This is a genomic window from Thauera sp. DNT-1, assembly GCF_055393985.1.
On sequence record NZ_AP043752.1, the window covers coordinates 3,428,328 to 3,484,398 of the forward strand.

The window sequence follows — 56,071 nt, forward strand, 5'->3', positions numbered from 1 at the left end:
ATATATCTCAAGGTGCTCGCGCCAAACGATTTGAAGAATACGCAGCTGCTGATTCACCGCTACGACGATGACACAAAGCTCGATGATTCGTATCTTTACCTGGGCTTTCAGCGTCGTGTCCGGCGTTTGGCGACCGGACAAACCACGGATTCGTTTCTCGGCTCGGATCTAATGATCGAGGATTTCGAAGGCTACAACGGGCGTGTTCTCGACATGGAGTGGAAGTACGTCGAAACAAGGAATGCGCTGTTGCCCGTTTATCGCCACAGCGAGTGGAAAGGCAACGAGGAGAAGGATTCCGATGGTTATGGTCAGATCACGTTTGGCGGGAAAAGCAATTGCTTCATGAATGTGCCGTGGTCGCTGCGCACCGTCCATGTGCTGGAGGGGACGCCGACAAACAAGGCCAGTCCGATCGGGAAGCGCGTAATTTACATGGACGCGGAGACCTCGGTTTTGCCTATGTTGCTGATTTATGATCGCAAGGGCGAGCTTTGGAAAGTGTGGACGGTCAGTTTTAGCGACTCGGCGTTCCATGCACCCGCCAACAAGAATGCCGGGATCGCTATTTACACCGGGGCTTCGATGTTCGATGTTCAAGCACAGCACTGCACGACATTGCAGCTGAGGATGATTACGGACTCCGCTCTCAATCCGCCTTCGCTTTTCGCCGTGCAGAACCTGCGCGGGGGAGATTGACGATCGCGCAGGCATTCAGTCCGGGCTTGGAAGTGCGTCATGGAAGGCCGGCGCCGTGACGGCAGGCGGGGGGCGCCCTGGCCGGCTGGCGCCGGCCGCAGGTGGAGGGCAGGCATGGAGGTGGAGGCTTGGTTCCCGACTCCCGTGCGGCAGTCCTTGAGCTGGCCCGGCTGGAACGCATGCGGCACCTGAAGTCGGCGCCAGGCTCGCCGCGAAATGGGTAATGCGCGGGCCGAACGCTGGCGGTCGATGGCGGCAAGGCTCGCCGCGCATTCGCACGATCGTGATCGGTGTGCTGTACGGTCAAGCGTGGAGTTTCGACTGTGCCGGACCGGTCACGATTGCGCCATTTCCGGGTACGACATCGATCGACTTGGCGGCTGCGGTGAGTATGGGTCGTACGCTTGCCGGTGGCGAGGAAGCCGGTGGCTGGGGATCATCGGGATGCCGTATCGATGAGATGGCAGCAGGGCAGCGAAGGGCTCCACCGGATCGCCGGTAACGCGCCAGTTCTGCCCCCCGGGCGCCATCAGCGCCTCCGTTTCCTTCCTGCGCCGGCGCCACTGCGCGGCCTTGCCCCGACCGACTTCCACGAGCTTGACGTACCCCAAGGCAGCGATCCCGGCAGGCATGTCTGCAGCGGAGCGCTCTGGGGGCATGCCTGCAATGGGGCTCCGCCAGCGGGCGGGACAAGTGCTCGACGGCGATGACGCCAACCTTCGGTTTTGAAAGGAGTCGGGGCCTCGTTTTCGGCGAACTTGGCGGGAGCGCGAAGATCGGTGCACGGGTTTGCGCGGTGTTTCGGGGGCAGGGATTGTTCTTATCCCTTAGGTGTTCCGACCAATTGTTGCGTGTCGGCACGCGCGCTCTAATGACTCCAGGTCGAACACGAAACAATTCCTGCGGAGGTGTCATGTCAGATCAAAAACCGACCAAGAAGCCGGAAAAGAAGCCGGATATCACGTTCTTCCATCCGGACCTGCTGGAGGTGCCTGCCGACGGTAGCGCGCCGTATCTGAAGGGTTATCGCTGCAAGTGCTGCGGGCAGCTGGACTTTCCGAAGTTGAGCCCCTGCCCGAGCTGCTGGGGCGAGGAGTTCGATGTCGTGCCGCTCAGCCGCCGCGGCAAGCTCTACAGCTTTAGTGACAACTTCATCGGTCAGGCGGGCATGAAGACGCCCTATTCCTTCGGCTATATCGACCTGCCGGAAGATTTGCGGATATTTGCGCAGCTGGAGGGCGAGCCCGGCAGCTTCCGCTGCGACGAAACGGTTGAGCTTACAGTCGGACCCGTTCGCGAAAACCGCGATGGTGTTCCGCTGATCAGCTACAAATTCCGCAAGATCTAACCCTCGGCGAGTGACAAAGAAATGAAATTGGAGCGCAAGGTCTATATCGCCGGGGTTGGCGAGACGAAATTCGGAAGACATGACGTCGACTTCGACGTCCTTGGCCGGGCTGCGGCGCTGGAAGCGTTGAGAGCGTCAAACATCGACCGGCCGACCATGGTGCAGAGCGCCTATGTCGGCAACGGGACCAACGGCATGGTCATCGGTCAGACCGTGCTCAAGGATCTGGGCATGTGCGGTCATCTGCCGATCATCAACGTCGAGAGTGCGTGTTCGGCGGGCGGCATGGCGGTTCACATGGCCGTGCGTGATGTCGCGATGGGGCTTGCCGACGTGGCGATCGGCATCGGCTGCGAGAACCATACGCTGCACATGGCGCAGGGCACCGCGTTCGCTACTGCGATGTCGGACATCGAGACGGTGCATGGCGCGGTGATGACCGGCAAGTACGCGATGCGCGCCCAGCGCTACATGTACGAGACCGGCGCCACCGCCGAGGATCTGGCGATGATCACGGTGAAGAACCGTCGGCATGCCACCAATAATCCCTTTGCATGGTTCAAGGGCGAGATTTCGGTCGAGGAGGTGGTCAATTCACGCGTCGTCGCCTCGCCGCTGACATTGCAGCAATGCTGCGGGATTGCCGACGGCGCTGGCGCGGTCGTGGTGTGCTCGGAGCAGATGGTCAAGAAGCTCGGCATCCAGAAGCCGATCCTCGTCGCTGGCTCGGTCGTTCGCTCCGGTCCGTATCACAACCGGCCGCGGGACATCACCGGCGACGACATCACCGAGGAGACCGCAGCCCAGCTCTACGAGGAGTCGGGTATCGGACCCGGGGACGTGAATATCGTCGAACTGCACGATGCCTTCACGATCGCCGAACTGTTGTACTACGAATGCCTCGGCCTGTGCCCGAAGGGTGAAGGGCTGAAGTTCCTGCGCGACGGCAACGCGACGCATGGTGGCAAGTGTGTGGTCAGCCCGCGCGGCGGCATGCTCTCGTACGGTCATCCCATCGGCGCCTCGGGTGCGGCGCAGATCGCCGCCAGCGTCAAGCAGATGCGCAATCAGTGCCCCGGCTACCAGGTCGACCCGGTGCCGCGGGTGGCGATGACGCACGTGACGGGTGGCGGATTGTCGGGCACGGAGCACGCGGCGTGCACGATGCACATGCTGGTGAGCGGCTGGTAACCGAGGGGGAAGTGATGAAATCCAACGGCAAGGAAACGGTGGCGCTGATCGTCAATGCCGACGATCCCGTCGGCGAGGCGGTTGCGCTGCGGCTCGCCGAGACCGGCGCGCAACTCGCGCTGGTTGGTGGGGACGCCGGCCGGCTCGACAAGCTCGCGTCGCGGCTGACCGAGAAAGGCGCGACGGTGATGGCGGCGGTCGTGGCCGCGGTGGCGCCGGGTGCGATCCGTGACAGTGTTGCGCAGGTGAAGGCGCACTTCGGGCGGATCGACATCCTGGTGCATAACGAAAGCGCGTTGACGGGCAAACCGCTGCAGGAAATTTCGGACGCCGATGTCGGTGCCGCGCTCGATGCGGGCCTCGCGGCTCCGTTCCACTATCTGCGCGAGGTCGTTCCGGGGATGCGCGAGGGAGGCTTCGGGCGTGTGGTATGCCTGAGCGACCTGCGTTACCTCGGGCTCGCCGATACCTCCAGCGTCGCGGCCGCGCGCTCGGGCCTGTTCGGGCTCACACGCGCCCTCGCGCTCGAATCGGCGCGTGACGGCGTCACGGTAAACACGATCGTCATGGGCGACCTCGACAACGACTCGACACCTGCTGCCGACAAGGAAAAGCTCGCCGGCGGCATTCCGGTCAAGCGCCTGGGCACGCCCGCCGACGTGGCCAATGCGGTCGGCTTTCTCACGGCCGGCAGCTCGAAGTACGTCACCGGGCAGACGCTTTTCGTCTGCGGCGGCAAGAGCGCGTACTTTTCGATGTCGATTTGATCACGGAGGCGGCAATGGGAATTCAACACAGGGTCGCGCTGATCACCGGTTCGGCGAGCGGCATGGGCAAGCAGACGGCGCTGCGCTTCGCCGAGCACGGGGCGGCGGTCGTCATCAACGACATCGACGCGGAGAAGGTGGGCGCGACGGTCGATGAGTTCGCCCGATTGGGGCACCGCGTGCTCGGTACGGTCGCCGACATCAGCAACAAGGCGGCGGTCGATGGAATGGTCCGGCAGGTCGTTTCCACCTTCGGGCGGATCGACATCCTGGTGAACAACGCCGGCCTGGAGCGGGCGGGCGCGCTGCGCAAGCTCAGCGAGGCGGACTGGGACATCACGGTCGACGTCAATCTGAAGGGCACCTTCCTCTGCACCCAGGCCGTGCATGGGCATATGGTCGAGAACAAGCACGGGCGCATCGTCAACATCGCCTCGCGCGCATGGCTCGGCGGGGCAGGCCAGACGCCCTACTCGTCGGCCAAGGCCGGCGTCGTCGGGATGACGCGCGCGCTCGCGATCGAGCTGGGCCGTGCCGGGATCACCGTCAATTGCCTCGCGCCGGGCTTGATCCATACGCCGATGTGGGACGAGCTGCCCGAGAAGGATCGGCAGTTCCTGCTTGCGCGGCAGCCTACCGGCAAGCTCGGCGAGCCGGACGACATCGCCAACACGCTGCTCTTCCTCGCCGACGACGACAGCGGGTTCGTCACCGGTCAGGTGCTTTACGTCTGCGGCGGTCGAAGCCTGTTCGCGGGCTGAAGTCAGCCGCGTGTGCTCGGTGAGCAAGAGGAATGTGACATGGGACAGGATTTCTCCCGATTCAGGGTGCTGGACATGACCGGCGAACTGGGCCCCTATGCGGCCAAGATGTTCGCCGGGCTGGGCGCCGACGTGATTCACGTGGAGTCGCCCGCGGGCGATCCGCTGCGCCGCGTCGGCCCCTATTTCCACAACGAACCCGGTGTGCAGGCGAGTCTGCCGTACCTCTACTACAACGCGGGCAAGCGCGGCCTCGCTGTCGACCTCGCGCACGAGGCGGGGCGGACGGTGTTCCGCCGGCTCTGCGACGGCGCCGATCTGCTGATCGAGAGTTGCTGCCCGGGCTATCTCGACGGGCTTGGGCTTTCCTACGACGTGCTGAGCCGGGATAACGCCCGCTTGGTGCAGACCTCGATCACGCCGTTCGGGCGCACCGGCCCCCTGGCGCCGTATCCGGGTTCGGATCTCACCTGTTCGGCGCTGAGCGGCTTCCTCTACCTGGCCGGCGTCGGCGGCGACAAGCCGGTGCGTGCGCCGGACAACCAGGCGTACCGGATGGCCGAGGCGTACGCGGCCGTCGGCAGTGCGATCGCCCTTTTCAGCGCGCAGCGCACCGGGAAAGGCCAGCTGGTCGACGTGGCCTGCATCGAAGCCGAGGCGATGGCGCTCGAGAATGCAGCGCAATTCTGGGACCTCGAGGGCAAGATCCGGCGCGGGCGCGGTCGCGAGGCCGGCAGCGCGACCTTGCATCCGTGCGCCGATGGCTTCATCGCGCTGGTCGCGATCATGGGCCGCAACAAGGACATGTGGACGCCCTTTGTCCGCTGGCTGGAGGCCGAGCGCGTCGAGGAGTGGGAACTCCTCGACGACGACAAGTGGATCGATTACGCGTACCGCTGCTCGGAGGAGGGCTATGCGACCTTCTGTCGCGTCTTCGAGCGCTATACGCGCGCCCGCAGCAAGGCCTACCTGTATGAGACGGCGCAGCGCTTCAACGTCGCCGTGACGCCGGTCAGCGACGGGCACGATCTGCTCGCGAACCCGCAGCTCATGCATCGGGGGTTCTGGAAGACGCAGTTCAACGACGCACTGGGGGCCGACATCACCTACCCCGGCGCGCCGTACGAATTCGGCGAGCTGCAATGGCAGCTCGGCCGGAACGCACCGCGAATTGGCGAGCACACCCGGCAAATACTGGCCGAGTCCGGCTATTCGGTATCCGAAATCGACAATCTCTCGCGCGTGGGGGCGGTGTATGCAGAAGAGCATTGAGCGTGCCCTGGAGGGCATTGTCGTGTGCGATTTCTCGTGGGTGGGCGCGGGGCCGATCGCGACGAGCGTGTTGGCGCAGTGCGGCGCGGATGTGATCAAGATCGAAAGCGTCAAGCGCCCCGACACGCTGCGCCGGGGCGAGCCCTTCAAGGATGGGATCGGCACCGGCCTCGACCGCAGCGGGTACTTCGCCGCGCGCAACGCCAACAAGCGCGACATCGCGCTCGACATGAATCATCCGGGCGCACGCGAGGTTGCGGTGCGGCTGATCGCCAAGAGCGACATCGTGATCAACAACTTCCGCGTCGGGCAGATGGAGAAGTGGAAGCTCGGCTGGGACGAGGTACAGAAGATCAACCCGCGGGCGATCTACGTGACGATGAGCCTGCAAGGCGTCGAAGGCCCTCACAGCCGCTACATGGGCTACGGCGTGAACCTCAACGCGCTGTGTGGCCTGACGGCACGCGCCGGTTTTCCCGGCGCACCGCCCTTCGGCACCGGCACGAACTACACCGACCACGTGATGGTGCCGACGCACACGCTGTTCGGGATCATGGCGGCGCTGCTCGATCGCGAGCTCACAGGGCGCGGCCAGACGGTCAGCATCTCGCAACTGGAGTCGGCCATCGCCATGACGCCGAGTTCGCCGATGGCCTTCGCTGCCAACGGCGACACGCTCGGGGCCCTTGGTTACGCCGATCCGGAGGCTGTTCCCCACGGTGTCTATACGACGCTGGGCTACCGAAAATGGATTGCGATTGCGGTGTTCGACGACGCGCAGTGGGCCGCGCTGCGCCGCGTGATGGGCAATCCGCCGTGGGCCGAGGACCCCCGCTTCGCAACGCCGGCGATGCGCCGCCAGCATGAGGACGAACTCAACGAGCGCATCGAGTGCTGGACGGCGACGCAGTACGCGGACTGGCTCATGGAGGCCCTGCTGGAGGCCGGTGTGCCGGCCGGCGAGGTGCGGGATGCGCGCGAGGCGATCGAGGACGAGCACTTGCGACGTCGCGGCTTCTGGGCCTACCTCGATCACCCCGAGGTTGGCGTCACGCTCTACAACCGTGCGCCGATCGTGTTCTCGCGGACCCCGCTCGAGATGAAGACCGCGGCACCGGCGATCGGGCAGCACACCCGCGAGGTCCTTGGCGGGATGCTGGGCTATTCGCATGACGAAATCGAGGATCTGGTCGGTCGGGCGGTGCTGGTGTGACTGCTGGAGGCCCTTATTGCGAAGGGCAGCCAGCGAATATTTCCCGTGCAGCCTGCCTCACGATCGGCAGCTGTCAAACTCAGGACAAGAGACAACAAAATGGATTTTTCCTTATCTGAAGAACAGACGATGCTCAAGGAGGTGGCCCGCCGGTTCACCACCAACGAGCTCATGCCGCTCGAGAAGGTCATGCTGGAGCGGGAAATGCGGATGTGGACCGACGGGTACACGCTGCTGCCGGCTGCCGATCACGATCGTCTGCTGAACCTCACCCGGGAGATGGGTTTCTGGGGTATCGAGGTCGATGAAAGCCTGGGTGGGCAGGGACTTGGCATGTTCGCCAAGACCCTGGTGGTCGAGGAAATGTCGAAGTCGCTGATCGGTTTCTCGCATCACGGCTTCACGCTGCCGCCCGACGCGCCGAATCTCTATTACCTCAACGAATGCGGTACTGCCGCGCAGCGTGACAAGTATCTCGGCCCATACTGCCGCGGGGAGATCGACTCCGCGATGATGGCGACCGAACCGGGTGCAGGCTCCGACATCAGTGGCCTGACCACGACGGCGGTGCGCGAGAACGGCCAATGGGTGATCAACGGCTCGAAGATCTTCATCAGCAAGTGCGACAAGGACGCCCTGTTCTTCATCTGCATCGCGGTGACCGACAAGGAGGCTCCGACCAAGCGGCGCCTCACCGCGTTCATCCTCGACAAGAACACGCCGGGGCTGCGCATCGGCAGTGAAATCCCGGTGATCGGTGCAATGCCGACGTGGACGGTCTATCTCGACGACGTGAGGGTGGGCGACGAAGCCGTGCTGGGCGAGATCGGCGACGCGTTCATCCCGCTGCAGAACCGCTTCGGCGTGCGCCGGATCGAACTCGCCGCGCATTGCACCGGAATGGCCGAGCGCTTGATCCAGATGATGATCGACCAGGCGAACATGCGACGCACCTTCGGGGTGCCGCTCGCCGAGCGGCAGACAGTGCAGAACTGGATCGCCGACTCGACCGTCGAGCTCGAGCAGGTTCGGCTACAGCTCTATTTCACCGCCTGGAAGTCCGATCAGGGACACAAGGACCTGCGCCTCGAAGCCGCATCGCTCAAGATCGCCGCGACCGAAATGCTCACCCGCGTCGCCGACCGTGCGATCCAGCTGCACGGCGGGCTGGGTCTGTCGCACGAGCTGGGCATCGAATACGTCGCGCGCATGGTCCGGATCTGGCGAATCGTCGAGGGCGCGTCCGAAATCCATCGCATGTCGATCGCCAAGAAGCTGCTTACCGAGGGCAGGCCCTACAGCCTGTTCGTCGGCGCCTGAAGCAGATTGGGACACCCGCAAATAGGAGAACTGCAATGGCGGTAACGTTGGAAGTATCGAACCACGTCGCTTACGTCACCTTGAATCGTCCTGACGCGATGAACTCGCTGGATCCGGAATCGATTTCCGATCTGACCGAAATCTGGGCCCGCGTGCGCACCGATCCGGACATCCGTGTCGCCGTGCTGACGGGCGCGGGCGAGAAGGCCTTCTGCACCGGGACGGACATGAAGAAGGCCCCGCCGCCCACCGAGTGCATGGCGGCGACCTATCTGCGCGAGGGCCAGCCGATCCTGCCGCACATGAAGATGTGGAAGCCGATCATCGCCGCGATCAACGGCTATGCCGTCGGCGGCGGGCTCGAGATTGCGCTCGCGTGCGACCTGCGGATCGCCTCGTCGAACGCCAAGTTCGGCCTCACCGAAGTCAAGGTCGCGAGCCTCGCCGGCCTCAACGGCACGCAGGCGCTGCCGCGCACCATGCCGCAGGCGGTGGCGATGAAGATGCTGCTCACCGGCGAGATGATCACCGCCGAAGAGGCGCTGCGCTACGGGCTGGTCAGCGACGTCGTCGAGCCGTCGGCGCTCGCCGACCTCGCCCGCACCTATGCCGAAAAGATCGCCAGTGCCGCACCGCTGAGCGTGCAGGCGACCAAGCAGGCCGCGGTGCTCGGCAAGGACATGCCGCTCGAGCACGGCATCCTGTACTCGCACCTGCTGTGGGGCGTGCTGCGCGACACCGAGGACCGCAAGGAAGGCTTCAAGGCCTTCGGGGAGCGTCGCGTCCCGGCGTTCCGCGGCGCCTGACGGCAGGTCCGGCGACTCCCGCCGGACGCCAACAAGCCGCGTGGGCGGTGGCGAGCGTGCCACCCCTGCGCGCAGGGGATACACGACATGCGTCTGATCAGCAGCAGTTTCGATGACAACCGTCGCCTGCCGGCAGCCAATGCGTTCGCGATACCGGATGCCGAGCACCATTTCCGCCTCGGCGCCAACCGTAGTCCCGATCTCGCGTGGTACGAGCCGCCGCCCGGCACGCGATCGTTCGTGCTGCTGTGTCACGATCCGGACGTGCCGAGCCGTTTCGACCAGATCAACCGCGACGACGTCGTGATTGCGGAGACGATGCCGCGGGTGGACTTCTTTCACTGGGTGCTCGTCGACCTTCCGTCCGCGTGCCGCGGACTCGCCGAGGGGGAGTTCTCCGACCGCGTCACGGTGCGCGGAAAGGCGGGGCCGGCGACGCGGTACGGTGCGCGGCACGGGCTCAACGACTTCACGCGCGGTTTTGGCGGTGACGCGCAGATGGCGGGCGACTACTTCGGCTATGACGGCCCGTGTCCGCCGTGGAACGACGAGCGTGTGCATCGCTATGTGTTTGCGCTCTATGCGGTCGATCTCGATCGCTGTCCGGTGGAAGGGAAGTTCACCGGCCCAGATGTGCTGAAGGCGATCGAGGGGCGCGTTCTTGACAAGGCTGTGCTCACTGCACGCTATACGCTTCACCCGCAGCGCAGCGCCGACTGAACCGAGCGGGGGGCGGCTCTCCGGGGCGGGCCGGGCACGTCGGCGGGTCGCTTCCGGACCGCACTCCGATCGTGCCGACCGCAGCCATTAGCGGGTCCAGGCGATGCGTCCGCCGATCAGCGTCATGACGACCTCGGCGTGCCTGAGGTCATCGGCGCTGACGAAATCTCCCGCACCCTCGATCACCGCGAGGTCGGCGCGCCGACCGGCCTCGAGCGTCCCCGTCGTGTCCTCTTCGCCGGTGGCGCAAGCCCCTCCGAAGGTGTACAGCCGCAGCGCTTCCCGGAGCGGGATCGCCTCCTCGGTTGCGACTTTTCGGCCCGCATCGTCGCATCGCATGACGGCGGCTTTCAGCCCTTCCAGTGGCGCGCATGGGACAAGCGGCGCGTCCGAACCGAACGCGAGCGGGACGTGGTGATTCAGAAACGAACGGAACGGGAGGAGCGCAGGCTGCGCTGGATCCGGCGCGCATGAATGCAGTGCGCGCGCCACCAAGGACAGCAGGGCGGGCTGCGCGACGACGATCGCGCCGCTCGCGGCGAGGCGGGGCATCCACTCGTTGGGACAGGCCGGGCAATGCTCGAAGCGCGCGCGAAAAGGAAATCCGAGACCGGCGTCGGCGAGCAGCTCGAGCGTGTTCAGCGATCGATGCAACAGCGTGAGGTCCGGGACGTGGAAGGCGAGCTGAAAGCCCGCGTGGTGCGCCGCAAGCGCAACGCCGTCGAGGTGTTCCTGCGGCGGGGCGGGATCTCCCGCGCTCTCGTCGAGTGCGATCTTCGCCGCCCCCAGCCGCAGCATGTCGGACGCGAGGTCGTGATGTGCACTTCCCGTGCGCAGTCCCTGCTCGGCGAACGCGCGAATACTGTCCGCACCAGCGCAAAACGACACGCGTGGGCTGATGAGGCCGCGGCGTTTGTAATCGGCCATCGCGTGCCAATGCGCGGGCGTGTTCGACCAGCTCGTATCCTGCAAGGTCGTGATTCCGGACTCGAGAAAGGCACGGTCGGCCATGCGCAGGCCGGCCTCGACCTCGTCCGGGGCCAGCGGTGGGAGCGCTGCGCTCACCTGCGCGTGGTTGCCCGAAACGATGCCATCGACACGTCCGCTCGCGGGGTCGCGGTGGATCGTGCCGGCGTCGGATGTTTCCGTCGACTCGTCGATGCCGCACAGCGCGAGTGCCCTGGTGTTGAGGACGCAATGCTGTCCATCGCGCTCCACGACAATTACCGGATGGTCGGACGATGCGAGGTCGAGCTCCCAGCGGTTTGGGAGCCTTCGCTCCGAGAGGGTCGCCGGGTCGCAGTTCGCCGCTCGCAACCAGTTGCCCCGCCGTGTATCGGCCGCGCGGAGCCGCAGTGTGTCGATGAGCTCCGCGATGCTCCCGACGCGCGGCGGCGAGCAATCGACGTAGCGCGTCGTCATCGCGAATGCCACCGGATGGCAGTGTGCGTCGTTGAACCCCGGAATCACCGTTGCGCCCTGGCAGTCCACAAACCGCGTGTGCGGTCCGGCGAGCGCGGCCCGTGCCGAATGGTCGCCGACGTGCAGGATTCGACCGTTCTCGATCGCGACAAGATCGGCGGCGTGCCCGTCCGCCCGGCATCCGGGCGAGAGCGCGACGAGGTTGAGCAGGATCAGGTCGGCGCTCATCGCGGCTCCCCGCCGGCTGCAGCCTCCCGACGCTTCGTCATCAGGTAATACTTGAGCGTCTCGCGCAGGCCGACGTGGAACGGTGTGTGCTGGAAGCCGAAAAGGCGGTCGATCTTTGCGCCGCTATAGACGAGGTCCTCGTCGATCGGGAACGGCAAAGGGATGTTACGGCGTGAGATCTCCTCGACCGGCAGGCCGCGGGTCTCGACCGTCTTGCCGGTGATCTCGCGAAGCGCCTCGACGATGCGGGCGTAGGACACCAGCTCGCCTGAAGCGAGATTGAAGGTTTCTCCGAATGTGCGTGTATCGCCGATGCACTGCCGGAGCAGGTGCGCCATGTCGACGACCCAGATGAAGTTGAAGCGCGACGCCCCCGGCTCCGGGATCACGATGGGCTCGCGATAGCGCAGGCGGTCGAAGAAATAGGTCTCGCGCGGCGCATAGTTGTAGTAGCCGTAGATGATCGCGGGGCGCAGCACGGTCAGTGCGATCCCGAGCCGCTCGCATTCGCGGTGCGCGGCCTGCTCGGCCAGGCATTTGTCGTAGCCGTATGAGGCGTACTCGCCCAGCTCCGGCTGCGGCCCGTCAAGCAGCTGCGCGCGCTCGTCGACCGGCTGGCGAGTCGTCTTGCGGTACACCGTCGTGGTGCTGACGAACAGATACTGGGCGGCGGCGCCGCGCAGGCTGCCGAGCAGGGTTTCGACGTGCGCCGGGGTGTAGGCGCAGAAATCGACGACAGCATCCCATTCCAGCTCCGGAATCGCATCGCGCACATCTAGCTCGCGGTCGCCGACGTACTCGGTGACGCGATCCATGCGCAGGGGCAGGTTGCCGCGGTTGAAGACATGCAGCTCGGCGTTCTCCATCTTCAGCGCCTCCTCGACGAAGACACGGCCGGCGAAATAGCTGCCACCAATGATCAATATCCGTTTCGTCATGGGAATCTCCCGTTTCCGGCTCTAGCCGATCAGGACACTCAGGCGGCGCAATGACGGATCGTGAATGCGCTCGTGGATGAGTGGACCATGATCGACAAGAAATGGGCTTTCCGAGTCGCTCAGCCCTTCACCGCGGATCTCGGCGATCACGGCCTCGCACAGCATGTCGATGCACGCATGCTTCAGCTCCGGGTCGGACGACGACACCAGCGCCATGAGCTGCGGATGGACGGTGCAGCCCAGGCGGGGTAGCGCGAGCAGGCCGCGGTGAAGCCACTTGTAATACGGCGCATAGCGGTGATTGAGCAGATAGACGAGCGACATCAGATCGTTGCAGAACTTCGTTTCGGCATAGCGCGCCGCGAAGAGCTCGTCGCGCGCGAGTGCTCGCGCGAAGTTGTACTGCCCCGATTGGCCGATCGACATGCAGCGGGCTGCGATCTTCGCGAGCCTGACGTCTTCCGGATAGAATGCGAGCAGCTCACGTCGGCGCCGCGAGAACTCGTCGAGCGGGTCGTGAAAGATCCGTCCGGAGGTGCACGCAGCGAGATTCTTTTCAGGGATGCGCAGCCAGTCGAAGAGCGTCTGCGGTCCTTCGGGATGGCCGAGATACTGCTTGTACCAGGCGCCGATCTCGAGCACGCCGACGCGTCCGCCACCCCATTCGGTGGTCGAGCGCTCGAAGCCCGCGAACGACTTCGGTAGCCGCTCATAAGCCCGCTGCAGCGACGCGCCGATCGCGGCGTAATCCGCCGTGCTCAGCCACATGCAGAAACCCGGACCCCAATCGTGATCGCGCGACTGCTCGTCGTCGAACCCCAGGCAGTCGGAACCGTCACCTGCGAGCCCCACCGCGATGCGCTCTCGCCAAGGCGCGAATTCGCCCCCGAGCAATTCGCCGCCGTAGCGCTCGAAATACCGTTCGGCGAGCGTCAGGCCGTTCACGGCGCGGTCGCGTAGTCGATCACGCTGACGGCCTCGCTGCCGGTGAAGGCCTGCTGTGCGATCAGCGTATTGAGCCGCCGCCCGACCTCGGCATCGACGTATTTTTCGCCGCACTGCTGGCACAGGCCGGCGGGAACCTTCTTGATGACATACAGCCGTCCCTCGAGGCGGTAGTCGAAATTGCCTACGGTCACCTGTTTGATGGCGCCGCCGCAGAAGAAACAGGTCGTGATCGAATCGGACATCGTCGGCTCTCCTGAAGAACGGTGCAATGCGGTGCGCCACAAGGGGGGCGCCGGCACGTAGGCGTGGGTGACCACGAGCCAGCCGTCGGCGCGTGGCGCCGTGATCGCATGCACCGGCTTGCCGTTGTGGACCGCGCACAGCAGGTAAGCGGGGTCGCGTTCGCGATGCCGGTGTTCCTCGATGACGTGACCGCCGCGCAGCGCGGCTTCGATCTGCGGGACGCATATCCGCCCCGCCATCAGCGCGCGGATCACGTGTTCGGACAGGACGTAGCGCGAAGCGTCAGCGCGCGCGGCAATCCAGGCGGCTTCGCCGCCGGGTAGGGGAAGGGTCATGATCGTGCCTCCTCAGCCGGGCGGTGTGCGGCGAGGGCACGTTCGGCGACGAACAGCGCGAGCGCGAGCAGCGCGCAGACGGCAGCGAGCGGACGGAGCGTGCCGTCGTAACTTGCGCCGATCAGCGTCGTGACCAGGAAGGCCGAGAGCATCGTCAGCGATCCGAGCAGGGCCGCGGCGGTGCCGGCTTTTTCGGGGAAGGGCGCGATTGCACCGCTCTGCGCGCATGGGCTGTTGATGCCGTGTGCGAGGGTGACGAGAAAGTGGGCGACGACGACGGTCGTCCAGTGCTGCAGGCCGAGCGTGAGTCCGGCGCCCAAGCTCAGGCCCGCCACCAATGACAGCGTGCTGCCGCGGCGGAGCGTGCGCGACAGCCCGTAGCGCGGCAGGATGCGCCGGCAGACCTGGGTGCCGACCAGGTAACCGAGTACGCCGAGTGCGAAGCAGTAGCCGAAGTAGCGCGTGGGCACGCCGAGTACGTCGATGAGTGCGAACGATGCGCCGGAGATGAAGACGAACACCATCCCGTATGAGAGCGCGCAGGGCAAGGCGTATGCCCAGAATCCGGCGTTGCGCAGCAGCGCGCCGTAGTTGCGCAGCAGCACGGCGGGGCGGATCGCCGCGGGGTTGCGCTGCGCCTTTGTCTCGGTGAAGCGCACGAGCGAGGTCAGCGTGAGCGCGGCGCCGGCGAGCGTCAGCAGCGCGAAGTTGGCGCGCCAGCCGAAGGTGGTCTGCAATTGGGCGCCGACGATGGGGGCGAGCAGCAGGGCTACCGCGAGCACGCTCGTCGAGTGGGCGATCACGTGCGTGCCTTCACCGACGGAATAGGCGTCGCGGACGACCGCGCGAGCGATGACGGCGACGGTGCAGCTGCCGGCGGCTTGGGCGAAGCGGGCGGCGATGAATGCGTCGATATGCGTGGTGAATGCGCAGGCCGCACTTGCCACGACATAAACCAGCAGCCCGCCCAGCAGGACCGGGCGGCGGCCGAAGCGATCCGACAGTGGCCCGCTGACAAGCTGCGATAAGGCTACGCCGAGCGCAAACATCGACAAGGTCTGTTGCACCGTCGCCGGTGGTACGCGGAAGGACGACGCCAGTTCCGGTAGCGAAGCCAGATAGAGGTCGGCCGACAGGGGCTGCAACATCCAGAAGCCGGTGATCAGCCAAAGCAGACCCGCAGTGCGGCCTGGCAGCGGATCTGTGGCAGGGCCCCCGAGGGCTGCGGCAGGCGCCCGGGGGCGCGTGGTGTGGCGACTCGCGTCGGTCATCGCGCTACCCGCCGCGGATGCCGGGCCGCCCGCGCGCCATGCCATGACGACGGGGGGGACGAACCCTCGGCAGGCTGATGTTGCCGGTCAACGCGCTCGGGACTCATGCTTGCGGGTGTCGCCTGGGGGCGAGCGGACACGGATTCAGGCTATTGATCGATGCCGGTGAAGATTTCATTCTCGTCGGTGAAAATTCTCTTGAACCTTGCATGTGCATCTGCGCGTACGCGTTCGGCGTGTTCATGATCCAGACCGCGCCCCTGAATCCACTTTTCCAGATTGACACCGCCGGGCAGCCATTTCTCCAGCGTCTCCCGTTCATACATCCATGCCTTGTCCTTGACGCCGAGCGCAGCCAGGATTTCCCAAACCTCGTCCTTGGTTTCATCGTGACAATAGACACACATGACGCAGCGGTTGAGCTCGAATTCGGTGATCAACTTGCGATCGTATTTGACGGCGGGAACCGTCTTTTCTTCGACATAGGGGTCCAGCTTCCTGGCCAGTTCCTCGACTTCCTCGCGCATGCCGAACACAAGCCATTTTCCCCAATGTTCGAGGTACTGCTTGTTGGTCAGCGGCTCGCCGCGCAGGGTGATGTAGTTGTAACGGTACTCGATGTGATCCAGAGGAACGACGAAGATGAAGTGCGATTCCGGCCGGTCGACGATCATGTTGTACCTCCCTTTCAGCCTCCGGCAATGGCCGGAATCACGTTGACCACATCGCCGGCGTTCAGTCTGGTATTCATGCCATCGACGAGTACGACATTGCGGCCATTGATGAAGAATACGAACTGCGGCGAGAGGCCTCCGGCGTCGTTCGTCACCGCCGCAGCGAAGCCGGGATTGTGCTGGTCGATCAAGCTGATCAATGTGGCGACCGTGGCGTCCGCCGGCGTGTCGATGGCGAGTTCGCTCTGGTCGATGCCCAGTACGCCGAGCAGGTTCAGCCTAACGTCGATGTTCATGCTGTTTCTCCGTATTTCAACACGCTCTCGGCGTGATCCAGGTCGCGATAGCCGTTCTTGCACACCAGCCGATGCAGGGCCTCGACCGCGAGATTGCGATTGGCAGCGACGGCGGCCTCGATGTTCTCGAAATACAGCTGCAATGTATGATCGCCGTAGGTCTCCAGTTCGCAGCCCAGATAGATTCCGAAATTCCGGCCGTCGCCGGTTTCATCCATGCTGCGGCAACATCGCTGATAAAGGGCGGGATAGCTGCGTTTCAACGCTTCCTGCCAATTGCTTTCGATGGTGACGATGATGTCGATCAGCGGGCTGCTCGATAGCGCAGGAATCAAGTTGTCCATGCGCGCGTATTTTTCCGCAAGCAGGTTGCGCCCAACCCTCTCGGCCTCATCCAGGTCGGCAAGATAAGAGGCCAGCATCGGTTGCGTCCACGTCTCGAACAGGCTGGAACGGATCGTCTTGAAGTTGTCGGGAGCGCTCTGACAGGGGGCGTGCCGTGCACTTCTGACGCAAACGAACATCTGCCATTCGGCTTCCAGCACGTGTTCGAGTAAGGTAGTGCTCACTTCGGTCATGTCCTCGATTCACGCATTTCGCTGATGATCAACTCGCCAAACAACTTGGGCAATTGCTCCGTCTTGTCGACGAACTTCACGAGACTGCCGTATTCGTCGCGTAGCGATTGTTTGGCGGACAGACTGCAGCTGATGCCCAAGGTGAGCAGGCTGATACCGTTACCCTTGCAGTACTTGATGGCATCTGCGACGCCGCACCCCCAGTTCGAGGCGCCGTCGGTGATGTGGACCAACAGCGTATTTTTTCCCGGTGTACGGGTATTCAGCGCCGTGGCGATGATGGCTTCGCCGGAAGCCGTCCTTCCGTGCGGCAACACCGTGAGCATGCGGCCACCACGATAGATCTCGGTGATGCGGCAGGCGTTCTTGACCTCGTTGTAGGCGAATAGTCGTGCGTTGCTCGTATACTCCAGAATCGCCGTGAATAGCGTCTGGTAGATCATTTCCGCTTGGTCCCATTGCGTCGGATCCGCCATCGATCCGGTCGCGTCGACGAGCAGCACGACATTCTTTCGCATGTCGAACTCGTGCTTCTTTTGTTGGAACACGGCGCCGGTCGTGTGGGCGCGGTAAAGCCGCCGACTATGAATCTTCCCTGAATTCAGCCCGCGGTTGAAAACGCTCCGGCGATCGGTGGCGTTCCGCACCACTTGCTGGAGCTTGTGCAACAGGTGACGATCGACGCGGTTGCGCGCCATCATGACGATGTCGTTTCCCTCGACTCGGGCAACGTTCTCGAAGTTTGCCACGTTGCCTTTGATCTGATCGGTGAAGTCCCGGTTCTTCTGCGGCAGTGCCGCCTCGATCAGGTTGGCGTAATTGACGATGGTGGCCTTGACGGCCGCTTGCTCCGCCTCTTCCCGGGCCAGTTCATCATCATCGCCCATGTCGGGCATCATGAACCGATCGCTGCGATCGCCGGGCCAGAAGCGGATGTGCGTGAGCACCTCGCGCCATAGCTTCTCGTAGAGATCAAGGCGGAAGTCACAGCGATCGCTGACGCTCGAGAGCTCGGGGCAGTCGTTACGCAGGGCCGGCACAATGCTGTTCATGGTCTGCATCGGCTTGCTGTAGTACTGGTCCAGGCTACCCCGCATGACCAGGCCGCCGAGTGTGAGGTCGCTGTGGCCTTGCTTGTAGAGCTCCGGATCGCGGTCGGCTGCCAAGCGCCACCACAGGTGCAGCATCTCGGAAAGGGTGGGCGGCTTGATCAGACTCTTCAGCGTCTTGACGATACGCCAGTCACGCGCCGCCTCGGCGTAGTAGCCGAGCACGCTCTTGTTGGCCAGGCCGTCGACGTAGACGGACTCGCAGACGGTGAAGAACATGTCGAATTTGTATTCATATTGCGTCGGCGGCTGGACACGCAGCCGGAACATTTCGCGCAGGCGCTCGGACCACTCGACGCGCTTGTATGCCTCCTGAACCATGAGGCCGACCATCAGATCGGTCTTTCCCGCCGGCACCGGATACGTGCCCATTATTGGCGTTGGATCGAGGGCGAGCGCATTGTCGAGTTCCATTCCAGACCAGACGATCTCTCCGACGTTGCGCCCGATAAAAGTCGACAGTTTGCGAATTGCGACCAATAGCTTCACCAACTCGACGGATTCGATCGGTGACTTGTCTCTACGCCAGAAGTCCGAATAGCCCTCCTCGCCGGGAATGACGAAACGCTTGACGTCCCCAGCGCTGCTCATCAGCCGAAGTGTGGTGTCGTGGTTCTTGGCCATGGAAGACCTTAGGCGGCGATGTATTGAACGTATTCTGTCTTGCTTTTTTCCACCTTCCCCAGATTCACGTGCAGGGACAGCAAAACCGATTCAAGCGTCTTCTTGTCGGTTTGGAGACTCGTCACGATGGCTTCGCGCAGCGTTCCGCCGGCGGCGATCATCTCGCCGAGCATCAGGATCTTGCGTGTGGAAACGTCGACGCCGAGGTCTGCATTGGCGCGAATGCTGTTCGCCACCGCGATGATTTCCCTCGCCTGCTCATTTGTCACGCCCGTTTTCTTTTCGAGCACCTCGATTTCAACTTCATTCGGCAGGAAATCCATGGTCGTGACATAGAAGCGGTCGCGCAGGGCCGGGTCGAGTAGTTCGGTGCCGACGAATTCAGCGCCTTCGTTGAGCGTCGCGAAGAAAACGACGCCGGGCGCAACCTGCAGCAGGCCGAGTTCATCCATCCATACCTGACGATCATCGGAGAGGATGGAGAACAACATGTTCAACGCTTTCGGATGCTCGGGGCGGTTGATCTCTTCAAGGTGGATGACGCAATTGGGTGTCTGGATCGCCTGGGGGAAGAGGAACTGCTTGTAGCGGGTCTCTCCGTTCTCCAGCGCGTATTCACCAAACAATTGCCCCGGCTCGGACAGAATGCCGATCTGGAAGGTCGCCAGGGGCAACCTGTTGACGGCGGCGTATTGCCGCACCAGCGAGGACTTGCCGCAGCCCTGTTTCCCGACCACCAGTACATTGACCGGATGCTTTTTCGATATCTTGGCAAATTTATCGAGAAAGCTCTGATTCTCCGTACTCACATAGTAGTAAGGGTCGACTTCCGGGACGAACAGGCCATTTGCACTAGAATGGTTTTTCATGATCTATCGTTACAATGGTCGGGAGGTTAGCCACGTCTGTCCGATGCTCAGACGTGGTCGCGGAAGCTGAGTTTGCCTTCCTCGTGTCTGGAGCAGGTCGTGTTTTCGACGTCCCTGAGCCAGCGTTTCCAGACGCCCCCCATGGCGTGGCGGTTGGCGGTGCATTGCCCACGGTGCGGATCGGTGGGATCGGGGGTTTGCCACTTGCAGCTACGGCACGGCCTCGCCGTACCGACCTCGGCATGCGGCTGGTTTTGCAAGTTCTTTTCTGCTTCCATGTTGTAGCCCTCCATATCTCTTGGTACGACCATAAGCAGAGGGGAGCAGGAAGCCCCCCTCTCCAGTAGATCTTTTCAAATCTCGACGTTCAGGAACTCGAGATCGGACGCGCTGAAGTCCTGTTCCTGACGGGCAATGATGGTGTTCTGCCCGTAGGTCGGAATGTCGACGAACCGGGCGCTGTAGCCCGAGACGCGAACGATGAGGTCATGGTGCTTCTCAGGTTCGCGCTGCGCTGCGCGCATTTCGTCCGTGCTGACGACGTTGAACTGAACATGATCGATATTCAGGTCGTGCCAGGTCTTCATGTACGAGTTCCAGATTTCGAAACCATGCTTGGAGCGCATGATCGGCACGGACAGACGCTGGTTCAGCAGGTTGCCCTTCTGGTTCTTCTGCACCTTCGACACGGAGCGCAGCACCGCGGTCGGGCCCTTCTTGTCGGTGCCCATGTAGGGAGAGATGCCACCGTCGTCTGCTGCCTCGCCACCGAAACGACCGTCGGGCGTGGGGCCCGTGCGCGAGCCGACTTCCATGTACAGTCCGACCGCCTGACCAGTCGGCATGACCGGGCCGCCTGAGTAGTTGGTGATCTTGCGCATCTCGCCGCCGATGATCTCCTCATAGAAGCGGGTGATGATGCCGTCGGCGTAGTCGTCGTCGTTGCCCCACTTCGGCGCACGCTTGAAATCGACGCGCATTTCCTCGAAGCCTTCCCAGTTCGCCTTCAGCGCCTGGCTGAGTTGTTCGAGGGTGTACTTCTTCTCCTCGAATACCAGCTTCTTGATGGCCACGAGGGAGTTCGCCGCGACGATCGTCGTGATCGGGTTGTGCCAGCCGTTGGGTTGCTCGGACAGGGCGCAGGCGTCCATGCCGAGTTCCATGCAGCCGTCGTCGATTGCGGACACGAAGGGCATCTGCAGGAAGCGTTGCTCGAAGTAGCGCGACACGTCCTTGGTGCAGATGCAGAGGTTGATCGCGTACTGATACTGTTCGCGGAAGGCCTCCCAAACGTCCTCGAAGGTCTTCAACGATGTGAGATCGCCGGTCTTGGGGCCCAACTGCATGTCGGCGTACGACCAGTCGTAACCGTCGTTCAGCGTGATTTCCAGCAGCTTGGCCGGGAAGATCGAGCCGCCGCCTTCCGAGCGGGTCTTTTGCGTCTTGCGGCGGCCGTGGATGCCGGGCGACATGCACAGCACGTTGACCCAGTTGTGGGCTTCCTCGTCGGTGGCGCCGTTGCCGTTCAGGCTGAACTTGGCGTATTCCTTCATCTGCTCCGTGCCGATCTCGTCGTGCTTGATGGACGGATAGCCGAGACCGTCGCGGATGCACTCGAAAACCCAGCGCAGCGTCTTTTCACGGTTCTTCTTCGAATAGCGGAAGACGATGGAAGGCTCGGCTGTGCGGATCCGCTTGGCCGCCTCGAGGATGGCGTCGGTCATGTCGTTGCAGGCGTCCTCGCCCCTGGCGTTGGTGCCGCCGACGGTGAGGATGAACAGATCGTTCGAACCCGGGAAGATCTCGCGGTAGGCGCGCGACTTGCCGGCGCCGTGCTCGGAAATCTTCAGACGTTCCATCTCGACGAGTTCCACCGCGCCCATGTGGTCCATCGGCTGGAACTTCTTGTCGATTACGGAAGCCTTGTAGTACGGCCACAGCAGGGTGTCTTCCTTCTGCGCGTAGCCGCTCGCGTAGCGTTCGATGGCGTGGCAGATCAGGAAGGTGAAGAACTTCGCCTGCATCGCGTCCTTGAGGCCCTTGCAGGGCTCGGCGGGAATGCGATGACAGATGTCGGCGATTTCGAGCAGTTCGGCCTGGCGCTTCGGATCGGTTTCAAAATTTTCGGCGACAATCCGGCACAGACGGGCCTGACGGCGCGCCCAGCTGATGACCGCCTTGCAGGCGATGACCATCGCCTTCCAGTTGTCGATCTTGGCGATGTTGTCGAGACCCTTGGTGCCGTTCCAGGGGAAGGTGGACATATCGCCCTGGGCTTCGGCGATATGCTTCTCGGCGAGCTTGATGCGCGCGAGCAGCCCGTCCTCCAGGACGGTCTCGTAGGGCGGCACGATACTGTTGTAACCGGACGCGAAGGAGGGGGCCTCCATGCTGCTGACCTGGTACATGCGACCGAGGTCCGCCGGGTCGAAGTAGGGCTGGCACTTGCTTTGCAGGCTGTGCGGCTTCCAGTACTCGTTGATCGCCGCAGCCTCGTCGGCGGGCTGTGGAGAGTAGTCGCTCCTCAGGTAGTCCTGAACCGCCATGTGGGACAGTTCGGGATACAGCGGGAACATGTTGGGATCCTCGGCGTGGTAGCCGACGATGAATTCGTCCTCTTGAAGCACCAGGGTCGACTTGTTCAGAACGTTCGCCAGGCCGAGCGCGCGACGGATGGCTTCGGGCTTGCCTTCGCTGGCCTTGTGCGCTTCGGTCAGATAGCGCATGCGCTCGATGCCGGCCGTGACGCTCTTTTCGATGAACTCGCCGGCGGATGCGTGCTTCCAGCGGCAACGCTCCTTCAGGCGCTTGGTTCTAGCGGTCGAAGGTTTTTGCAGATGCTCGTGCAACTCGTCGGCTGGAATCTTCGCTTCCGCCGGATCTTCCGGCGTGAAATTGAGCGTCTTCCCCTTATATTCCAGAATCTTGGCGCTTACGATGTCGTTCATGGCGGTCTCCTCAAGCTTTGGTCTTAGCGCTTCGCGTAAAAGGCTTCACATTGCGTGCTGTTCTCGAATACCGGCTTGGAGAGCCAGTATTTGCCCTTTTCGTCTTCCTTTTCGCGCACGCAGTCTGCCTTTCCTGCTTCGTAGTCATCCGCGTCCTTGGGGACGGGAAAGAAGTTTGCGCACTGCTTGCATGTGGTGGTTCCCATGGATGAGTCTCCTTTGATTTATGCAATACACCCCGTCCCAGCGTCGCGACTGCTCGTGTGTCTGTCCGCTGTGATCCCAACCAACCCGCCGATCGTTACGCTCTTGATGCCGGCGAGCTTCAGACCTTTGGCGAGTGGTACTACCTTCTCGGGCGGGTTCTCTTCCACACCCAAGTACTGGTACTCCTTTTCCCTGCCCAAGGAGCGGTACTTGCCTTCTCCATAGACGTGATAATTTAGAATATCGACGCCGTCCAGCTGTGCGGCATGGCGACTCAAATAAGTGATGTAGTCCTCGAAATCCGTTTGGGAGTCATTGAATCCCGGAATTACAGGGATGTGTATGCGAACATCGGCCTTGGCTTGCAAGAGATGCTCGATATTTTCGAGTATCGGTTGCAGTGGCCAGCCAACGACTTCCTCGTGCTTTTTCGGATTCAGCGATTTCAGGTCGACGATGAACAGGTCGACGAACTCCAGTAGCGGCTGGATCGTTCCCCATTTCTTTGGAAAGCAGGAGGTCTCGATCGCGACGTGGACGCCGCGCTCCTTGATTCTGCGTGCCAGTTCCAACGTGAACGCGGGATGAAAGAGAGGATCGCCGCCGCTGATTGTGACCCCGCCGCCGCTATTGCGGTAAAACGGCTCATCGGACAAAACTTCCTGCAGGATCTCATCGAGTGTCATTTCAACCCCGACGGATTCGCGGCTGCCCGTGAGGCAAACAGCGACGCAGCGCATGCAATTTGTGCATTTGTCGCGGTCAAGCTTTAGGGTCTGGGTGCCTCTTGGCCCATCGACCAGCTGCGATGCGCCGGTTGGGCAGACCGCCGCACACCGTCCGCAGCTCACGCAGCGATCACGGTTGTAATAGTATTCCTTGGTCACCTTTTGTGTTTCAGGATTGTGGCACCAAGGACATTTCAGTGGGCAACCCTTCAAGAACACCGTCGTCCGGAATCCCGGACCATCCTGCAAGCTAAAACGCTGTATTTCGGTGACTAAGGGAGTTTTCACGTCAGCCCCTGCATCGCGTGTGGTGAATTTCATCCGGCCGGTTTCGATCGGCTGTCGCGCGCATGTTCGTTCCGCTTGGTCGAGTGTTCCTGCATATCCAGTCTGCAAGCCCGATCTTCCAAGGCGTAAGAAGTGATTCTCGCGAGATTCCATTAGGCATCTGCCTCGATGGCAACTTCAATCGGTGCGAACACCCATCAGGGTGGTGATGTCCCTTGCTTTTCCGCTTTTTCGTCGGAGCTCGCTCAAAATGTATTCGGCAGGTGTCACGGGTTGCTCTAGACTCGCTGGTCATGCATGTGGGGGCATGGTGAGCTCTTGCCTCATTGAGGGCTATTAGACTTTGGTTTAGCTGCGGTGCAGCAAAAATGGCACGACGGGAAAGGCTGGTGCGGCGCTCGCGTTTGGATCGATCGGAATCCGCGCTCCCTACTCCACGTACTTGATCCGGGAGTCAGTTTGGATGTTTCCTAAGGCCGCTCATCCGCGCCATCAGCCCTCGGAGGGGCCGAGCGCTGTGTTCCCACCGCGGGAAGTGCCGGGAAGCCAGGATCCTGGGGTGGCGCTGCATGCCGATTTCTTGGTCCGGTGCCTTCGCCGTCCTTTCGCGTCAGGTGTGCATCGCCCGTGGGGGCGAGGAAGGACGCGGCGCGCGCCCTGCACCCTGCTGGCTCGTCCGTTAGGGAGGTGTTCAGATCAGCGCAGACCTGGCCCTTGTGCGGAGCAGCGATCGACGCCTCGACGCGTTCGAGCAGATGCACACTCGGCTCGTCGGTCGGCCCGCACTGCATTGCGCCGCGGGCATCGAGCCGCAGGCGGATCCGACCCTGCCGGGCACCTCGTTGAGTTGAGCGTCCACTTGAAAGAGGGGTCGCCGAGAAGCGGGTTGATCGACTCAAGGTCGCCTTTGCCCGGGGTGGGCTGCGCGACCATCGATTTCACGGCGTTCCGGGGGGCGTTCGGTCGACCACAACCGCCGCCTGCGCCTTCCGAAAGCACCGGCCGGTGAGCGCCAGGCCGGAGTACGAAGCTCGAGCGCCGAGGAGTGCTCGACTTCGAAGGGGACGATGGTCGATTGGGTGATGGCCGAATATGCTGCAGCAGGAAGGGATACCAATGGGTTACGGCGCCTTCCGGCGTTGTCTTGGCACGGTTTCACGATTGACATGTAGACGGACTTCACCATGACTTCGAACAACAAAGCGGAATCGGATCTCCCGGTGGCTCTGCAGGTTCGCGATGTGACGTTGCGCGCTGTCGACGACGTTCAAACCTATCGGGAAAAGCTGGCCCGCGTCGTGCTTGATGGGCTTTATGAATTTGTCGGCCTTCTCGATGCCAATGGGAGAACGCTTGAAATAAATCAAGCCGCATTGGATGGAGCGGGAATTCGGCTGGAAGACATCCGTGACAAGCCGTTCTGGGAGGCCAGGTGGTGGCAAGTATCGAGGGAAACCCAGGAAGAGCAGCGCAAGCTTATCGAGCGCGCAAGCACCGGTGAGTTTGTCCGTTGTGATGTGGAAATCTATGGTCGAGCGTTTGGCGAAGAAACGATTGTTGTCGACTACTCCATTCTTCCAATCCGCGACCGCAATGGACGGGTTGTGTTCTTGCTCCCCGAAGGCAGGAACATCACCGACAAGAAGCGAGCGGAAGCGGAGCTGGCGCGAAAAAACGAAGAGTTGCAGCACTTGCTCGAGAAGGTTCGTCAGCTGGATGAGGCAAAAGATGAGTTCTTTGCCAATTTGAGTCACGAGTTGCGTACGCCGCTTTCCCTGATACTTGGCTCCATCGAGTCGCTACTCGCCGAGTCTGGACATGGTTCAGAAGTGCAGCGTCGCGACATGGGGGTCGTCAAACGGAATGCCGTCACATTACTCAAGTATGTGAACGATCTTCTCGATCTCGCAAAGCTACAGGCGGAAAAGCTGCGGCTCCACTATGCTCGCGTCGACCTCTCCGCGGTTACGAGGGTGATTTGTGCGCATTTCGAAGCCTTGGCGGAGTACAGGTCCATTACATATGTCATGGATATCCCGGCCTCAATGGAGGTGGAGCTTGACGTTGAGAAATACGAGCGGATCGTGCTGAATCTCTTGTCCAACGCCTTTAAATTCTCCCCCGACGGCGGGCGCATTCGCTGTTCATTGAGTGAGGCCGGTGCCGACAGGATCTTGCTCAGCATTCAGGATGGTGGTCCCGGGATCCCCGCTGATCAACGGAATGAGATTTTTGGTCGCTTCAGGCAGGGTGGGGATGTCGACGCCCGGCATTTTGGAGGAACCGGGCTGGGTTTGACGATAGTGAAAGAATTCGTCAACTTGCACGGGGGAATGGTGGTCGTGTCCGATGCTCCCGGGGGGGGCGCGCTATTCCAGATCGAATTGCCGCGTCATGCGCCTCCCGGGATATATGTCAGCGCCGTAGCGCCGGCCAGTGAAACGATCTCTGCGCCGTTTGATGTCGGCGAATCGGCTCGCGAAGAACGGAATGCATGGACTGGCGATGAGGCAGTCGGCAACCGTCCACGTGTCCTGATTGTCGAAGACAACCAAGACATGCGCAGTTTCATAGGCAGGGTGCTGATTGACGAGTATCAGATCAGCGTTGCCGCCGATGGCGCGGAGGCACTGAGCCTGATCGCCGCGTCTCCTCCGGATCTGGTCATCACCGACTTGATGATGCCCAAGGTGAGCGGCCAGTTTCTGGTGAAGGAGATACGTTCAAGAGCGGATTCGGCCAATGTCCCGATCTTGGTGCTTTCGGCCAAGGCGGACGATGGGCTGAGAATAAAATTGCTGGCGGAGTCGGTGCAGGATTACGTGGTCAAGCCATTCTCGGCCACGGAATTGCGCGCACGCGTGCGAAATCTGGTCACCATGAAGCGGGCTCGCGACGCCCTGCAAAGGGAGCTCGCCAGCCAAAGCGACGATTTATCGCAGTTGACGCAGCAGATCATTGGAAATCGCCAAGCATTGCAGCGGAGCCATGCTGCATTGCAGGAGTCCGAGTCGCGCTGGCGTGCCGTGTATGAAAGTTCCGCTGCAGGGATCGTGTTGACAAATATTGACGGCCTTGTCCTTTCTGCGAATCACGCATTTCAAAAAATGGTCGGATATACAGAGGATGAGCTGAAAATTGTCTCAATATCGGAGCTCATTCCTGAGTCCGACCGCGAAACAATGCAATCGAGGGTATTGAACCTGATCAGCGGTCGCGTGGAGGATTATCAAGTCCAGCGACAATGTCGACACAAAGACGGTAGGCTGGTGTGGGCGAATGTGCGGGCGTCACTTATACCGGGGCTGGCCAATCAGCCTCCGATGTTGCTCAGAATCTTCGATGATATTACGGAGAAAATTCAGACTGAAACCGAACTGGCAAGAGCAAGGGAGAAGTTGATCAGGGTCATGCGCGTAACAGCAATGGGTGAATTGGCGGCGTCGATTGTTCATGAGTTGAATCAGCCGCTTGCCGCCATTGTGACAAATGGCCAGGCAGCGTTGCGCTGGCTTGCTTTCAACCCGAGCAATCTGCTGGAGGCCGTAGAGGCGCTGCGAAGAACAATTTATGACGCCAATCGTGCGAGTGAAATAATAAAGCGTATCCGCGATTTTCTTAAGCGGGGAGAGGGGCAGCGAACGCCAGTGGATATTTCCCAGGTCATTGCGGATGTCGTTGCGATCGTCGGTGATATGGCGCGCAGCCACTGCATCGATGTTCGCTACGAGGCGCCGGATCGATTGGCGCCGGTGATTGCGGATAAGGTTCAGCTGCAGCAGGTCATTCTGAATTTATGCCTCAATGGAATGGAGTCCATTGTTTGCGGGCGCTCTGATCGGCGCGTGCTCTCGATTTTCGCTCGACAGTCCGAGGGAAATAAACTGATCGTATTCGTCCAGGACTCTGGCCCAGGTCTTGCCGCCGACGAGGCCGAAAGGATCTTTGAGGCGTTTTATACGAGCAAGGTGGAGGGGCTTGGCCTGGGGCTTGCAATCAGTCGGTCAATCATTGAGGCGCATGGCGGCCGCCTTGATGTCTTACCCCCTTCCACGGAGGGCGGGGCCACCTTCTTCTTCACCTTGCCCACAGAGGAGATGGTTAGCCCATGTGCCCGACAATAGATGCAGCGACTGTCTATCTGGTCGATGACGATCGCTCCATGCGCGAAGCAATTTCCAGTTTGGTCCGCTCGGTCGGTCTCAACGTGGAGACATTTTCGTCGGCGCGGGAGTTCTTGGATCACATCCGTTCTGAAGCGTGCGCCTGCTTGGTTCTTGATGTTCGGATGCCACGCATGAGCGGCTTTGATCTCCAGCATGCGCTAATAGAGAAAGGTGTCGATATTCCAATCATCTTCATTACCGGTCATGGGGATATTCCCATGGCGGTTCGCGCCATCAAGTCGGGTGCGCTGGAATTTCTTCCCAAGCCTTTTCGTGATGACGAGCTGCTTGATGTAATCAATAAAGCGCTGAATATTAATCAGGAGGTCCGGGAGCACAAGGCGGAAGCGGACAAAGTGTGGAAGAAGTACGAGGGTCTTACGGATCGAGAAAAGGAAGTATTTCCTCTTATTGCAAAAGGTTTGTTGAACAAGCAGATTGCGGGGTGTCTCGGGGTTGCCGAAGTCACCATAAAAGTTCACCGCCATAATGTCGCCAGAAAGTTGGGGGTTCGAACGCTGGCCGATCTGGTGCGACTGTACGAGAGGTTAAGGAGTATCGGGCTGATCGATGATGCACATGAAAAATGATCGAGGCGGATCGCCTGATCTGGCTAGGCTGATGGCAAAATGCGGACAGATCTCGATGCAATGCATGCTGCGTTGGCATCCCGCATGCATGTGGAGATGGCGGGGGCGGTCCACCCCATCGTGAGCAAAGGGCTTGGGGAAGGATGTGATCGTGACGGTCAGGGAAGGTGCGGAGGTGCCGTTCGATGTCGGGGACGTGCCCACGATCCGCTGGAAGAGGCAGCAGGATCTCCAGGAAGGGCTGCGTAAGTACATTTCCGATCTCGTCGTGAAATATGGCAGGTGAAGTGTGCGCACGTTCATGGTGGAAGATCGGTAGGTAGCGAGTTCTCGCCACGGCCGCTGGCTCGAGGCGCCGGAAACGCGTCGCGCTGCGGTTTTGACGACCACGATCCGCGAGCACTTCGCGATGGCCGAAGTGGTGTTCGTCTTCACGCGGCTCGCGCCCGCGTCAGCGCAGCGAGGTAGCGCGCCGGCGGCCGCCCGAGCGCCTTCTTGAACATCGTGATGAAGGCGGTGACCGACTCGTAGCCCAGCTCTGCCGCGACCTGTTGCACGCTGGCGCCGCCCGACAGTTCGCGCAGCGCCACCAGCAGCTGCAGCTGCTGGCGCCAGCGCCCGAAGCTGAGGCCGGTTTCGCGTCGCATCAGGCGGGCCAGGCTGCGCTCGCTCATCGCCAGGCGCTGCGCCCACTCGGGCAGGGTGCTGCGGTCGGCCGGGTCGCGGATCAGCATGTCGGCGACGCGGCGCAAGCGCGGATCGTCGGAGATCGGCAGATGCAGGCGCCCGACCGGCATGTTCGCGAGTTCATCGAGCAGCACGCCGGCGAGGCGGGCAGTGGGGCTGTCGGGCGGATACTCGCGGGGGAGGCCGGCGAGGTGCTGCACGAGCTCGCGCACCAGCGGCGAGATCGCCAGCGTGCACGGGTGGTCGGGCAGGGCCGCGGCGCCGGGCTCGACGAACAGCAGGCAGATGCGGGCGTTGGGCGTGACGCGGTTGCTGTGCTGCAGGTCGCCCGGCACCCACACCGCGCAGTGGGGCGGCACCAACCACACCGCGCCGGGGACTTCGCAGATCACCGCGCCGCGCAGCGCCAGTACCAGCTGTCCCTTGCGGTGCCGGTGCAGGGGGGCTTCGTCGTCGTTCTCGGGCACTTCCACCCGCAGCGCGATCACGGGGCGGGTGTTGTGGTCGGGATCGAAGCTGCGCCAGGAAGCGTCCGCGGGCATGGCTTGGCCGGATTTCAAGACAAGTTGGCAATCTATCCAGATCTCTCCGCCCGGTAAATCCGTAAGCTCGACACCATCCAGAACAAGCTTGCGGAGGTCGCCCATGAGACCGCCTTCTTCTCCGTCCCCGTCTTCCTCGTCTCCCGTCTCGCCGCCCCGCGCTTCCCGGCTCCGCCAGCGGTCCTCCGGCGGCCTGCGCGCGGCGCTGCTGCTGACCGGCATCCTGCTGATCGCAGCCAACCTGCGCGCGCCGGTCACCGGGCTTGCGCCGGTGCTGGCGATGATCCAGGAGGTGTTCGCGCTCGATACCGCACGCGCTGGTCTGCTCACCACGCTGCCGCTGCTCGCCTTTGCGCTGGTGTCGCCGCTCGCGCCCTGGCTGGCGCGTCGCGTCGGGCTGGAGCGTGCGCTGTTCGGCGCGCTGGCGCTGATCGCGGCCGGCGTCGTGCTGCGTTCGGCAGGACTGGTGTGGAGCCTCTTCGCCGGCACGGCGGTGATCGGGGCCGGCATCGCGATCGGCAACGTGCTGTTGCCAGCGCTGTTGAAGCGCGACTTCCCGAGCCGGATCGCCAGCGTGACCGGTGCCTACGCCTTGAGCATGGGAGTGGCCGCGGCGCTCGCCTCGGCGACCGTGTTTCCGCTCGCGAGCCAAGGCGGGGTCGGCTGGTCGGGTGCGCTGCTGGCGATGGTCGTGCTGCCGGTCGGCGCGCTGCTGCTGTGGTGGCCCCAGCTCGGCCGCCACGCGGCGGCAGCCCCGACCGGCGCCTCGGCCGCGCCCGGCGGCCCGATCTGGCGCCACGCACTGGCCTGGCAGGTGACGTTGTTCATGGGCCTGAACTCCTTCGTTTACTACGTGATGATCGGCTGGCTGCCCGCCATCCTCGCCAGCCGCGGCTATTCGGCCGTCGAGGCGGGCTCGCTGCACGGCTGGATGCAGCTCGCCTCGGCGCTGCCCGGGCTGATGCTCGGGCCCCTGATCCAGCGCCTGCCCGACCAGAAGCTCGTCGCCCTGGCGATGGCGCTGCTGGTCGCCGCAGGCCTGCTCGGCCTGCAATGGCTGCCCGGGCTGGCGGGCCTGTGGGTGTCGCTGGTCGGCTTCGGTGCGGGCGCCTGCATCATCCTGGCGCTGATGTTCATGGGCCTGCGCACCCACGATCCACGTCAGGCTGCGGCCCTGTCGGGCATGGCGCAGTGCGTCGGTTACCTCCTCGCCGCCTTCGGTCCGCCGCTGATCGGCGGGCTGCGCGACGCCACGCAGGACTGGAGTCTGCCGCTCAGGGTGTGCCTGGGGTTGGCACTGGGGATGGCGGGGCTGGGAGTGCTCGCCGGGCGGAACCGGAAGATTCCGGGCGCCCCCACAGCGGAGCGGTAACCGGCATGAATACCCCGGTTCCCGCCTCGCCCGATCGGCTGCCGTTCAGAAAAACATGCGACAAGTGCTGCGGCCGATCTTGAAGGTCCACAGACTCGCCTTGTCGCTCGAGTACGCCGACGATAGAGGATATAGTGCAGGCCTCGAACGTCGACACGCCCCCGTTGTTCTTTGCGAACCCGGTAAGGGAAGAGCTGTCGGTGGCCTGCTCTTTCTATCGAGACAAGATGAGGTTACACTCTTTACTGAATAAATAAACAGGAGATCGAGGTGCGTGTCGCTGGGCTTTTCGCAGGAATCGGCGGCTTCGAACTGGGACTGGCGGAGTCGGGCCATCGGGCGGATCTCCTTTGCGACATCCTCCCGACTTCGCAAGCGGTCTTGCGGTCGCGTTTCCCGGAGGCGGATCTGGTGTCCGATGTCGTGGCGCTCGGCTCGCTCGGTAGGGAAACAGAGATCGTGACGGCGGGTTTCCCTTGTCAGGACCTGTCTCAGGCGGGAAGAACTGCGGGCTTGGCGGGGCATCGCTCGGGATTGATCGGCGAAGTCTTCCGTCTGCTCGAAGGCTCCAGGAGACAGCATCGCCCGGTACCGCTCGTGATCGTCGAGAACGTGCCCTTCATGCTGCAATTGGGCCGAGGCGGTGCGATGCGCGCGATCGTGGACGAGTTCGAGCGCCTGCAATATCTGTGGGCTTATCGAGTGCTGGACACCTATTCGTTCGGATTGCCTCAACGGCGCGAGCGGGTCTACCTCGTGGCGGCCTCGCGAGAGTCGGGTATCGACCCTTCATCGATCCTCCTCTCCGACGATGCCCCGATCGAGCGTCCGCAGACCTCGCTCGGCAGACTTGCCCACGGCTTCTATTGGACCGAAGGCCTCCGCGGTCTCGGATGGGCGGTCGACTCGGTGCCGACTCTCAAGAACGGAAGCACGATCGGTATCGCGTCGCCTCCGGCAGTGCTGCTTCCCGACGGACGGATCGTGAAGCCCGGGCTTCGTACGGCCGAGCGTCTCCAAGGCTTCGAGGACGGCTGGACCGAACCTGCGGAGATCGTCGGAAAAGGTTCGCTACGATGGGCCCTGGTGGGTAATGCGGTGAGCGTTCCTGTCCCGCGATGGATCGGGAGCAGGATCAACCAGCCGGGCGGTTACGTGCGCCTTCGAGATCGCGAGTTTCCGGTCGATGGCAAGGCGCCACGTGCGGCACGCTTCGACGGTACCCGCCGATATGCGGTGGAGATTTCTCCCGATGCGCTCGGCCTTCGGCCGCCCGGCCTGCTCGACGTGATGCAGGACGATTTCGAACTGCTGAGCGAGAAAGCCACGAATGGCTTCTACAAACGCACGCAGGCGGCGAAACTCAATTTCGCTCCCGGTTTCATCGATGCTGTTTCTGCCCACCTCGAACGCATGAGGAGCGGGGGATATCCGCCTCCGCACTTCAGGCAGGCTGCCTGAATCTCAACTGTCCTCTTCCCCCGGGGAGAGGATTTCGACTTCGCCATCCTCCCAGCGGAACTCCGTATGGTTGCGCTGCTGGTACGCTGCGTAGATCTGTCCGGTCAGTTCTTCGTACGACAAGAGTCTGCGAGGAAGCCCGTCTGCTCCCGATAGTTCGCCATCGCGTCGAGGGATGCCTTGTTTCGGCGGAGCGGCTTGGATGTCGAAGAACGCAAGCGCGCTACCGTCGGGCTCGTACAGTCCGATGTAGCCCTTCTCGAACAGGGATGTCCGGTCGTCGGGCTCGGAGCGACCGACCCGCCCACGTAGTTTCCTTACCCAGCTTCCGAATGAAGAAGGCGTGGCTTTCGTCTTCGCATCCAGACAGCTGTCGAAAGGCAGGAAGAGGATTGCTACCATCACTGCGTAGGGCTGACGTTCGTGATAAATGGTCGCTTCGATTCCGAGTTCCTCGTCGTTCCGCTTCATGTTGTGCGTGTAGCGGCCCGCGTTTCCCCCTTCCCTGATGTGGACGGACTTCAGCGATATTCCAAGTGCGAGCCCGAGTTTCGGTGTCGAGAAGTTGATATCGAGCTGTTTTTTTCCCTTGCTCGACGGCGCGCTGCGAGCAGTGCTCGCTTCGATGCCCGGGAATAAAGGGGCGAGGTCTGCGGCCAACTCTTCGGCCATTCGGTCGGCGAAGCGCACTGCATATTTCGTCTTTTCTCCTTGAGGCGAGTCCGAGCCCGGCCTCGGGAGAGAGGTCCCGAGGACGAGCTTCAGCACTTCATCGCCCCCCCTGGGGCTGGTTTCGACTTTCTTGTTCGGTTTCGCCATGTCGGATGTTCTCAGCAAGGGCGCCCGTAGTGCGCTGATGGCGCGCATACGAGGCAATGACACCAAGCCGGAGCTTATCGTGCGCCGCACCTTGCACGCCATGGGCTATCGATATCGCTTGCATGTCGGGGACCTTCCCGGGACCCCCGATCTGGTCTTTCCTTCACGCCGCAAGGTCGTGTTCGTGAACGGTTGTTTTTGGCACGCGCACGAGTGTCGCCATGGTCTGCGACGTCCAAGTACCAACGTCGAGTTCTGGAATGCGAAAGCCCTCGCAAACCGGGAGCGCGACGCACGTGTCGAACGAGCGCTCAGGGAGGCGGGTTGGGATGTCGAGGTCGTCTGGGAGTGCGAGACGAAGAGCAAGGATCGCCCGTGGCTGCGCAGGATCGTGCAATGGCTGGGGCCTTCCTCCTCGTCCGCCAAGGCGGATATTTCAGCGGGATCGGGAGACTCGTCGGGGCCCCGGCTAGAGTCGGGGCCCTCGTGACATTCCACCCCCGCACACCGCCATGTACAAGACCCTCCCCGCCTTCGCCACCGCGGACACGCGCCCCAGCTTCGACTACCCGCGCCCCGAGCGCCTGGTCGCGGGCAATCCGCGGCGCGCCACCTGGAACCACTTCGAGCGCGACGGCATGTCCGCCGGGTTGTGGGGCTGCGAGCCGGACGCGTGGCGGATCGCCTTCGCCGACGACACCGACGAGTTCTTCCATGTGCTCTCGGGACGCGTCCGCATCACCGACGAGGGCGGTCTGGCGCGCGAATTCGGGCCGGGCGAGGCGTGCGTGATCCCGGCAGGCTTCAACGGGGTGTTCGAGGTGCTGGAGACGGTGGCGACGCACCATGTGTTCGTGAAGCGCGGCGAGATGGGGTAAGGGCGCATTCTGGCAGGCGCCTTGCCCGTCGCTGGTGCAGCGTCTAGGCTGCAGAAGCCACCCGGAGGTTGCTGCCATGCCCGCAAAGTTCTCCTCGCTCGTTCTCGGCCTCTGCGTCGCTTCGGCGGTATTCGCGCAGGCACGCCCACCGATTCCGAGCGTGGTGCTCGATCACATGAACGAGCTCGACCGGCGTTGCGCTGCTGCCGGCGGGCGCCCGGGGGAAGGGCGGTACGTCGTGGCGCAGGACTTCACTGGCGATGGCCGGCTCGACTATCTGCTCTCCGAGGGTGATTACGACTGCGTTGGCCGGCCGGGCCAGTTCCGCAAGGGTGCGCGCGCGCGGGTGGACCTCTTCGTCGTCGACGCGCGCAACGACGCGCGCCGGGTCTATTCCGACCAGCTCGTCGGCTATCGCGTGCTCGCCGGCAAGCCGGCCAAGTTGCAGATCGCCCGCCAGGGGGCCGCGTGCGGCGCAGGCGCCGACGCCCGCACGCAGTGCGCAGCGCAATTGGCCTGGAACGGGCATGGCTTCGGCGAGGCGATCGCCGTGAGCGACGCGAAGGCCCCGACTGCGACCGCGTCGGCAGAATCCGCCGCCGTGACGTCGGGTCCGGTGGCCGAAAAGGCAGGAGCGCCTGCCCTTGTGACGGCGGGTCCGGCTCCCGTTCCCCTCGTCGTGGCACCCGGCGCGCGCGCGCGCTTCCTGGCCGACTGTCGTCAGGCCTATGTGTCGCGCAGCGCCGATGCGGTGCGCTGGGTCGACGAGCAGTGCGCGGTGGATTGGGTCAAGATCGACGCGAGCGCCGCGGCGACCGATGCGCTGCTGGCCGCCTTGCCGGCGTCGGCGGGTGAGGCGGTGCCGCTGGCGATGCTGCGGCAACGCTTGGTCGGGATCCGTTGGGCGGCCAAGCAGCGCTCGCGCGAGCTCTCTGCGAGCGGCCGCCTGGGCAAATTCGAGCTGTCGGTCACCGGTGCGCCTGCGGCAAGGACGCTGGGTGTCAACTGGAGCGAAGTCGGCGCCGAGCCACCCTATGACATCGTCGGCGCGATGCGGGCGCGCGGTGTGAAGCTGATCGAACTCGCTTGCGAGGAGTTCGGCGCCGGCGAGTGGCAGCGTGTCTTCTCGGGCAGCGCGCCGGGAAGAGCGCCATTCCGGCTGGAAGTCGGCCAGCGCGTGGCGCCGTTTGCGAATTCCACTTCCTACTACGGGGCGACGATCGACCTGTCCGGGCGGGCTCCGGTGCCGCCGGTGCCGAGGTCGGTGTGCAACAACCCGAGCAACCTGCTCTAGGCTTTCGTGGCGACCGCTGGGGCGTCCTCTGGTCGAGGAGGCTTCAATGCGGACGCGGGGCAGGGGCGAGCGGGGATGAGCCTGCTTGCCCGGGCTCGTCGTCGAATTCGAGGGTGTCGTCGGGGGCGATCGACCCCAGCGGCTTTGCGTGGGTGTCCGCGTGCATTGAAGCAGCTCCACCGCCTGCCCTGAACGTGCTCGGTGCCACCCCGGTCCATTCCCGGAACGCGCGTGCGAAGCTCTTCTCGCTGTCGAAGCCGACCGCGGCCGCGATCTGCTTCACCGGTCTGGCGCTCTGCAGCAGCAGCTTCACCGCATGTTCGCGCCGCGCCGCGTTCTTCAGGCGCTGCAGCGACACGCCTTCTTCCTTGAGCTGTCGGTGCAGGGTGCGCACCGACAGGTTGAGCTGTGCGGCAACCTCCTCGGCGGTGTGGGCGGCGGCGGGGTTGGCGGCGAGCAATTGCGCGACGCCATGCACCAGCAGGCGGTCGCGGCGGTACTGCAGCACGGTGAGCGGCAGCGCACGCTGCAGCATGGCCTGCAGCGCCTTCTCGTCGCGGCGCACCGGCAGGGCGAGGTAGCGCGCGTCGAAGCGGATGCAGGCGGCCGCGGCGGAGAAACGCGCCGGGCCGGCGAAGAGGTAGGCGTAGGCGTCGGCGTGCGCCGGGGCAGGGAAGGGGAAGGCGGCCTCGCCGAGCGCGATGCGCGAATCGACCAGCCAGCAGGCGTAGCCGAGCAGGTAGCGCAGCGTGCTGACGAGGCAGAACTCGCGCAGCTCGCCGAGTCCGGCGTGCTCGGCGACGTGGATCGTAGCCATGCCGCCGCGTTGCGCGAGCTCGAAGACGATGTCCTCGGTCAGCAGGCGGTGGTGACGGCACCAGCGCTTGAGCGCCACCTCCAGCGTCGGCGAGGTCAGTGAGGCGCGGCAGAGCATGCCGTAGCTGCCCCAGGGCAGGCGGCGCGAGAACCAGCCCAGCGCCTCGTCGTCGAGCTCCTGCATCGCCACGCCCGAGAGCAGCTCCATCTGCGCGGCGGTGACATGTGCGGCCGGATCTTCCAGCAGCGCGGGCGGGATCTGCGCCTGCGCCAGCGCGCTGGCCGGATCCATGCCCCGCAGCCGATACCCGGCAACGATCGCACGGATGAAGGCGATCGGCGTGGCGGCGCGGCCGCGGGTGAGTTCGGCGGGCGAGGGGGCGAGGATCTTCATGTGCCGGAATGCTAGCCGGCGTGGCACGAATTGCAACCTCGATGGCACTCGCCGCGCGAGCGGCCCGGTTAATCTCGCCCCATCCGCGGGCGTGCGCCGTCCATAATGGATTTTCCGCGCACCGCCCCACGCGCCAGGACAACCTCGAGAAGGAGACACCCCATGAACGTGCCCAGCCTGAACTTCAACCTCGGCGAGACCATCGACGCCCTGCGCGACACCCTGCAGGCCTTCTGCGCCGCCGAGATCGCCCCGCGCGCGGCCGAGATCGACCGCGTCAACGAGTTCCCCGCCGACTTGTGGAAGAAGCTCGGCGACCTCGGCGTGCATGGCATGACGGTGAGCGAGGAGTACGGCGGCACCGACATGGGCTACCTGGCGCACATCGTGGCGATGGAGGAGATCTCGCGCGCGTCCGCCTCGGTGGGCCTGTCCTACGGTGCGCACTCCAACCTGTGCATCAACCAGATCCGCCGCAACGGCACCGAGGCGCAGAAGCAGAAGTACCTGCCCAAACTGATCTCGGGCGATCACGTGGGCGCGCTGGCGATGTCCGAACCCAACGCCGGCTCCGACGTGGTGAGCATGAAGCTGCGCGCCGACCGCAAGGGTGACCGCTTCATCCTCAACGGCAGCAAGATGTGGATCACCAACGGCGGCGACGCCGACACCCTGGTGGTCTATGCCAAGACCGACATCGCCGCCGGCCCCAAGGGCATCACCGCCTTCATCATCGAGAAGGGCATGAAGGGGTTCAGCCACGGCACCCACCTCGACAAGCTCGGCATGCGCGGCTCCAACACCTTCCCGCTGTTCTTCGACGACGTCGAGGTGCCGGCGGAGAACGTGCTCGGCGGCGAGGCCAACATCGGTCGCGGCGTGCAGGTGCTGATGAGCGGCCTGGACTACGAGCGCGCGGTGCTCTCCGGCGGCCCGCTCGGCATCATGGCGGCGTGCATGGACGTGGTGGTGCCCTACCTGCACGAGCGCAAGCAGTTCGACACCCCGATCGGCGAGTTCCAGCTCATGCAGGGCAAGGTCGCCGACCTGTACTCCACCTGGAGCGCCTGCCGCGCCTATGCCTACGCCGTGGGCCAGGCCTGCGACCGCACCGACCATGCGCGCACGCTGCGCAAGGACGCTGCCGGTGTGATCCTGTACACCGCCGAGAAGGCCACCTGGATGGCCGGCGAGGCGATCCAGACCCTCGGCGGCGTGGGCTACACCAACGAATATGCCACCGGCCGCCTGTGGCGCGACGCCAAGCTGTACGAGATCGGCGCCGGCACCAGCGAGATCCGCCGCATGCTGATCGGCCGCGAACTCTTCTCCGAGACCCGTTGAGCGGAGCCACCCCCATGAGCGTGATCAAATCCGGCATCAACACCCGCAGCGCCGACTTCCAGGCCAACGCCGCCGCCATGCGCGGCCTGGTCGAGGACCTGCGCGCCAAGGCCGCCGAGGTCAGCCTCGGCGGCGGCGAGGCGGCGCGCGCCAAGCACACCGCGCGCGGCAAGCTGCTCCCGCGCGACCGCGTCGGCCACCTGCTCGACCCCGGCACGGCCTTCCTCGAGATCGGCCAGATGGCGGCCTACGGCATGTACGACAACGACGCGCCGAGCGCCGGCGTGATCGCCGGCATCGGCCGCGTGCAGGGCCTCGAATGCATGATCGTGGCCAACGACGCCACCGTGAAGGGCGGCAGCTATTTCCCGATGACGGTGAAGAAGCATCTGCGCGCGCAGGAGATCGCCCAGGCCAACCGCCTGCCCTGCATCTACCTCGTCGACTCGGGCGGCGCCAACCTGCCGACGCAGGACGAGGTCTTCCCCGACCGCGACCACTTCGGCCGCATCTTCTTCAACCAGGCCAACATGTCCGCCCAGGGCATCCCGCAGATCGCGGTGGTGATGGGCTCGTGCACCGCGGGCGGTGCCTATGTGCCGGCGATGTCGGACGAGGCGGTGATCGTCAAGAACCAGGGCACGATCTTCCTCGGCGGTCCGCCGCTGGTGAAGGCGGCCACCGGCGAGGTGGTGAGCGCCGAGGACCTCGGCGGCGGCGACGTGCACACGCGCATCTCGGGCGTGGCCGACTACCTCGCCGAGAACGACAGCCACGCGCTCCACATTGCGCGCCGCATCGTCTCCAACCTCAACCAGCGCAAGGAGGTCGAACTGGCGCTCGCCGACAGCGAGGAACCCGCCTGCGACCCCGAGGAGATCTACGGCATCATCCCTGCCGACCCGCGCAAGCCCTACGACGTGCGCGAGGTCATCGCGCGCGTCGTCGACGGCTCGCGTTTCGACGAGTTCAAGCCGCGCTACGGCACCACCCTGGTCACCGGCTTCGCCCGCCTCTACGGCTACCCGGTGGGCATCGTCGCCAACAACGGCATCCTGTTCGGCGAGTCGGCGCAGAAGGGCGCGCACTTCGTCGAGCTGTGCGGCCAGCGCGGCATCCCGCTGCTGTTCCTGCAGAACATCACCGGCTTCATGGTCGGGCGCAAGTACGAGAACGGCGGCATCGCCAAGGACGGCGCCAAGATGGTCACCGCGGTCGCCACCGTGCAGGTGCCGAAGATCACCATGATCATGGGCGGCAGCTTCGGTGCCGGCAACTACGGCATGTGCGGCCGCGCCTACTCGCCGCGCTTCCTGTGGATGTGGCCGAACGCGCGCGTCAGCGTGATGGGCGGCGAGCAGGCCGCGAGCGTGCTCTCCACGGTGCGCCGCGACGGCATCGAGGCCAGGGGCGGCACCTGGAGCAAGGAAGACGAAGAAGCCTTCAAGGCGCCGATCCGCGAGCAGTACGAGGTGCAGGGTCATCCCTACTACGCCACCGCCCGCCTGTGGGACGACGGCGTGATCGACCCCGCGCAGTCGCGCCGCGTGCTCGGCCTGTCGCTGTCGGCCACGCTCAACGCGCCGATCCCGCAGACGAAGTTCGGTGTGTTCCGGATGTAAGGGGGCGAGATGAGCTACGAGACCCTGGAGATCGTGCGCGCAGCCGGCGTGGCGACGATCTGGATGAATCGCCCGGACGTGCACAACGCCTTCAACGCGCAACTGATCGCCGACCTCACGACGGCCTGCATCGAACTGGATGCCGACCAGGCAGTGCGCGCGGTGGTGCTGGCCGGGCGGGGAAGAAGCTTCTCGGCTGGCGCCGACCTCAACTGGATGAAGGCTGCCGGCGAGGCGAGCGAGGCAGAGAACTTCGCCGATGCGATGAAGCTTGCCGGCATGCTGCGCACCCTGGCCGAGATGAACAAGCCCACCATCGCGCGCGTGCATGGCGCGGCGCTCGGTGGCGGCATGGGCCTGGCGAGCGCCTGCGACATCTGCATCGCCGGGGACAAGGCGGTGTTCGCGACCTCCGAGGTCAAGTTCGGGATCATCCCGTCGGCGATCAGCCCCTACGTGATCCGCGCCATCGGCGAGCGTCAGGCCACCCGCTACTTCCAGACCGCCGAGCGCATCGGCGCGGCGCGCGCGGCCGAGCTCGGTCTCGCGCACGAGGCGGTGGCGAGCGAGGAACTGGACGCCAAGGTGAAGGAGGTCGTCGAGGCCCTGCTGCAGGGCGGTCCGAAGTCGCAGGCCGCGGCCAAGGACCTGATCCGCGCGGTGGCCAACCGGCCGCTGAGCGATGCGTTGGTGGAAGACACCGCGCGCCGCATCGCCAGCCTGCGCGCCACGCCCGAGGCCAAGGAAGGCCTGGCCGCCTTCCTCGACAAGCGCCCCGCGGCGTGGATCGCGCAGGCTTGAGCGGCCGACGCGCCGAACCGACACAAGACACGCTGGAGACGAAATGTTCGACAAGATCCTGATTGCCAACCGCGGGGAAATCGCCTGCCGCGTCATCAAGACCGCCCGCCGCATGGGCATCAAGACCGTCGCGGTGTATTCCGAGGCCGACGCCAATGCCCGCCACGTGCGCCTGGCCGACGAGGCGGTGCTGATCGGCCCGGCGGCGGCGCGCGAAAGCTACCTGGTGATCGACAAGATCATCGCCGCCGCGAAGCAGACCGGTGCCCAGGCCATCCACCCCGGCTACGGCTTCCTGTCCGAGAACGAGGATTTCTGCCACGCCTGCGAGCGCGAAGGCATCGTCTTCATCGGCCCGCCGGTGTCGGCGATCCGCGCCATGGGCTCGAAGTCCGAGGCCAAGAAGCTGATGGAGGCGGCCGGCGTGCCGCTGACGCCCGGCTACCACGGCGACGACCAGGACCCGGCCTGGCTGCACCAGCAGGCCGACGCCATCGGCTACCCGGTGCTGATCAAGGCTGCGGCCGGCGGCGGCGGCAAGGGCATGCGCCTGGTCGACAGGTCGGAGGACTTCATCGATCTGCTCGCCTCCTGCAAGCGCGAGGCGATCTCCAGCTTCGGCGACGACCACGTGCTGGTCGAGAAGTACATCACCAAGCCGCGCCACATCGAGATCCAGGTCTTCGGCGACACCCACGGCAACGTGGTGTACCTGTTCGAGCGCGACTGCTCGGTGCAGCGCCGCCACCAGAAGGTGCTCGAAGAAGCCCCCGCGCCCGGCATGACGCTCGAGCGCCGCGCCGCGATGGGCAAGGCCGCGGTCGATGCGGCCAAGGCGGTGGGCTATGTCGGCGCGGGCACGGTGGAGTTCATCGCCAACCAGGACGGTTCCTTCTACTTCATGGAGATGAACACCCGCCTGCAGGTCGAGCACCCGGTCACCGAGATGATCACCGGGCTGGACCTCGTCGAGTGGCAGCTGCGCGTCGCCTCGGGCGAGAAGCTGCCGCTGGCGCAGGAGCAACTGCAGATCCGCGGCCATGCGCTGGAAGCGCGCATCTACGCCGAAGACCCGGCCAAGGGCTTCCTGCCCTCGACCGGCAAGCTGGTGCATCTGGCGCCGCCGGCCGAGAGCCTGCACGTGCGCGTCGACACCGGCGTCGAGGAGGGCGACGAGATCAGCCCGCACTACGACCCGATGATCGCCAAGCTGATCGTGTGGGACATCAACCGCGACCGCGCGCTCGCCCGCATGCTGCAGGCCCTCGCCGACTACCGGGTGGTGGGCGTGGCCAACAACATCGAGTTCCTGTCGCGCCTCACGGCCTGTCCGGCCTTCGCCGGCGCCGACCTCGACACCGGGCTCATCGAGCGCGAGAAGGCCTACCTGTTTCCAGCCGACGAGGCCGTGCCGGCCGAGGTCCTGCAGATCGCCGCGCTTGCCGAGCTGCTGCGCGACGCCGCCTTCGCCGACCGCCGCGCGGCGCGCGGCGCCGATCCGGCCTCGCCCTGGCATGCCCGCGACGGCTGGCGCATGAACGCCACCGCCTGCCGCAGCCTGCTGTTCCGCCACGGCGAGAGCGAGCGCGCGGTCGAGGTGGCCTACCTGCCCGGCGCCTGGCGGCTGACGGTGGGCAGCAGCAGCGTGGTCGCGCGCGGCGAGCTCAACCCGCGCGGCCTGCTGCGGGTCGAGCTCGACGGCACCCGCATGGACGCCACCGTGATCGCCGCCGCCGGCCGTCGCCACGTCTTCGCCAGGGGCCGCGCCTGGCAACTGGCCGCGGTCGACCCGCTGCACCACGGTGGCGAGGGCGGTGGCGCCGAGGGCGGGCTGATGGCGCCGATGCCGGGCAAGGTGATCGCGCTGGTCGCCGCAGAGGGGGCGAAGGTGGAGAAGGGCGCGCCGCTGCTGATCCTGGAGGCGATGAAGATGGAGCACACCATCACCGCGCCGGCGGCCGGCACGGTCAAGGCCTTCCGCTTCGGCGTCGGCGACCAGGTCGGCGACGGTGCCGAGCTGGTGGAGTTCGAAGCCGCGGCGGTTTGAGGCCAACGCCGTGGCGGGGCGCCTGCGCCTGTTCGGCGCGGTCGCGGGTGCCCGGCGGCAATCGCGACTGGCGTCGCTCCCACATGGCCCCCGAGGCGCGGCGGTTTTCCGCAGGAGGCGTCCAAGCATGCCGCAGGGCGCACCGGCGCCACGCCTGTGCCGCGCAGCCGCCCGATCGCGACTTGCGTCGCTCGTACGGGAAGCGCCGGGCATCTGGCGCTTCCTGCCCACCTGCGATGGGGTGCGTCGGCGATGCCGGAAAACCGCGCGCGTGTGGGGCTCCCCGCCCGCTTGCGATGGGGTGGGTCGGTGATGACGGAAACCGTGCGCGCGTCTGGGGCGCCGTGTAGGAGCGACGCAAGTCGCGAATGAAGCGGTTCCGTGGTGGCGCGGGCACGGGATGGACAGGATTGCGAGCGCGACATGCCGCGCGACGACAAGAACAGGAGAGAGGACGACACGATGAGCAGCACTGCGAGCTATGTGCACGGCGCTTCCGCCAAACCCCTGATCGGCCAGACCATCGGCCGCTTCTTCGACGAGGCCTGCGCCCGCCACGCCGGCCGCGAGGCGCTGGTGGTGCGTCACCAGGACGTGCGCCTGACCTACGCGCAGCTCAAGAGCAAGGTCGACGCGCTCGCCTGCGGCCTGATGCGCCTCGGCCTGGAACCGGGCGAGCGCATCGGCATCTGGTCGCAGAACAACATGGAGTGGGCGCTGACCCAGTTCGCCAGCGCCAAGGCCGGCCTGGTGCTGGTGAACATCAACCCCGCCTACCGCCGCTCCGAGCTCGAATACGCGCTCGAGAAGGTCGGTTGCCGCGCGCTGATCCTGTCGCCCGCCTTCAAGACCAGCAACTACCTCGAGATGATCGCCGACCTTGCGCCCGAGCTCGGCCATTGCGAGCCCGGCCTGCTGCGCAGCCACCGCCTGCCCAGCCTGGAGATGGTGATCCGCATGGGCGCAGAGAAGTCGCCCGGCATGATGAGCTTCGACGACTTGCTGCGCGCGCCCAGCCGCGAGGAACTGACCGCGCTCGCCGTGCTGTCCGAGAAGCTGCAGTTCGACGACCCGATCAACATCCAGTTCACCTCCGGCACCACCGGCCACCCCAAGGGTGCGACCCTGTCGCACCACAACATCCTCAACAACGGCTTCTTCGTCGGCGAGGCGATCAAGCTGATGCCCGGCGACCGGCTGTGCATCCCGGTCCCGCTCTATCACTGCTTCGGCATGGTGATGGGTAACCTCGGCTGCCTGACCCACGGCGCCACCATGGTCTATCCGGGCGAGGCCTTCGAGCCCCTGGCGGTGCTGGAGACCGTGGCCCAGGAAAAATGCACCGGCCTCTACGGCGTGCCCACCATGTTCATCGCCGCGCTCGATCATCCGCGCTTCGCGGAGTTCGACCTTTCCAGCCTGCGCACCGGCATCATGGCCGGCAGCCCGTGTCCGATCGAGGTCATGAAGCGGGTGATCGGCAAGATGAACATGTCCGAGGTGACCATCGCCTACGGCATGACGGAGACCTCGCCGGTGAGCTTCCAGAGCGGCACCGACGACCCCATCGACCGCCGCGTATCCACCGTGGGCCGCATCCAGCCCCATCTCGAGGTGAAGATCGTCGACAACGAGGGCCGCATCGTGCCGCGCGGCCAGTCCGGCGAGTTGTGCACCCGAGGCTATTCGGTGATGCTCGGTTACTGGGACGACGAGGCCAGGACGAAGGAGGCGATCGACGCCGGCGGATGGATGCACACCGGCGACCTCGCGGTGATCGACGACGAGGGCTACTGCAACATCGTCGGCCGCATCAAGGACATGGTGATCCGCGGCGGCGAGAACATCTATCCGCGCGAGATCGAGGAGTTCCTCTACGCCCACCCCAAGGTGCTCGACGTGCAGGTGGTCGGCATCCCCGACCAGAAGTTCGGCGAGGAGCTGTGCGCCTGGATCATCCCGCGCGAGGGCGAGCGCCTCACCGAGGACGAGGTGCGCGAGTATTGCAAGGGCCAGATCGCCCACTACAAGATCCCGCGCTACATCCGCTTCGTCGACAGCTTCCCGATGACGGTGACCGGCAAGATCCAGAAGTTCCTGATCCGCCAGAGGATGAAGGAAGAGCTCGGGCTCGACGAGGCGAAGACCGCCTGATCGCGGGTCTGTCGTGCTCGCGTGTTCTTGTCGGCGTGGCCGCATCGGCCAAGACGGCTGATCGCTGCTCCTGCAGCCCAATTGAACGCTTCTTGAGGAGACCCCCTCCATGGCGAATTCCATCCTTCCCGCCGCCGTCCGCATCGTCGAGATGGGGCCGCGCGACGGCCTGCAGAACGAGAAGCAGCTCGTCTCCACCGACACCAAGCTCGAGCTCGTGCGCCGCCTCGAGCGCGCCGGGCTGAAGGCGATCGAGACCACGTCCTTCGTGTCGCCCAAGTGGGTGCCGCAGATGGGCGACAACGCCGAGCTGCTGCCGCGCGTGCTCGCCGCTGCGGCGCCCGGCGTCGCCTATCCGGTGCTCACCCCCAACCTCAAGGGCTTCGAGGCCGCGCTGGCGGCCGGGGCACGGGAGGTTGCGGTGTTCGGCGCCGCCTCCGAGTCCTTCAGCCAGAAGAACATCAACTGCTCGATCGCCAAGTCGCTCGAACGCTTCCGCCCGGTCACCGAGGCGGCGCACGCGGCCGGCGTGAGGGTGCGCGGCTACGTCTCCTGCGTGGTGGGTTGCCCCTACGAGGGGGCGGTCGCGCCGCAGGCGGTGGCCGACGTGGCGGCGACGCTGCTGGAGATGGGCTGCTACGAGGTCTCGCTCGGCGACACCATCGGCGTCGGCACCCCGGCCGGCATCCGGCGCATGCTCGAAGCGGTGGCGAAGCGCGTGCCGGTGGACAAGCTCGCCGGCCACTACCACGACACCTACGGCATGGCGGTGGCCAACGTCTTCGCGTCGCTGGAGATGGGCGTGGCGGTGTTCGACGCCTCGGTCGGCGGCCTGGGCGGTTGCCCCTATGCGGCGGGCGCCTCGGGGAACGTCGCCACCGAAGACGTGGTCTGGTTGATGAACGGGCTCGGCATCGATACCGGCATCGATCTCGAGGCGCTCGTCGACACCGCCGCCTGGATCAGCGCCCAGCTTGGCCGCGAGCCTGCCTCGCGTGTGGCGCGTGCGGTGCTGGCCAAGCGCGCCAAGACGGCCTGCGCCTGAGCGCGGGATGAAGCGACGGAGGGTGCGTGCGACGCGGGCGGGGAGGCGGTCGAACGCGGTCCTCGCGAGCCATGGCTTGCCGACTGCTTCATAATCCGGCTTCCGGATCACGAGGCGGACCACACGCATGGCCCGCCCGCCGCCCTACAGAGATGACTGCCATGAGCGTTCCTTCCCCCTGCATCAACCTCTGCCGCATGAGTCCCGACACGGGCTGGTGCGAGGGCTGCCAACGCACGATCGAAGAGATCACGCGCTGGGGCCGCAGCACCGACGACGACCGCCGCGCCATCCTCGCCGCCGTGGCCGAGCGCCGCACGCGCCTGGCCGCGGCTTCCCCCGCCGTGGACTTGCGCACATGAGCGGCGACGCGCTCTGTGTCGGCGTGTGCATGATCGATTGGGACTCGGGCGTGTGCCTGGGTTGCGGTCGCACTGCCGAAGAGATCAACGGCGTGCCCACGCCGGTGCCCGGAGCGCAGGTCGCGGGGCAGCCCGATGCGGCGGCGTCCCCGGCGCAGGCGGCCGGCGTGCCCTTGCCGCCCAACGTCGCGGCCCGCGTCGGGGAAGGCAGCGATTGAGCGCGCGTCCGCATCTGCCTGCCAGCCTGCAGGTCTTCGAGCGCGGCTGGCTGTCGGCCAACAACGTGCTCCTGTTCGACGGCGACGAGGCGACCCTGATCGACTCCGGCTACGTGAGCCATGCCGACCAGACGGTGAAGCTGGTGCGCGCCGCGCTCGATGGCCGCAGTCTCGGCCGCCTCATCAACACGCACTCGCATTCCGACCACATCGGCGGCAACGCCAGCGTGCAGCGCGCCTTCGGCTGCAGCATCACGGTGCCCGAGGGCATGGCGCGCGCGGTCGAGGAGTGGGACGAGGAGGCGCTGCTGCTGAGCGTCGGCGCGCAGGCCGGCGAGCGCTTCCGCCATGACGCGACGCTCGCGGCCGGGGCGCGCTTCGTCGCCGGCGAGCTCGAATGGCAGGCGGTGGCCGCCCCCGGCCACGACATGGACGCGCTCGCCTACTACAACCCCGATCGCCGCATTCTCATCTCGGGCGATGCGCTCTGGCGCGACGGCTTCGGCATCCTGTTCGCCGAGGTGATGGGCCAGGGCGACGCGCTCGGCGAGGCGCGCCGCACCCTGGAGGCGATCGGCCGGCTCGCGGTGGATGCGGTGATTCCCGGCCATGGGGCCCCCTTCGCCGAATTCGACGACGCGCTCGAGCGCGCCTTCGCGCGCCTCCGCGCCTTCGAGGACGACGGCGCGCGCATGGCACGCAACGCGATCCGCGCCTGCATCACCTTCAAGCTGCTCGAGGTGCGCAGCATGGCGCTCGTCGAGCTGCCGCGGCATCTCGACGAGACCCCGCTGTACCGCACCGCCAACGCGCGCTTCCTCGGCCTCGACGCCGATGCGCTCGCCGCCTGGCTGGTGAAGGAGCTCGAGCGCGCCGGTGTGGCGCGGCGCGAGCACGGCATGCTGGTCGCGAGCTGAGGCGGGCGATGCGCGTGCCTGGCCGCCTCTTCGTCGCGTGCGACCGCCAATGCGCAGCGGGCCCGATGGACGCGTCGTCGTCGCGAGCCGGGTCATGCTCGCCGGCCTGATCCATGCAGAGCGGCCCGACGAGTTGCGCCGCGGCCTGCGCTGGCTGTACGGCTTCGTGCGCCCGCAGCGCCGCCGCATTGCCGGCCTGCTGCTGCTCTCCTGCGCGGCCACCCTGCTGGTGCTGCTGCAGCCCTGGCTGACCAAGCTGCTGATCGACGAGGGCCTGCTCGCGCGCGACTACCGCACCCTGCTGATGGTCGCCGGCGCGATGATCGCGGTCGGCATCGTCGGCACCGTGCTCGCCGGGGTGAACCGGCAATTGCACACCCGTCTGTCCGGCTCCATCCTGTTCGCGCTGCGCAGCGACCTCTATCGCCACCTGCAGACGCTGTCGCCCGCCTTCTACGGCCGTCAGCGCATGGGCGACCTGCTGTCGCGCCTCGACGGCGACGTCGCCGAGATCCAGCGTTTCGCTGTGGATAGCCTGTTCGCAGCGGTGAGCAGCGTGATCGGCCTGCTCGGCGCGGTGGCGCTGATGCTGAGCCTGTCGTGGAAGCTGTCCTTGCTGGTGCTGGTGCTGGTGCCGCTCGAGACGCTGTGGTTGCGGCGGATGCGGCGCAAGGTCGAGGCGCGCACGCGCACCGTGCGCGAGCGCGCGGCGGATGTCTCGAGCTTTCTGGTCGAGACCCTGCCGGCGATGAAGTTCATCCAGGCTTCGCGCCGCGAGGCCGACGAGCGCAGCCGGCTCGACGATCTCGGCGCGCGCTACCTCGACGATCTGCTGCGCCTGCAGCGCACCGAGTTCCTCACCCATGCGATCCCGTCCACGCTGACCTCGGCGACGCGCGCCGCCGCGTTCATGATCGGCGGCTGGTGGGTGATCGAGGGCAGCTGGCAGCTCGGCGCGCTGATCGCGTTCTCCACCTACCTCGGCATGGCCACCGGGCCGGTCAACAGCCTGCTCGGCCTGTATGTCGCGATCCAGCGCATGAGCGTGAGTCTGCGGCGGGTGAGCGAGCTGCGCGAGGCGCCGGCCGACGTCGTGGATGGCGCGCCCCCCGGCGCGGCACAGCGGGCCGTGCCGGCGTGGCAGGGCCGGATCGAGTTCGATGCGGTCGTCTTCCACCACCAGGGACGCGCCGAGGCGGTGCTCGACGGCGCCCGACTGACGGTACCCGCGGGCAGCAAGGTCGCACTGAGCGGCGCTTCGGGCGTCGGCAAGTCCACGCTGATCGACCTGCTGCACCGTCATTACGACCCCCAGGCCGGGACCATCCGGCTCGACGGCGCCGACCTGCGCGCGCTGCCGCTCGGCGCGCTGCGCCGCGCGGTGGCGGTGGTGAGCCAGGACATCGTGCTGTTCCGCGGCACGCTCGCCGAGAACATCCGCTACGCCGCGCCGCAGGCGGACGAGGGGGCGGTGCGTGCCGCGGCGCGGCGGGCGCACCTCGACGCCTTGATCGCAAGCCTGCCACAGGGGCTGGAGACAGCGCTCGGCGAGCGCGGTCAGCAGCTCTCCGGCGGCCAGCGCCAGCGCATCGCGATCGCGCGTGCGCTGCTGCAGGAGCCGTGCGTCCTGGTGCTCGACGAGGCGACCTCGGCGGTCGACGAGGCGACCGAGGCGGCGATCATCGCCGAGGTCGATGCGCTCTTCGCCGGACGCACGCGGATCCTGATCAGCCACCGCGCGGCGACGCTCGCCGGTTGCGATCTGCGCGTGCACCTCGAGCGCGGGCGGCTCGAGGTGCTGCCGCCGGCGGCGGTGACGGTGCGGTCATGACGGTGCGGATCGCCGTGGTCGATAGCGGGTGCACGCCAGCACAGGCGCTGCAGGTGCGGGACGCGGTCGCCCTGGTGCTCGAAGACCGTGCCGTGCGCCAGGCGCCGGCCACCGCCGACGCGCTCGGCCACGGCGGTCGCGTGGCCGGGATCCTGCTGCATTGCGCGCCGCAGGCCGAGCTGCTGGTCGTCCAGGTGTTCCGCGAGCGCCTCACGACCACCGCGGCGCAGGTGGCGGCGGCGATCGACTGGGCGGTGGCGAACGGCGCCCAGCTCGTCAATCTGAGTCTGGGCCTGCGCGAACCGCGGCCGGTGCTGGCCGAGGCCTGCGCGCGCGCACTGGCGGCCGGCACCGTGCTGTGCGCGGCGGCGCCCGCGCGCGGCCAGACCGTGTATCCGGCGGGTTTTCCGGGCGTGCTGCGGGTGACCGGAGATGCGCGCTGCGCACCCGGCGAGCTCGCCGCGATCGGCTCCGCCGAGATCGATTTCGGTGCCCATGTGCGGCCGCTCGACGGTAGCCTCGCCGGCGCGGGTGCGAGCATGGCCTGTGCCTGGTTCACCGGACTGGCCGCGCGGCACTTCGCGCGGGGCGGCGACGCGGACGCACTGCGTGCCTGGCTGGTCGAGCAGGCGCGCCACCACGGTGTGGACGACCCGAGGAGAAGACAGCATGGCGGCTGACGGCATCGTCATCCTCGGCGCCGGCCCCGCGGGCGCGGCGGTGGCGATCGGACTGGCGCGGATGGGCGAGCCGGTGGTGCTGGTGGGCGAGCCGCGCCGTTTCGCCGCGGTCGAGGGCGTCTCGGCGCGCGTCATCGACGCGCTGCGCGGCCTCGGCCTGCAGCGGGCGCTGACGGCGTTCGCGCCGCCTTCGCCGCGGCGGGCGGTGTGGAATGGCACCTACACCGAGGCGAACGTGGAGAGCCTGGTCGACCGCCAGCGCTTCGACCAGGGGCTGCTCGAGGACTTGGAGCGCCTCGGCGTGCCCGTGGTGCGCGGCCGGGTGACGGCGCTGCACCCCGCGCCAGGGGGCCATGAGCTGGAGATCGACACCGATGCCGGGCCGCGCCGCATGGCGGCGGGCTTCCTCGTCGAGGCGCGCGGCCGCGCCGCGCCCGGCGGGGGGGCGCCGCGGGTGCGCGGAGTGGAGACGGTGTCGCTGCTGCAGTACTGGCAGGGACCGGCGGGCGAGGCGGGCTCGACCGTTCTCAGCGTCGAGGATGGCTGGATGTGGATGGCCGCGTTGGCCGATGGACGGCGCTATCTGCAGCTGACGGTGGACGTTGCCAGCGCCGACCTGCCGCCGAAAAGGGCCCTGGGCGACTACTGCAGCGCACGGTTTCACGCGGTCGAGGCGGCGGCGCCCTTCGTCCGCGATGCGCAGCCGGTCGGCGAACCGCACGCGCGCACCAGCACGGCGGTGCTCAACGAATCGGTGGCCGGCGACGACTGGATCCGCGTCGGCGATGCGGCGATGGCGGTCGATCCGCTCTCGGGCAACGGCATCTTCCAGGCGCTGTCGTCCGCGCTGCAGGCACCGGCGGTGGTGGCTACCCTCCGTCACGATCGGGGCCGCACCGCGCTCGCGCAGCACTTCCATACGCGGCGTATCGAGCACCTGTTCCACCGCTTCGCCCGAATCGGGCGCGATTTCTACGCTCAGGAAGCGCGCTGGCCGCAGGCGCCGTTCTGGGCCGCGCGCCGCGGCTGGCCGGATGCCCTGCCGCTGCACGCCAAGGTGAGGCCGGAGACCGTGCGTGTTGCGCGCGGGCCGGTGGTGTGCGCGGGGCGGATCGTCGAGCAAGACGTCGTGGTGACGCCCGACCAGCCGCTCGGCGTTTGGCACCTCGATGGTCTGGCGGTGGCGCCCATGCTTGCCGCCTTGCGTCGAGAGGGAGGCGATGCGCTGGAAAAAGCTGCCGGCGAGGCGCTGCTGTGCGCGCGTTTCGGGCTCGAGCGTGCGCGTGCCGCCGCCTTGCTGGCCTGGATGCGGGCACAGAACTGGCTGGATTGAGCGCCGCCTGCATCCATTTCGTCTCCCGGACGGCGGAGCGTGTTGCCGATTTGGGCTAATGGTTCCAGCAAAAGATTTTATTTTTCGCCCGCCGCGCCTGCTCAGCCCGCGCGCCTGAGCGTGTCCGACGGCAGCTCGCCGAACATCGTCTTGTACTCGGCGGAGAAGTGCGACAGGTGCCAGAAGCCCCAGCGTGCGGCGATGTCGGCGACCGTGCCGCGACCATTGGGGTCCGCGGCCTTGAGCGAGCGGCGCACCGCATTCAGGCGGATCGCGCGCAGGAACTTGACCGGGTTGAGATCGAGCACGTCCTGGAAGCTGTACTGCAGGGTGCGGCGCGAGATGCCGAGCTCGATGCACAGGTCGGCGACCGTGATCGGCTCGTCGATGTGGGCCTCCATGTAGGCGCGCGCGCGCGCCACCACCTGCTGGCGGGCGCGACAGGACGGTGCACCGGCCCGTCCGCCGCCACAGGAGAGCGTGTCGAGTAGGGTCGCGAACAGCGCCTGTTCCATCGCCTTGCGCATCTGCGGGTGCAGAAGCAGCTCGGGGGTCGCCCGCAGGCTGGCCGTCATGGTCGCCAGCAGTTGCCCGAGCGCCGCGATTCCCGCCGGGGTGGTCGGTGCCAGCTTGCGCCCGGCGAGCTCGGCCTCGAGGTTGCGGTGGTCCACCTGATGCGCGTAGTCGTGGAGCGCGGCCGAGTCGGCGGTGCAGGCGAGGATCTCGAGCCGGCGCGGGGTGCGGAAGTCGAGCTCGTCGTCGCCTCCGAGTGTCAGCATGGAGTGCGCGTCATACATCTCGCCGCCGAACCAGCCCGTGCCCTCGATCGCGACCGGCACGGCGAAGGTGCGCGAGCCGGGCCACGCCCCGCCAGCCTGATGCACCGACTGGTTCAGGCCCTCGCGGAACAGCTGCACCCTGCCGAAGCAGAACTCCTCGAACACGCCGTCGAAGGCGCCCGCGGTGAGCTGGTCGTAGCGTTGATGCCAGTTGGTCAGGCAGGCGGCGTGCTCGTCGGCATCGAGCGTGTGGCGCAGGGTGTAGGAGTACGGGGCGTTTCCCGAAGGCTGGGCAGCCGGGCTCATTGCCCGCACCCCCTGGGCAGTTGCCGGGTGGCGTTGGCCAACATGTCTCTTCCTCTCTCGATCGGTGGCCGATCGTGCTTGTCGTTATGTTTGTCCCTGCCGCTCAGGGTGCGGATGAACGCTTCCCCAGTGCTGTGCGGCCGTTTTTCAGAATGGCACGGCGGCGGGTCGTTTTGCAACCCGGGGTCCGGGACCGGCCGCCGCCGTGGCTTGCCGTTTTCGGATAACGCGCACGGAAGGTCCGCGCCTACGATCTGCTCGCCTTCCACATCGACCCGGCGCCGACCGGGCGTGCGGAGGCAGAGGCAGCAGTTGTGCAGGCCCTCGCAGAAGGGCAGCAAGCGGACTCGCGTGACCTTGCGGTGGCGTGAGGAGGAGACAGGATCGGATCGCCCGTCGCGAGCGGTGTCCGTGCTTGCCCTCGGTCTGTGCAGCGCTGCGGTGTTCCCCGCGCACGGGACGGCGATGCCGGCCCACCGGGTGGACGCCTCATCCAAGGACACGAAGAGGAGATCCGGTCTTGAAAATCAGAACCCTTGCCACTGCCATGGGCAGTATGGCTGCGCTCGGCGTCGTGCTGGCCGCCCCCCCGGCGCATGCCTCGGCCGAAGCGCTGATCCGCGCCAAGTGCCTGCCCTGTCACACCGAAACCGAGGACGGAATCAGCCGCATCAGCCACCAGCGCAAGACCCCGGAAGGCTGGCTGATGTCGGTGGCACGCATGCAGATCGTCCACGGCCTGAAGATCACCGACGAGGAACGCCGCACGGTGGTCAAGCACCTGGCCGACCGCCAGGGCCTGGCGCCGTCCGAGACCACCGGCGTGCGCTACGCGATGGAGCGTCGCCTGAATACCGTCGAGGCCTTCGAGTCGGAGAAGTTCACCAAGATGTGCGCGCGCTGCCATTCCGGTGCGCGCGTGATGCTGCAGCGTCGCCCGGCGGCGGAGTGGGAGCATCTGGTGCATTTCCATCTCGGCCAGTTCCCGACGACCGAGTACCAGGCCCTCGGCCGCGACCGCGACTGGTTCGGCATCGCGTTGAAGGAAATGGTGCCGGAGCTTGCGAGCAAGCTGCCGTTGCAGTCCGAGGCCTGGAAGCAGTGGCAGGCGCGCGCGCCGCAGACGGTCAAGGGCGAGTGGAGCCTGAGCGGCCATCTGACCGGCCGCGGCGGATTCTCGGGCGTGATGAAGGTGACGGCGGGTGAGGGCCGGGACCGCTACACGCTCGCCTTCGACGGGCGTTGGGACGATGGCAGGCCGATGCAGGGCAGGGGGCGGGCGCTGATCTACACCGGTTACGAGTGGCGCGGCGACCTGGTCGTCGACGGCACGCCGATGCGCCAGGTGTTCGCGGTCGAGGACGGCATGATGCGCGGCCGCATGTTCCTGCGCGACCAGGACGAGGTCGGCGCCGACGTCGTCGCCAGCCTGCAACAGGCGGGCAACAGCCGCGTGCTGGCGGTGCATCCGGCCTACCTCAAGGCGGGTGAAGGCGCCGAACTGCGCATCGTCGGCTCCGGGCTGGCGGGCGAGGTGACGCTGCCGCAGGGCGTGAAGCTGGTCGGTACGGTCAAGCGATCGGCGACCGAGGTCGTGGTCCGCGTGCAGAGCGACGCCGCGGCGCGCGGGGTGCACGCGGTGGCGGTCGGCAAGGCTTCGGGCGGCAGCCTCGCGCTGTACGACAGCATCGCCGCGGTCAAGGTGTCGCCCGCGTTCGCGGTCGCACGCATCGGCGGCAACGGCACGCCCACGGCCAAGGTCGAGGCGCGCTTCGACGCCGAGGCCTGGGCAGCCGGCGCGGACGGCAAGGCAGGCACCGAGGACGACTTCCGCATCGGCGTGGTGCCGGCGAAGTGGTCGGTCGAGCCCTTCGACGAGGCGGCGGTGCGCGACCAGGACGTCGAGTTCGCCGGCCTGATGGATGCCGCGAGCGGGGTCTTCGTGCCGGGTGATGCCGGTCCCAACCCGGTGCGGCGGATGTCGGCGAGCAACGTGGGCAACCTGAAGGTGGTGGCCGAGGTGGCGCAGGGTGGCGAACGCCTGCGCGGCGAAGGCCAGGTGATCGTGGCGCCGCCGCGCTGGAACAACCCGCCGCTGCCCTGATCGGTGGCGCGTCCTGTTCCGGCAGGCGCGGCCTGCCCTCCGCAATCCCGACCCCGAAGGAGGCTCCCATGGGTGCCGTCTTGAATCTGGTGCAGGACAACCTGCACGAGCTGCGCATCGATGAGACGCGCATGCTGTTCCACATCCCGAGCAGTTCGCTGTTCGCGCTCGACCCGCTGAGCGCGGCGCTGATCGATCGCATCCGCCGTCAGAGCCTCACCGTCGAGGCCCTGATCGATGGCCTGCGTACCGAGTTCGACGCCGACGAGGTGGCCGAGGCGATCCGCGAGCTGGTCGCGCTCGAGCTCATCGACGACGGCCGCCCCGCCAGCGCCGGCACGCTCGCGCACACCTTCGAGCGCTTCCCGCTCACCACGGTGGTGCTCAACGTCAACACCGGCTGCAACCTGAGCTGTACCTACTGCTACAAGGAAGACCTCGACAAGCCCTCGGCGGGCCGCAAGATGGCCTTCGGGACCGCGCGCGACGCGATCGAGATGATGTTGCGCGAGTCGCCGGACGAGCCGCGCTACAACGTCGTCTTCTTCGGCGGCGAGCCGCTCAGCAACCTGCCGCTGATCAAGGACGTGGTCGCGTACTGCGAGGCGCGCTTCGCCGAGCTCGGCAAGCAGGTCGATTTCGTCATGACGACGAACGCGACCCTGCTCGCCGACGACACCATCGACTGGCTCGATGCCCACCGCTTCGGGCTGTCGATCAGCATCGACGGTCCGAAGGCGATCCACGACCGCAACCGGCTCACCGTCGGCGGCCAGGGCACCTACGAGACCGTGCGGCGCAAGGCCGAGCGCCTGCTGGCGCGCTACCACGCGCGGCCGGTGGGGGCACGGGTCACGCTCACCCACGGCACCACCGAGGTCGAGCGCATCTGGGACCACCTGTTCAACGAGCTGGGCTTTGCCGAAGTGGGCTTCGCGCCGGTGACCTCGGGCGACATCAGCACCTTCAACCTCACGGGCGCGGAGCTGGTCGAGGTCTTCGCCGGGCTGAAGCGGCTCGGTGCGCGCTATCTGGAGGCGGCGCTGGAGGGACGCAACATCGGTTTCTCCAACATGCACCAGCTGATCACCGACCTGCACGAAGGCCACAAGAAGGCGCTGCCCTGTGGCGCCGGGTTGAAGATGCTCGCGGTCGACCACAAGGGTGAACTGAACCTGTGCCATCGCTTCACCGGCTCCACGCTGCCGACCTTCGGCGACGTGAAGAACGGTATCCAGCGCGCGCAGCTCGGCGATTTCCTGTCCCAGCGCCTGGATCGCACGGATACCGGCTGCGCGAGCTGCCGCATCCGCAACCTGTGCTCGGGCGGCTGCTACCACGAGAGCTACGCGCGCTACGGCGATCCCGCACATCCCACCTACCACTACTGCGATCTGATGCGCGACTGGGTGGACTTCGGCATCGAGGTCTACAGCCGCATCATGGCCGGGAACCCGGCCTTCATCGAACAGCATATTTCCCCGAGGAGGGCGTCATGAAACATCTCAAGGCGATCAACAACAAGGCGCGGCTGCTGGACAAGGCGGTCGCGGAGGACCGGGTCGAGGAGGTGGTGGCGATGAGCGCCATCGCCGGCTGCGCGGCGACGGTGGACCCGGGCTGGGAAGTGGACGCCTTCGGCGGTGTGTCCTCGCTGTGCCAGCCGATGGAATCCGATCTCTACGGCTGCGCCGATCCGTGCTGGT

51 protein-coding genes (2 of these 51 only partly in view) are annotated in these 56,071 nt (G+C 65.5%); 33 read left to right on the forward strand and 18 right to left on the reverse strand.

Features of this window, described 5'->3' with window-relative positions; genetic code table 11:
• From ACZ5PP_RS15830 to ACZ5PP_RS15875, 10 genes are all read left to right on the forward strand, one after another.
• Window positions 1-699 carry the 3' portion of a DUF1329 domain-containing protein gene (locus ACZ5PP_RS15830; RefSeq protein ID WP_464826259.1) on the forward strand. 606 nt of this gene lie to the left of the window's left edge, so the window shows 699 of its 1,305 coding nt (coding positions 607-1,305); its start codon lies off the left edge, out of view; the stop codon is at window positions 697-699.
• 913 nt (window positions 700-1,612) lie between these two features.
• Window positions 1,613-2,047, forward strand: a complete 435-nt coding sequence (locus tag ACZ5PP_RS15835; protein WP_464826260.1) for a Zn-ribbon domain-containing OB-fold protein — start codon at window positions 1,613-1,615, stop codon at window positions 2,045-2,047.
• Window positions 2,048-2,068: 21 nt separating this feature from the next.
• A complete protein-coding gene (locus tag ACZ5PP_RS15840; protein ID WP_464826261.1) occupies window positions 2,069-3,238 on the forward strand; it encodes a thiolase family protein in 1,170 nt (389 codons plus the stop codon).
• A 14-nt stretch (window positions 3,239-3,252) separates the two neighbouring features.
• Entirely contained in the window at window positions 3,253-4,005 is a 753-nt protein-coding gene (locus ACZ5PP_RS15845; protein WP_464826262.1) for an SDR family NAD(P)-dependent oxidoreductase, read from the forward strand.
• Complete coding sequence (locus ACZ5PP_RS15850; protein ID WP_464826263.1) at window positions 4,002-4,766, forward strand: SDR family NAD(P)-dependent oxidoreductase; 765 nt, start codon at window positions 4,002-4,004, stop codon at window positions 4,764-4,766. Before ACZ5PP_RS15845 ends, ACZ5PP_RS15850 begins: the two co-directional genes overlap by 4 nt.
• Window positions 4,767-4,805: 39 nt before the next feature.
• Complete coding sequence (locus tag ACZ5PP_RS15855; RefSeq protein WP_464826264.1) at window positions 4,806-6,038, forward strand: CaiB/BaiF CoA transferase family protein; 1,233 nt, start codon at window positions 4,806-4,808, stop codon at window positions 6,036-6,038.
• Window positions 6,022-7,251 carry a CaiB/BaiF CoA transferase family protein gene (locus ACZ5PP_RS15860; RefSeq protein ID WP_464826265.1) on the forward strand — a complete coding sequence of 410 codons (1,230 nt, stop codon included), beginning with the start codon at window positions 6,022-6,024 and terminating at the stop codon, window positions 7,249-7,251. The genes ACZ5PP_RS15855 and ACZ5PP_RS15860 overlap by 17 nt, the downstream gene beginning before the upstream one ends.
• Before the next feature lie 99 nt (window positions 7,252-7,350).
• The gene (locus tag ACZ5PP_RS15865; RefSeq protein WP_464826266.1) at window positions 7,351-8,571 is read left to right on the forward strand and encodes an acyl-CoA dehydrogenase family protein; all 1,221 of its coding nucleotides are present in this window, start codon (window positions 7,351-7,353) and stop codon (window positions 8,569-8,571) included.
• Between the two features lie 35 nt (window positions 8,572-8,606).
• Window positions 8,607-9,377 (forward strand): enoyl-CoA hydratase/isomerase family protein, encoded by a 771-nt coding sequence (locus ACZ5PP_RS15870; protein ID WP_464826267.1) that lies wholly within the window; start codon window positions 8,607-8,609, stop codon window positions 9,375-9,377.
• A gap of 87 nt (window positions 9,378-9,464) precedes the next feature.
• Window positions 9,465-10,097, forward strand: coding sequence for a YbhB/YbcL family Raf kinase inhibitor-like protein (locus ACZ5PP_RS15875; RefSeq protein WP_464826268.1), 633 nt, complete (start codon window positions 9,465-9,467; stop codon window positions 10,095-10,097).
• Between the two features lie 87 nt (window positions 10,098-10,184).
• Here the strand turns inward: ACZ5PP_RS15875 and ACZ5PP_RS15880 are convergent, their stop codons facing one another.
• The 14 genes from ACZ5PP_RS15880 to bssD all read right to left on the reverse strand — a co-directional run bounded on the left by ACZ5PP_RS15880 (window position 10,185) and on the right by bssD (window position 23,836).
• Window positions 10,185-11,747, reverse strand: a complete 1,563-nt coding sequence (locus ACZ5PP_RS15880; protein WP_464826269.1) for an amidohydrolase — start codon at window positions 11,745-11,747, stop codon at window positions 10,185-10,187.
• A complete protein-coding gene (locus ACZ5PP_RS15885; RefSeq protein WP_464826270.1) occupies window positions 11,744-12,685 on the reverse strand; it encodes an NAD-dependent epimerase/dehydratase family protein in 942 nt (313 codons plus the stop codon). The genes ACZ5PP_RS15880 and ACZ5PP_RS15885 overlap by 4 nt, the downstream gene beginning before the upstream one ends.
• 21 nt (window positions 12,686-12,706) lie before the next feature.
• Window positions 12,707-13,630: a DUF4037 domain-containing protein gene (locus ACZ5PP_RS15890; RefSeq protein ID WP_464826271.1), complete on the reverse strand. Its 924-nt coding sequence runs from the start codon at window positions 13,628-13,630 to the stop codon at window positions 12,707-12,709.
• Entirely contained in the window at window positions 13,627-14,211 is a 585-nt protein-coding gene (locus ACZ5PP_RS15895) for a YgiT-type zinc finger protein (RefSeq protein WP_464826272.1), read from the reverse strand. The genes ACZ5PP_RS15890 and ACZ5PP_RS15895 overlap by 4 nt, the downstream gene beginning before the upstream one ends.
• Entirely contained in the window at window positions 14,208-15,359 is a 1,152-nt protein-coding gene (locus ACZ5PP_RS15900; RefSeq protein WP_464826273.1) for a multidrug effflux MFS transporter, read from the reverse strand. The genes ACZ5PP_RS15895 and ACZ5PP_RS15900 overlap by 4 nt, the downstream gene beginning before the upstream one ends.
• A gap of 272 nt (window positions 15,360-15,631) precedes the next feature.
• Window positions 15,632-16,156, reverse strand: coding sequence for a hypothetical protein (locus tag ACZ5PP_RS15905; RefSeq protein ID WP_464826274.1), 525 nt, complete (start codon window positions 16,154-16,156; stop codon window positions 15,632-15,634).
• A 14-nt stretch (window positions 16,157-16,170) separates the two neighbouring features.
• Window positions 16,171-16,452 (reverse strand): MoaD/ThiS family protein, encoded by a 282-nt coding sequence (locus ACZ5PP_RS15910; RefSeq protein WP_464826275.1) that lies wholly within the window; start codon window positions 16,450-16,452, stop codon window positions 16,171-16,173.
• Window positions 16,449-17,030, reverse strand: a complete 582-nt coding sequence (locus ACZ5PP_RS15915; RefSeq protein ID WP_464826276.1) for a DUF4125 family protein — start codon at window positions 17,028-17,030, stop codon at window positions 16,449-16,451. Before ACZ5PP_RS15915 ends, ACZ5PP_RS15910 begins: the two co-directional genes overlap by 4 nt.
• A complete protein-coding gene (locus ACZ5PP_RS15920) occupies window positions 17,027-18,763 on the reverse strand; it encodes a vWA domain-containing protein (RefSeq protein ID WP_464826277.1) in 1,737 nt (578 codons plus the stop codon). The genes ACZ5PP_RS15915 and ACZ5PP_RS15920 overlap by 4 nt, the downstream gene beginning before the upstream one ends.
• Before the next feature lie 8 nt (window positions 18,764-18,771).
• Window positions 18,772-19,632: an AAA family ATPase gene (locus ACZ5PP_RS15925; protein ID WP_464826278.1), complete on the reverse strand. Its 861-nt coding sequence runs from the start codon at window positions 19,630-19,632 to the stop codon at window positions 18,772-18,774.
• A 47-nt stretch (window positions 19,633-19,679) separates the two neighbouring features.
• The gene (locus ACZ5PP_RS15930) at window positions 19,680-19,910 is read right to left on the reverse strand and encodes a benzylsuccinate synthase beta subunit family protein (protein WP_464826279.1); all 231 of its coding nucleotides are present in this window, start codon (window positions 19,908-19,910) and stop codon (window positions 19,680-19,682) included.
• A gap of 75 nt (window positions 19,911-19,985) precedes the next feature.
• Entirely contained in the window at window positions 19,986-22,580 is a 2,595-nt protein-coding gene (locus ACZ5PP_RS15935; RefSeq protein WP_464826280.1) for a glycyl radical protein, read from the reverse strand.
• A gap of 23 nt (window positions 22,581-22,603) precedes the next feature.
• On the reverse strand, window positions 22,604-22,786 hold the full coding sequence (locus ACZ5PP_RS15940) for a benzylsuccinate synthase gamma subunit family protein (RefSeq protein WP_464826281.1): 183 nt from the start codon (window positions 22,784-22,786) through the stop codon (window positions 22,604-22,606).
• 18 nt (window positions 22,787-22,804) lie between these two features.
• Window positions 22,805-23,836, reverse strand: a complete 1,032-nt coding sequence (bssD, locus tag ACZ5PP_RS15945; protein ID WP_464826282.1) for a [benzylsuccinate synthase]-activating enzyme — start codon at window positions 23,834-23,836, stop codon at window positions 22,805-22,807.
• Window positions 23,837-24,987: 1,151 nt separating this feature from the next.
• Between bssD and ACZ5PP_RS15950 the strand changes: the two genes are divergently transcribed.
• From ACZ5PP_RS15950 to ACZ5PP_RS15960, 3 genes are all read left to right on the forward strand, one after another.
• Entirely contained in the window at window positions 24,988-27,927 is a 2,940-nt protein-coding gene (locus ACZ5PP_RS15950) for an ATP-binding protein (protein ID WP_464826283.1), read from the forward strand.
• Window positions 27,912-28,559: a response regulator transcription factor gene (locus ACZ5PP_RS15955; protein ID WP_464826284.1), complete on the forward strand. Its 648-nt coding sequence runs from the start codon at window positions 27,912-27,914 to the stop codon at window positions 28,557-28,559. Before ACZ5PP_RS15950 ends, ACZ5PP_RS15955 begins: the two co-directional genes overlap by 16 nt.
• A 151-nt stretch (window positions 28,560-28,710) precedes the next feature.
• A complete protein-coding gene (locus ACZ5PP_RS15960; RefSeq protein ID WP_464826285.1) occupies window positions 28,711-28,845 on the forward strand; it encodes a hypothetical protein in 135 nt (44 codons plus the stop codon).
• A 145-nt stretch (window positions 28,846-28,990) separates the two neighbouring features.
• Here ACZ5PP_RS15960 and ACZ5PP_RS15965 read toward each other — a convergent pair whose 3' ends face one another.
• On the reverse strand, window positions 28,991-29,788 hold the full coding sequence (locus tag ACZ5PP_RS15965) for an AraC family transcriptional regulator (protein ID WP_464826286.1): 798 nt from the start codon (window positions 29,786-29,788) through the stop codon (window positions 28,991-28,993).
• A 103-nt stretch (window positions 29,789-29,891) separates the two neighbouring features.
• Between ACZ5PP_RS15965 and ACZ5PP_RS15970 the strand changes: the two genes are divergently transcribed.
• Together ACZ5PP_RS15970 and ACZ5PP_RS15975 are read left to right on the forward strand one after the other, a co-directional pair.
• The gene (locus ACZ5PP_RS15970) at window positions 29,892-31,160 is read left to right on the forward strand and encodes an MFS transporter (protein WP_464826287.1); all 1,269 of its coding nucleotides are present in this window, start codon (window positions 29,892-29,894) and stop codon (window positions 31,158-31,160) included.
• A gap of 270 nt (window positions 31,161-31,430) precedes the next feature.
• Entirely contained in the window at window positions 31,431-32,621 is a 1,191-nt protein-coding gene (locus tag ACZ5PP_RS15975) for a DNA cytosine methyltransferase (RefSeq protein ID WP_464826288.1), read from the forward strand.
• A gap of 3 nt (window positions 32,622-32,624) precedes the next feature.
• On the opposite strand, the gene ACZ5PP_RS15980 is transcribed toward ACZ5PP_RS15975, so the two are convergent.
• Window positions 32,625-33,440 (reverse strand): hypothetical protein, encoded by an 816-nt coding sequence (locus tag ACZ5PP_RS15980; RefSeq protein ID WP_464826289.1) that lies wholly within the window; start codon window positions 33,438-33,440, stop codon window positions 32,625-32,627.
• Between ACZ5PP_RS15980 and ACZ5PP_RS15985 the strand changes: the two genes are divergently transcribed.
• The 3 genes from ACZ5PP_RS15985 (at window position 33,439) to ACZ5PP_RS15995 (ending at window position 35,612) form a co-directional block, all read left to right on the forward strand.
• Window positions 33,439-33,930, forward strand: coding sequence for a very short patch repair endonuclease (locus tag ACZ5PP_RS15985; RefSeq protein ID WP_464826290.1), 492 nt, complete (start codon window positions 33,439-33,441; stop codon window positions 33,928-33,930). The two genes, ACZ5PP_RS15980 and ACZ5PP_RS15985, sit on opposite strands and share 2 nt — an antisense overlap.
• A 22-nt stretch (window positions 33,931-33,952) precedes the next feature.
• Entirely contained in the window at window positions 33,953-34,318 is a 366-nt protein-coding gene (locus tag ACZ5PP_RS15990) for a cupin domain-containing protein (RefSeq protein ID WP_464826291.1), read from the forward strand.
• 76 nt (window positions 34,319-34,394) lie between these two features.
• Complete coding sequence (locus ACZ5PP_RS15995; RefSeq protein ID WP_464826292.1) at window positions 34,395-35,612, forward strand: hypothetical protein; 1,218 nt, start codon at window positions 34,395-34,397, stop codon at window positions 35,610-35,612.
• A 43-nt stretch (window positions 35,613-35,655) separates the two neighbouring features.
• Here ACZ5PP_RS15995 and ACZ5PP_RS16000 read toward each other — a convergent pair whose 3' ends face one another.
• The gene (locus tag ACZ5PP_RS16000) at window positions 35,656-36,822 is read right to left on the reverse strand and encodes an AraC family transcriptional regulator (RefSeq protein ID WP_464826293.1); all 1,167 of its coding nucleotides are present in this window, start codon (window positions 36,820-36,822) and stop codon (window positions 35,656-35,658) included.
• 162 nt (window positions 36,823-36,984) lie between these two features.
• Here ACZ5PP_RS16000 and ACZ5PP_RS16005 point away from each other — a divergent pair, with 162 nt between their 5' ends.
• The 12 genes from ACZ5PP_RS16005 to qhpG all read left to right on the forward strand — a co-directional run bounded on the left by ACZ5PP_RS16005 (window position 36,985) and on the right by qhpG (window position 51,176).
• Entirely contained in the window at window positions 36,985-38,166 is a 1,182-nt protein-coding gene (locus tag ACZ5PP_RS16005) for an isovaleryl-CoA dehydrogenase (protein ID WP_012584617.1), read from the forward strand.
• A gap of 14 nt (window positions 38,167-38,180) precedes the next feature.
• Window positions 38,181-39,788 (forward strand): carboxyl transferase domain-containing protein, encoded by a 1,608-nt coding sequence (locus ACZ5PP_RS16010; RefSeq protein ID WP_464826294.1) that lies wholly within the window; start codon window positions 38,181-38,183, stop codon window positions 39,786-39,788.
• A gap of 9 nt (window positions 39,789-39,797) precedes the next feature.
• Entirely contained in the window at window positions 39,798-40,589 is a 792-nt protein-coding gene (locus tag ACZ5PP_RS16015) for an enoyl-CoA hydratase/isomerase family protein (RefSeq protein ID WP_464826295.1), read from the forward strand.
• Window positions 40,590-40,632: 43 nt separating this feature from the next.
• Window positions 40,633-42,636, forward strand: coding sequence for an acetyl/propionyl/methylcrotonyl-CoA carboxylase subunit alpha (locus ACZ5PP_RS16020; RefSeq protein ID WP_012584619.1), 2,004 nt, complete (start codon window positions 40,633-40,635; stop codon window positions 42,634-42,636).
• 462 nt (window positions 42,637-43,098) lie between these two features.
• Entirely contained in the window at window positions 43,099-44,790 is a 1,692-nt protein-coding gene (locus ACZ5PP_RS16025; protein WP_040829322.1) for an AMP-binding protein, read from the forward strand.
• 109 nt (window positions 44,791-44,899) lie between these two features.
• Window positions 44,900-45,835, forward strand: coding sequence for a hydroxymethylglutaryl-CoA lyase (locus ACZ5PP_RS16030; protein WP_004315436.1), 936 nt, complete (start codon window positions 44,900-44,902; stop codon window positions 45,833-45,835).
• A 161-nt stretch (window positions 45,836-45,996) separates the two neighbouring features.
• Entirely contained in the window at window positions 45,997-46,197 is a 201-nt protein-coding gene (locus ACZ5PP_RS16035) for a DUF1289 domain-containing protein (protein WP_004315437.1), read from the forward strand.
• A complete protein-coding gene (locus ACZ5PP_RS16040) occupies window positions 46,194-46,415 on the forward strand; it encodes a DUF1289 domain-containing protein (protein WP_004315439.1) in 222 nt (73 codons plus the stop codon). Before ACZ5PP_RS16035 ends, ACZ5PP_RS16040 begins: the two co-directional genes overlap by 4 nt.
• Complete coding sequence (locus ACZ5PP_RS16045) at window positions 46,412-47,332, forward strand: MBL fold metallo-hydrolase (RefSeq protein WP_004315441.1); 921 nt, start codon at window positions 46,412-46,414, stop codon at window positions 47,330-47,332. The genes ACZ5PP_RS16040 and ACZ5PP_RS16045 overlap by 4 nt, the downstream gene beginning before the upstream one ends.
• Window positions 47,333-47,426: 94 nt before the next feature.
• The gene (locus tag ACZ5PP_RS16050; RefSeq protein WP_004315444.1) at window positions 47,427-49,163 is read left to right on the forward strand and encodes an ABC transporter ATP-binding protein; all 1,737 of its coding nucleotides are present in this window, start codon (window positions 47,427-47,429) and stop codon (window positions 49,161-49,163) included.
• The gene (gene qhpE / locus ACZ5PP_RS16055; RefSeq protein ID WP_004315446.1) at window positions 49,160-49,843 is read left to right on the forward strand and encodes a subtilisin-like serine protease QhpE; all 684 of its coding nucleotides are present in this window, start codon (window positions 49,160-49,162) and stop codon (window positions 49,841-49,843) included. The genes ACZ5PP_RS16050 and qhpE overlap by 4 nt, the downstream gene beginning before the upstream one ends.
• Window positions 49,833-51,176: a flavin-dependent monooxygenase QhpG gene (qhpG, locus tag ACZ5PP_RS16060; protein ID WP_012584625.1), complete on the forward strand. Its 1,344-nt coding sequence runs from the start codon at window positions 49,833-49,835 to the stop codon at window positions 51,174-51,176. The genes qhpE and qhpG overlap by 11 nt, the downstream gene beginning before the upstream one ends.
• Window positions 51,177-51,277: 101 nt before the next feature.
• Here the strand turns inward: qhpG and ACZ5PP_RS16065 are convergent, their stop codons facing one another.
• Complete coding sequence (locus tag ACZ5PP_RS16065) at window positions 51,278-52,261, reverse strand: helix-turn-helix domain-containing protein (RefSeq protein WP_004308019.1); 984 nt, start codon at window positions 52,259-52,261, stop codon at window positions 51,278-51,280.
• 556 nt (window positions 52,262-52,817) lie between these two features.
• On the opposite strand from ACZ5PP_RS16065, the gene peaA reads away from it, so the two are divergent.
• The 3 genes from peaA to qhpC all read left to right on the forward strand — a co-directional run.
• Entirely contained in the window at window positions 52,818-54,365 is a 1,548-nt protein-coding gene (peaA, locus tag ACZ5PP_RS16070; RefSeq protein ID WP_004308018.1) for a quinohemoprotein amine dehydrogenase subunit alpha, read from the forward strand.
• A gap of 68 nt (window positions 54,366-54,433) precedes the next feature.
• Window positions 54,434-55,864 (forward strand): quinohemoprotein amine dehydrogenase maturation protein, encoded by a 1,431-nt coding sequence (peaB, locus tag ACZ5PP_RS16075; RefSeq protein ID WP_004308016.1) that lies wholly within the window; start codon window positions 54,434-54,436, stop codon window positions 55,862-55,864.
• Window positions 55,861-56,071: the 5' portion of a quinohemoprotein amine dehydrogenase subunit gamma gene (gene qhpC / locus ACZ5PP_RS16080; protein WP_004308014.1), read on the forward strand. It continues 116 nt past the right edge of the window; only the first 211 of its 327 coding nucleotides appear in the window; it begins with the start codon at window positions 55,861-55,863; the stop codon falls past the right edge of the window. Before peaB ends, qhpC begins: the two co-directional genes overlap by 4 nt.

Excerpts from the sequence above, each read along its gene's own strand:
- ACZ5PP_RS15835 (WP_464826260.1), top strand. The coding sequence starts at position 1,613 with ATGTCAGATCAAAAACCGACCAAGAAGCCGGAAAAGAAGCCGGATATC.
- ACZ5PP_RS15840 (WP_464826261.1), top strand. The coding sequence starts at position 2,069 with ATGAAATTGGAGCGCAAGGTCTATATCGCCGGGGTTGGCGAGACGAAA.
- ACZ5PP_RS15845 (WP_464826262.1), top strand. The coding sequence starts at position 3,253 with ATGAAATCCAACGGCAAGGAAACGGTGGCGCTGATCGTCAATGCCGAC.
- ACZ5PP_RS15855 (WP_464826264.1), top strand. The coding sequence starts at position 4,806 with ATGGGACAGGATTTCTCCCGATTCAGGGTGCTGGACATGACCGGCGAA.
- ACZ5PP_RS15860 (WP_464826265.1), top strand. The coding sequence starts at position 6,022 with ATGCAGAAGAGCATTGAGCGTGCCCTGGAGGGCATTGTCGTGTGCGAT.
- ACZ5PP_RS15865 (WP_464826266.1), top strand. The coding sequence starts at position 7,351 with ATGGATTTTTCCTTATCTGAAGAACAGACGATGCTCAAGGAGGTGGCC.
- ACZ5PP_RS15870 (WP_464826267.1), top strand. The coding sequence starts at position 8,607 with ATGGCGGTAACGTTGGAAGTATCGAACCACGTCGCTTACGTCACCTTG.
- ACZ5PP_RS15875 (WP_464826268.1), top strand. The coding sequence starts at position 9,465 with ATGCGTCTGATCAGCAGCAGTTTCGATGACAACCGTCGCCTGCCGGCA.
- ACZ5PP_RS15880 (WP_464826269.1), bottom strand. The coding sequence starts at position 11,747 with ATGAGCGCCGACCTGATCCTGCTCAACCTCGTCGCGCTCTCGCCCGGA.
- ACZ5PP_RS15885 (WP_464826270.1), bottom strand. The coding sequence starts at position 12,685 with ATGACGAAACGGATATTGATCATTGGTGGCAGCTATTTCGCCGGCCGT.
- ACZ5PP_RS15895 (WP_464826272.1), bottom strand. The coding sequence starts at position 14,211 with ATGACCCTTCCCCTACCCGGCGGCGAAGCCGCCTGGATTGCCGCGCGC.
- ACZ5PP_RS15900 (WP_464826273.1), bottom strand. The coding sequence starts at position 15,359 with ATGTTGCAGCCCCTGTCGGCCGACCTCTATCTGGCTTCGCTACCGGAA.
- ACZ5PP_RS15905 (WP_464826274.1), bottom strand. The coding sequence starts at position 16,156 with ATGATCGTCGACCGGCCGGAATCGCACTTCATCTTCGTCGTTCCTCTG.
- ACZ5PP_RS15910 (WP_464826275.1), bottom strand. The coding sequence starts at position 16,452 with ATGAACATCGACGTTAGGCTGAACCTGCTCGGCGTACTGGGCATCGAC.
- ACZ5PP_RS15915 (WP_464826276.1), bottom strand. The coding sequence starts at position 17,030 with ATGACCGAAGTGAGCACTACCTTACTCGAACACGTGCTGGAAGCCGAA.
- ACZ5PP_RS15920 (WP_464826277.1), bottom strand. The coding sequence starts at position 18,763 with ATGGCCAAGAACCACGACACCACACTTCGGCTGATGAGCAGCGCTGGG.
- ACZ5PP_RS15925 (WP_464826278.1), bottom strand. The coding sequence starts at position 19,632 with ATGAAAAACCATTCTAGTGCAAATGGCCTGTTCGTCCCGGAAGTCGAC.
- ACZ5PP_RS15930 (WP_464826279.1), bottom strand. The coding sequence starts at position 19,910 with ATGGAAGCAGAAAAGAACTTGCAAAACCAGCCGCATGCCGAGGTCGGT.
- ACZ5PP_RS15935 (WP_464826280.1), bottom strand. The coding sequence starts at position 22,580 with ATGAACGACATCGTAAGCGCCAAGATTCTGGAATATAAGGGGAAGACG.
- ACZ5PP_RS15940 (WP_464826281.1), bottom strand. The coding sequence starts at position 22,786 with ATGGGAACCACCACATGCAAGCAGTGCGCAAACTTCTTTCCCGTCCCC.
- bssD (WP_464826282.1), bottom strand. The coding sequence starts at position 23,836 with ATGAAATTCACCACACGCGATGCAGGGGCTGACGTGAAAACTCCCTTA.
- ACZ5PP_RS15950 (WP_464826283.1), top strand. The coding sequence starts at position 24,988 with ATGACTTCGAACAACAAAGCGGAATCGGATCTCCCGGTGGCTCTGCAG.
- ACZ5PP_RS15955 (WP_464826284.1), top strand. The coding sequence starts at position 27,912 with ATGTGCCCGACAATAGATGCAGCGACTGTCTATCTGGTCGATGACGAT.
- ACZ5PP_RS15965 (WP_464826286.1), bottom strand. The coding sequence starts at position 29,788 with ATGCCCGCGGACGCTTCCTGGCGCAGCTTCGATCCCGACCACAACACC.
- ACZ5PP_RS15970 (WP_464826287.1), top strand. The coding sequence starts at position 29,892 with ATGAGACCGCCTTCTTCTCCGTCCCCGTCTTCCTCGTCTCCCGTCTCG.
- ACZ5PP_RS15985 (WP_464826290.1), top strand. The coding sequence starts at position 33,439 with ATGTCGGATGTTCTCAGCAAGGGCGCCCGTAGTGCGCTGATGGCGCGC.
- ACZ5PP_RS15980 (WP_464826289.1), bottom strand. The coding sequence starts at position 33,440 with ATGGCGAAACCGAACAAGAAAGTCGAAACCAGCCCCAGGGGGGGCGAT.
- ACZ5PP_RS15990 (WP_464826291.1), top strand. The coding sequence starts at position 33,953 with ATGTACAAGACCCTCCCCGCCTTCGCCACCGCGGACACGCGCCCCAGC.
- ACZ5PP_RS15995 (WP_464826292.1), top strand. The coding sequence starts at position 34,395 with ATGCCCGCAAAGTTCTCCTCGCTCGTTCTCGGCCTCTGCGTCGCTTCG.
- ACZ5PP_RS16000 (WP_464826293.1), bottom strand. The coding sequence starts at position 36,822 with ATGAAGATCCTCGCCCCCTCGCCCGCCGAACTCACCCGCGGCCGCGCC.
- ACZ5PP_RS16005 (WP_012584617.1), top strand. The coding sequence starts at position 36,985 with ATGAACGTGCCCAGCCTGAACTTCAACCTCGGCGAGACCATCGACGCC.
- ACZ5PP_RS16010 (WP_464826294.1), top strand. The coding sequence starts at position 38,181 with ATGAGCGTGATCAAATCCGGCATCAACACCCGCAGCGCCGACTTCCAG.
- ACZ5PP_RS16015 (WP_464826295.1), top strand. The coding sequence starts at position 39,798 with ATGAGCTACGAGACCCTGGAGATCGTGCGCGCAGCCGGCGTGGCGACG.
- ACZ5PP_RS16020 (WP_012584619.1), top strand. The coding sequence starts at position 40,633 with ATGTTCGACAAGATCCTGATTGCCAACCGCGGGGAAATCGCCTGCCGC.
- ACZ5PP_RS16025 (WP_040829322.1), top strand. The coding sequence starts at position 43,099 with ATGAGCAGCACTGCGAGCTATGTGCACGGCGCTTCCGCCAAACCCCTG.
- ACZ5PP_RS16030 (WP_004315436.1), top strand. The coding sequence starts at position 44,900 with ATGGCGAATTCCATCCTTCCCGCCGCCGTCCGCATCGTCGAGATGGGG.
- ACZ5PP_RS16035 (WP_004315437.1), top strand. The coding sequence starts at position 45,997 with ATGAGCGTTCCTTCCCCCTGCATCAACCTCTGCCGCATGAGTCCCGAC.
- ACZ5PP_RS16040 (WP_004315439.1), top strand. The coding sequence starts at position 46,194 with ATGAGCGGCGACGCGCTCTGTGTCGGCGTGTGCATGATCGATTGGGAC.
- ACZ5PP_RS16050 (WP_004315444.1), top strand. The coding sequence starts at position 47,427 with ATGCTCGCCGGCCTGATCCATGCAGAGCGGCCCGACGAGTTGCGCCGC.
- qhpE (WP_004315446.1), top strand. The coding sequence starts at position 49,160 with ATGACGGTGCGGATCGCCGTGGTCGATAGCGGGTGCACGCCAGCACAG.
- qhpG (WP_012584625.1), top strand. The coding sequence starts at position 49,833 with ATGGCGGCTGACGGCATCGTCATCCTCGGCGCCGGCCCCGCGGGCGCG.
- ACZ5PP_RS16065 (WP_004308019.1), bottom strand. The coding sequence starts at position 52,261 with ATGAGCCCGGCTGCCCAGCCTTCGGGAAACGCCCCGTACTCCTACACC.
- peaA (WP_004308018.1), top strand. The coding sequence starts at position 52,818 with ATGGCTGCGCTCGGCGTCGTGCTGGCCGCCCCCCCGGCGCATGCCTCG.
- peaB (WP_004308016.1), top strand. The coding sequence starts at position 54,434 with ATGGGTGCCGTCTTGAATCTGGTGCAGGACAACCTGCACGAGCTGCGC.